General features: G+C 71.9%; 37 protein-coding genes, 1 pseudogene and 1 riboswitch. Of the genes and pseudogenes, 21 read left to right on the top strand and 17 right to left on the bottom strand.

What is annotated here, in order from left to right:
* From NBW84_RS00260 to NBW84_RS00195, 14 genes and pseudogenes are all read left to right on the top strand, one after another.
* Positions 1-2,056 (top strand): annotated as a pseudogene (locus NBW84_RS00260) (hypothetical protein); the annotation flags it as partial.
* Between the two features lie 26 nt (positions 2,057-2,082).
* Entirely contained in the window at positions 2,083-2,595 is a 513-nt protein-coding gene (locus NBW84_RS00255) for a hypothetical protein (RefSeq protein WP_250280527.1), read from the top strand.
* The gene (locus tag NBW84_RS00250; protein ID WP_250280524.1) at positions 2,592-3,668 is read left to right on the top strand and encodes a hypothetical protein; all 1,077 of its coding nucleotides are present in this window, start codon (positions 2,592-2,594) and stop codon (positions 3,666-3,668) included. The genes NBW84_RS00255 and NBW84_RS00250 overlap by 4 nt, the downstream gene beginning before the upstream one ends.
* A gap of 36 nt (positions 3,669-3,704) precedes the next feature.
* Positions 3,705-4,505, top strand: coding sequence for a phage baseplate assembly protein V (locus NBW84_RS00245; protein ID WP_250280523.1), 801 nt, complete (start codon positions 3,705-3,707; stop codon positions 4,503-4,505).
* 9 nt (positions 4,506-4,514) lie between these two features.
* Entirely contained in the window at positions 4,515-4,847 is a 333-nt protein-coding gene (locus NBW84_RS00240; RefSeq protein ID WP_250280521.1) for a hypothetical protein, read from the top strand.
* 22 nt (positions 4,848-4,869) lie between these two features.
* On the top strand, positions 4,870-5,343 hold the full coding sequence (locus NBW84_RS00235; RefSeq protein WP_250280519.1) for a GPW/gp25 family protein: 474 nt from the start codon (positions 4,870-4,872) through the stop codon (positions 5,341-5,343).
* The gene (locus tag NBW84_RS00230) at positions 5,340-6,971 is read left to right on the top strand and encodes a baseplate J/gp47 family protein (protein WP_250280516.1); all 1,632 of its coding nucleotides are present in this window, start codon (positions 5,340-5,342) and stop codon (positions 6,969-6,971) included. Before NBW84_RS00235 ends, NBW84_RS00230 begins: the two co-directional genes overlap by 4 nt.
* 3 nt (positions 6,972-6,974) lie before the next feature.
* Positions 6,975-12,086 (top strand): hypothetical protein, encoded by a 5,112-nt coding sequence (locus tag NBW84_RS00225; protein WP_250280515.1) that lies wholly within the window; start codon positions 6,975-6,977, stop codon positions 12,084-12,086.
* A 58-nt stretch (positions 12,087-12,144) separates the two neighbouring features.
* The gene (locus NBW84_RS00220; RefSeq protein WP_250280513.1) at positions 12,145-13,080 is read left to right on the top strand and encodes a hypothetical protein; all 936 of its coding nucleotides are present in this window, start codon (positions 12,145-12,147) and stop codon (positions 13,078-13,080) included.
* A gap of 73 nt (positions 13,081-13,153) precedes the next feature.
* Positions 13,154-17,407 (top strand): hypothetical protein, encoded by a 4,254-nt coding sequence (locus NBW84_RS00215; RefSeq protein ID WP_250280511.1) that lies wholly within the window; start codon positions 13,154-13,156, stop codon positions 17,405-17,407.
* 221 nt (positions 17,408-17,628) lie between these two features.
* A complete protein-coding gene (locus NBW84_RS00210; protein ID WP_445548387.1) occupies positions 17,629-18,012 on the top strand; it encodes an NfeD family protein in 384 nt (127 codons plus the stop codon).
* A 26-nt stretch (positions 18,013-18,038) separates the two neighbouring features.
* Positions 18,039-18,941, top strand: coding sequence for an SPFH domain-containing protein (locus tag NBW84_RS00205; RefSeq protein ID WP_250280509.1), 903 nt, complete (start codon positions 18,039-18,041; stop codon positions 18,939-18,941).
* A gap of 270 nt (positions 18,942-19,211) precedes the next feature.
* Positions 19,212-21,308 carry a transketolase gene (gene tkt / locus NBW84_RS00200; RefSeq protein WP_250280506.1) on the top strand — a complete coding sequence of 699 codons (2,097 nt, stop codon included), beginning with the start codon at positions 19,212-19,214 and terminating at the stop codon, positions 21,306-21,308.
* Positions 21,309-21,632: 324 nt separating this feature from the next.
* On the top strand, positions 21,633-22,070 hold the full coding sequence (locus NBW84_RS00195; protein WP_250280503.1) for a cold-shock protein: 438 nt from the start codon (positions 21,633-21,635) through the stop codon (positions 22,068-22,070).
* Between the two features lie 549 nt (positions 22,071-22,619).
* Positions 22,620-22,785: riboswitch (cyclic di-AMP (ydaO/yuaA leader) on the top strand.
* Positions 22,786-22,858: 73 nt separating this feature from the next.
* Here NBW84_RS00195 and NBW84_RS00190 read toward each other — a convergent pair.
* Complete coding sequence (locus NBW84_RS00190) at positions 22,859-23,173, bottom strand: hypothetical protein (RefSeq protein ID WP_250280502.1); 315 nt, start codon at positions 23,171-23,173, stop codon at positions 22,859-22,861.
* Between NBW84_RS00190 and NBW84_RS00185 the strand changes: the two genes are divergently transcribed.
* On the top strand, positions 23,154-23,528 hold the full coding sequence (locus NBW84_RS00185; RefSeq protein ID WP_445548386.1) for a C40 family peptidase: 375 nt from the start codon (positions 23,154-23,156) through the stop codon (positions 23,526-23,528). The two genes, NBW84_RS00190 and NBW84_RS00185, sit on opposite strands and share 20 nt — an antisense overlap.
* A 397-nt stretch (positions 23,529-23,925) precedes the next feature.
* On the top strand, positions 23,926-24,714 hold the full coding sequence (locus tag NBW84_RS00180; protein ID WP_250280500.1) for a peptidoglycan-binding protein: 789 nt from the start codon (positions 23,926-23,928) through the stop codon (positions 24,712-24,714).
* 298 nt (positions 24,715-25,012) lie between these two features.
* Here NBW84_RS00180 and NBW84_RS00175 read toward each other — a convergent pair whose 3' ends face one another.
* Positions 25,013-25,972 (bottom strand): trypsin-like peptidase domain-containing protein, encoded by a 960-nt coding sequence (locus tag NBW84_RS00175; RefSeq protein WP_250280497.1) that lies wholly within the window; start codon positions 25,970-25,972, stop codon positions 25,013-25,015.
* Positions 25,973-26,304: 332 nt separating this feature from the next.
* Here NBW84_RS00175 and NBW84_RS00170 point away from each other — a divergent pair, with 332 nt between their 5' ends.
* Positions 26,305-26,649, top strand: a complete 345-nt coding sequence (locus NBW84_RS00170; RefSeq protein ID WP_250280495.1) for a metallopeptidase family protein — start codon at positions 26,305-26,307, stop codon at positions 26,647-26,649.
* Positions 26,650-27,091: 442 nt separating this feature from the next.
* Positions 27,092-27,940: a DUF4394 domain-containing protein gene (locus NBW84_RS00165; protein ID WP_250280493.1), complete on the top strand. Its 849-nt coding sequence runs from the start codon at positions 27,092-27,094 to the stop codon at positions 27,938-27,940.
* A 302-nt stretch (positions 27,941-28,242) separates the two neighbouring features.
* On the opposite strand, the gene NBW84_RS00160 is transcribed toward NBW84_RS00165, so the two are convergent.
* The 8 genes from NBW84_RS00160 to NBW84_RS00125 all read right to left on the bottom strand — a co-directional run bounded on the left by NBW84_RS00160 (position 28,243) and on the right by NBW84_RS00125 (position 37,836).
* The gene (locus NBW84_RS00160; protein ID WP_250280490.1) at positions 28,243-28,551 is read right to left on the bottom strand and encodes a DUF1876 domain-containing protein; all 309 of its coding nucleotides are present in this window, start codon (positions 28,549-28,551) and stop codon (positions 28,243-28,245) included.
* Between the two features lie 257 nt (positions 28,552-28,808).
* Positions 28,809-31,301: a heavy metal translocating P-type ATPase gene (locus NBW84_RS00155; RefSeq protein ID WP_250280488.1), complete on the bottom strand. Its 2,493-nt coding sequence runs from the start codon at positions 31,299-31,301 to the stop codon at positions 28,809-28,811.
* Between the two features lie 163 nt (positions 31,302-31,464).
* Entirely contained in the window at positions 31,465-31,701 is a 237-nt protein-coding gene (locus tag NBW84_RS00150) for a heavy-metal-associated domain-containing protein (protein ID WP_250280485.1), read from the bottom strand.
* A gap of 193 nt (positions 31,702-31,894) precedes the next feature.
* Positions 31,895-32,185 carry a metal-sensitive transcriptional regulator gene (locus NBW84_RS00145; RefSeq protein ID WP_250280484.1) on the bottom strand — a complete coding sequence of 97 codons (291 nt, stop codon included), beginning with the start codon at positions 32,183-32,185 and terminating at the stop codon, positions 31,895-31,897.
* Between the two features lie 156 nt (positions 32,186-32,341).
* Entirely contained in the window at positions 32,342-33,766 is a 1,425-nt protein-coding gene (locus NBW84_RS00140) for a DUF234 domain-containing protein (RefSeq protein WP_250280481.1), read from the bottom strand.
* A 267-nt stretch (positions 33,767-34,033) separates the two neighbouring features.
* Entirely contained in the window at positions 34,034-35,563 is a 1,530-nt protein-coding gene (locus tag NBW84_RS00135; protein WP_445548385.1) for an MFS transporter, read from the bottom strand.
* 319 nt (positions 35,564-35,882) lie between these two features.
* Positions 35,883-36,749, bottom strand: a complete 867-nt coding sequence (locus NBW84_RS00130) for a hypothetical protein (protein ID WP_250280478.1) — start codon at positions 36,747-36,749, stop codon at positions 35,883-35,885.
* A gap of 514 nt (positions 36,750-37,263) precedes the next feature.
* Positions 37,264-37,836 (bottom strand): NADPH-dependent FMN reductase, encoded by a 573-nt coding sequence (locus NBW84_RS00125; RefSeq protein ID WP_250280476.1) that lies wholly within the window; start codon positions 37,834-37,836, stop codon positions 37,264-37,266.
* Between the two features lie 122 nt (positions 37,837-37,958).
* On the opposite strand from NBW84_RS00125, the gene soxR reads away from it, so the two are divergent.
* From soxR to NBW84_RS00110, 3 genes are all read left to right on the top strand, one after another.
* On the top strand, positions 37,959-38,414 hold the full coding sequence (gene soxR / locus NBW84_RS00120; RefSeq protein ID WP_250280474.1) for a redox-sensitive transcriptional activator SoxR: 456 nt from the start codon (positions 37,959-37,961) through the stop codon (positions 38,412-38,414).
* A 195-nt stretch (positions 38,415-38,609) separates the two neighbouring features.
* Positions 38,610-39,995, top strand: coding sequence for a M20/M25/M40 family metallo-hydrolase (locus tag NBW84_RS00115; protein ID WP_250280472.1), 1,386 nt, complete (start codon positions 38,610-38,612; stop codon positions 39,993-39,995).
* Between the two features lie 617 nt (positions 39,996-40,612).
* Positions 40,613-41,251, top strand: coding sequence for an LppP/LprE family lipoprotein (locus NBW84_RS00110; protein WP_250280470.1), 639 nt, complete (start codon positions 40,613-40,615; stop codon positions 41,249-41,251).
* Between the two features lie 155 nt (positions 41,252-41,406).
* On the opposite strand, the gene NBW84_RS00105 is transcribed toward NBW84_RS00110, so the two are convergent.
* From NBW84_RS00105 to NBW84_RS00075, 7 genes are all read right to left on the bottom strand, one after another.
* Positions 41,407-43,347, bottom strand: a complete 1,941-nt coding sequence (locus NBW84_RS00105) for an ABC transporter ATP-binding protein (RefSeq protein ID WP_250280468.1) — start codon at positions 43,345-43,347, stop codon at positions 41,407-41,409.
* The gene (locus NBW84_RS00100) at positions 43,344-43,730 is read right to left on the bottom strand and encodes a lasso peptide biosynthesis B2 protein (protein ID WP_445548594.1); all 387 of its coding nucleotides are present in this window, start codon (positions 43,728-43,730) and stop codon (positions 43,344-43,346) included. The genes NBW84_RS00105 and NBW84_RS00100 overlap by 4 nt, the downstream gene beginning before the upstream one ends.
* 142 nt (positions 43,731-43,872) lie before the next feature.
* Positions 43,873-44,157, bottom strand: coding sequence for a lasso peptide biosynthesis PqqD family chaperone (locus NBW84_RS00095; protein WP_250280464.1), 285 nt, complete (start codon positions 44,155-44,157; stop codon positions 43,873-43,875).
* Positions 44,158-44,370: 213 nt separating this feature from the next.
* Entirely contained in the window at positions 44,371-44,520 is a 150-nt protein-coding gene (locus NBW84_RS00090) for a lasso RiPP family leader peptide-containing protein (protein ID WP_250280462.1), read from the bottom strand.
* Between the two features lie 201 nt (positions 44,521-44,721).
* Positions 44,722-45,453, bottom strand: a complete 732-nt coding sequence (locus NBW84_RS00085; RefSeq protein ID WP_250280457.1) for an AfsR/SARP family transcriptional regulator — start codon at positions 45,451-45,453, stop codon at positions 44,722-44,724.
* 316 nt (positions 45,454-45,769) lie between these two features.
* On the bottom strand, positions 45,770-49,162 hold the full coding sequence (locus NBW84_RS00080) for a pyruvate carboxylase (RefSeq protein ID WP_250280534.1): 3,393 nt from the start codon (positions 49,160-49,162) through the stop codon (positions 45,770-45,772).
* Between the two features lie 439 nt (positions 49,163-49,601).
* Positions 49,602-50,288 (bottom strand): response regulator, encoded by a 687-nt coding sequence (locus NBW84_RS00075; protein ID WP_445548383.1) that lies wholly within the window; start codon positions 50,286-50,288, stop codon positions 49,602-49,604.
* Positions 50,289-50,371 lie beyond the last annotated feature (83 nt).

Raw genomic sequence — 50,371 nt, 5'->3', positions numbered from 1 at the left:
CGCCAGCACCGCCGTGGACGACGTCGTGCTGCGGCTGGCGCTGACCGTGGACGGCCAGGCCGGGCACACGGCCGAGGCCGCGATGACCGCCGTCGAGCTGACCCTCGACGTCTGCGCGAGCCGGACCGCGGCCGACGCCGATCCGCCGCCGCTGACCGCCGCGGCGAAGCTGAGCCCCGGCCGTTTCCTGCACGTCGCGCTGCCCGATCTCAGCCATGAGCGCGCCATGCTGCTCGTGCGTCCGCCGGTGCCCGCGGGCTTCACCGGCGATCTCGTCCTGACGCCGGTCACCGACGGGGTGCGGGCGTTCACCGAGGAGGTGCCGGCCGCCGGCCAGGTGGCGGTGGCCACCGCGGCCGCACCGCTGGTGCTGGCGGCGGTCACCCCCCCGGCCGGCCGCCGGTTGTTCGCCGAAGGCGTCACCGACAGCCCGCTCGGCGCCGACACCGGCTTCCAGCTGGGGCTGGCCGGCGTGGAGCCGGAGGGGGACCGGGTGACCGCGACCGTCGGCCGGCTCGAGGTGGTCGACACCGCCACCGCGCAGGCGCCGGCGGCCGGGTTCGTCCGGATCGGCCTGTGGGACCATGCCTTCGACGCCGCCGGGCAGGTGGTCAACCAGGCCACCGAGGCCGCCAACTTCGTCGGCTCTGACACCAGGCGTTTCTACTTCCGGCTGCGGGACGCGTCGCGGTCCGGCAAGGGCGCCACGGACATCGAGTGGCGCACCGTGCGGGACAACGGCGACGACTTCTCCTTCCGCTACCCTTCACAACCCGTTATGCCACCCGGCGACCGGGGCCTGACCCTCGTCGAGTCGGCCGCCGGCTCCGGTGTCTTCATCTCCCGGGCCGTGATGCTGGTGACCGACGAGGACGACCAGAACCAGCCCACGCACAGTGGCCTGCCGGCGGGCGTCCCGGCTGCCGGGACGGTACCGGGCCGCGGCCAACGCAACCACCGGCTCCGCCCGGCGGACGTGCGCAGCCAGGTGGTGTGCACCTATCCCCAGCCGGGCGTGCCCGGGGTCAGGGCCGCCCGGACGACGCCGGTCTTCCAGCGGCCCCCCACCGGCGCCGACGAGCGGCGCCGGCTGTCCTTGCAGATCTTCGTGCTTAGGCTCGGTCCGGGCCGCAACGATGGAGTGGTGAAGACCGAACCAGCTGATCCGATCTTCACGAGGGACCTGCGGGTGGTCGAGGAGGCATACGCCCGGCTGGGAATCGAGGTCGAGACCGTCGTCGGACAGGGCGCGGATGCGAAAGACGTCAAACAGGAGAACCGCCTGGTGTCCGACGAGACCGTACGGCTGACCGGGCCGGCGGCGTTCGTGCTGCTGCGCCCGCCCGTGGCCGACGACCCGCGTAACACGGTGGTGCGGTACCGCGGCGGGGCCGCGACGAGGCTGAGAGTGGTGACCGGCCGGGCGCCGGGCGCGGGTGAGGCCGCGCTCGATCTCGCCACCGGCCGGCTGACGCTCCCCTCGCCGCCCGCCCCCGGCGACCGGCTGGTGGCCACCTACGTCAGCGTCGGTCACCGGGTGGTCCTGATCGCACCGCCGCCCGGCGTCGACCCGGCGGCGGTGCGCTACGACCTGGTCGATCCCGCCAAGGACGACGAGGCGACGATCGGCGCGGCCCACCCGCCACTGGCGGACCCGAACGGCCCCGGGCTTGCGGGCACCATCCGGGTGTTCTACACCGGCGGGCTGCCGACCCGGCACAACCTCGGCGAGTCCTGGACGGAGATCAACTATTTGGGCACGAAACCGCAGGTGGCGGCATGCTTCGTTGACGGCCCGAGGATGACGCCGTATGTGCTGGCGCACGAGATAGGTCATGTCCTGACGGACAAATCCGGCGCTGTGCACGGGGGCCACTACGCGCAGCCGGCCGCGCCCGCGGGCAACCAGCTGTTCGTCGCCCAGAACCTGATGAACGGCGCGCCCCTGCCACCCGCGAGCGTCACAGGGACCAAACGGCTGTGGGACGTCCCGGACGCCGACGGTGTCAACCAGTTCACCGCGATCCGTGGCTCGCATCTCCTGCGTGCCTTCTGACCGTGCAGACCCGAGTGGAGATCCGGATGAGCCTCGAGGACGAGGTGCACGAGCTCGTCGAACTCCTCGAGACCGAGGATCTGGTTCCGTTCGCCGCGATGACGGCCTTCGAGCGGTTCGGCGAGGCGGCCAGGAACGAGGTCGTGGCGCGCACGGCGCGGCAGTTCTCCCCGCCGCCGTCCGGACGGCTGCTGGCCCAGCTGCCGCAGATCGTCACCGATGTCTCAAGACCGGCGCTGACCGGTATCTACCTTGCCAACCTGCGCTCACCGGACCCGCTGGCCCGGCTGTCCAGCCTGACCGGCCTGGTGGCCCTGGAGTATCCGCAGGCCACGGACCTGGCGTTGGCCGCGCTGCGCGACGGCACCGACCAGGTCGTCGCGGCCGCCGCGCGGATCCTGCTGCCGGCGGCGGAGCACGACGAGCGGCTGCGGGCGCTGCTGGCCGGCGTGCACGCCGACCACCGCGGCGACCCGGCGTTCCACCTGACGACGACCCTGCTGGCCGCGCACGGCATCGGGCCGGGGGAGGTCGCATGACCGCGCTGCTGCGGCCCGCCTACGTGCTGACCTTCCGCGAGCCGGGCGGTGACACCACGGGCGGCGGCGCGGCAGGCGGGGCGGGCACCGCCGGAGCGGGTGGCGCCGGCACGGTCGTCGACAGCCGGGCCGTGCCCGGTGTCAGCACCGTCAGCGAGCTGCGGGTGGAGCTCGGGATGGCCGGGGCGGCGGACCGGGTCACCCTCACGATGGGCCGGCTCGCCACCTTCCGCCCGCAGCCGGGTCAGCGGCTCGACGTCGCGCTCGGCTACACCGAGGGCGACCAGCCGCGGCAGGTCGTCACCGCGACAATCGTCGACGCCGATCCGGACCTGCGCACCCGCCGGCTGCTCGCGCACGGCGCGGCCGAGGCGTTGCTGCACACCCGGCTGGACCGGACCTTCGAGAGGAGCACCGCCGGCGCGATCGTCACCGAGCTGGCCGCCGCGGCCGGCGTCACGGTGGCGGCCGCCGATGACGGCATCCTGTTCCCCGCCTACGTCGTCGACGCCCGGCGCAGCGCCTACCGGCACATCGGGGAGCTGGCCGAGCTGTGCGGCTTCGACCGGTACGTCGACGAGCAGGGCAGGCTGGTGTTCGCCCGGTTCACCGGCGGGCGGACCGCGCACGTCTTCGAGTACGGCAGGCACATCCTGGCGCTGCGGGCGGACCGGCGGCCATCGCGGGCGACCAGGGTCACGGCGCTGGGGGAGTCGCCCGGTGCCTCCCGCGGCGACGATTCCTGGGCGTGGCTGGCCAAGGATCTCGCCCCGTACACCGGGACGGCCGGTTCGGGCGACGCCGTCCTGCTGCTCGAGCGCAGCGCGCTGCGCACGGCGCGGGCGGCGCAGCAGGCCGCGCAGGCCGCGCTGACGGAGCTCCGCCGGGAGTCGAGCGTGGGCGAGCTGCTGGTGACCGGCGCGCCCCAGGTGCGGCTCGGTGACGCGCTGCGGATCTCGGGGGTGCCGGAGCGCGGGATGGACGGCACGTACCAGGTCCGGTCGGTCACCCACCAGCTGCGTAAGGACAGCGGGTTCACCACCCGGGTCGGGTTCCGGGGGATCGGGACATGACGATGCGGCGAGGACGAGGACGAGGACGATGCGGCGATGAGCATGATCGTCAATACCCTGCAGGAGATCATCCGGCACGAGCTGCGCGGCATCCGGGTGAACGAGGTCGGCTTGGTCGAGGCCGTCCACCCGCACGCCGACACAGCCGACGGCGACAACTACGGCTGCGACGTCCGGCTGCGTGGCGGGCTGCTGCTGCGGCGGGTGCCGATCGCCACGACGCGCATCGGCTCGGCGGCCGTCCCCAACGTGGGCGACCTGGTGCTGCTCGCCTTCGACCGGGGCGACGTCAACGCGCCGATCGTGGTCGGCCGGCTCTACAACGACGTCGACCGTCCGCCGTTGAACAAGCCGAACGAGGTGATTTTCCGGCTGCCGCTGGCCGGAGCCGACGACAGGACGGTCAGGGGCGCCGTCCGCACCACCGACCGCGGCACGCCGGCCCGCGAGCTGATCTTCGAGCTGCCGCCGAAGATCACCGTCCGGGTGACGGACGCCGCCGTGCGGGCCACCGCGGGCAGGACCGAGCTGCGCCTGGACCAGCCGGACGGCGGGTCCGGCACGGTCACCGTCGTCGCCGGCCGAACCAGGATCGTGATGAACCAGGACGGCGACGTCACGGTCGAGGCGGCCCAGGCCATGACGCTTCGCGCGACGGGCTCGCTCACCCTCGAGGGCGCCAGTGTCGCGATCAAGGGCACTGGCGACGTGACCGTCGAGGCCGGGGGGTCGGCGACACTGAAGGCCTCCGGGACGGCCACCGTGCAGGCCGCTGGCGCGACGACCCTGCAGGGCGCGCTCGTCGCCATCAAGGGCGTCACCTCTTTCTCACCGTGAGTGCCGACGATGCCTGGACCTCCCGTCTCCCTCGGCTGCGCCGTGATGCTGACTCCCGGACTGTCGGGACCACCCGACACCGGCACGGTGACGGCCGTCTTCCCGCCCTTCATCACCGCCGGTGGGATGCCGCTGGCCGTCACCGGCTCGCTGTGCCTGATGGTGAACTCCGTCTGGGGCTTCCCGTACCCGCTGGTGATCGGCCCGGTCGCCAGCTCGGGTGTTCGCGTCGGTGGCCGCGGACTGGTCCGGGCCGGCGACCGCATCCCCACCCCACCCGGCGTCCTGCTGATCATCGGGCCGCCCGCGGCGCCCTACGTCATCGACCAGTGGCAACCATGAGCGCGACAGGACGGAGGTCGCGATGACAGACGCCGCCGAACCCCGCTGGGGAAGCGACCTGCGGTTACTCGACGACCTGCGGCTGGCCGACGACCGCGGCAGGGGCAGCGACCTGTTCACCGTGCGCCGCCCGCAGACCGGGCAGGACGACCTCGAGACGCTCTCGGCGCTGGACAACCTGCGGCAGGCGCTGCTGCTGCGCTTCCTCACCGAACAGGGTGAGCTCGCCCTGTTCGGCCACCCCGACTACGGCTCGCGCCTGCACGAGCTGGTCGGGCAGCCCAACACCGAGTCCACCCGCAACCGGGCCAAGATGTTCACCCTGCTGGCGCTGACCGCGGAGCCGCGGGTCGCCCGGGTGCTGTCGGTGGACGTCGCCACGCATCCCCGTCAGCGGTGGCGGATCGACATCACCGCACGCCTGCTGCCCGTGCACGGCGACACCCCGCTGAACCTGGTCTTCCCGTTCTTCCTCGACAGGACGGGGGCGGCATGAACCCGGACAGCGTCTTCCTCGTGGACCGGCCGTTCCAGGACATCGTGGACGACATCCTCACCGCGGTCATCGGCGGGGTCGTCAACGAGGAGATCATTTTCGATCTCAGGCAGGACCGGTACCCGCTCACCCGGCCGGCACTCGACATCCGCGGCATCACCGGAACCGTGCTGGACACCGACGGCGAACCCGGCCGCTACACCTTCCAGAAGCCGGTCGACTTCGTGTACGACCAGCCCGGCAACGTCGTCGTCTGGCAGGACGGCGGACGGCGGCCGGCCGACCTGAGCACCTTCTACGTCGACTACGCGCTGCCCCCGGACGACCGCCCCTCGCCGATCACCGACATCAACGTCGGCAGCGTGACCCGCACGCTGGCCGAGGCCGTCGGCCGGGAGATCGCCACCGTCTACGAGCAGATCAACCTCGCCTACCGGGCCGGTTTCCTCGACACCGCCACCGGTACCGCCCTGGACCTGGTGGTGGCGATCCTCGGAATCGCCCGCAAGCCCAGGCAGCTCGCGGTCGGGCTGGTGACGTTCTTCCGCGCGGCCGGAATCGACGGCAGCATCACGATCCCGGCCGGCACCGTGGTGACCACCGCGGCGGCGAAGGCCCGGTTCGCCACCTCCGAGCAGCGCACACTGCAGCGCGGCCAGGCGCGCATCGACGTCCCGGTGCGCGCGGAGGCGGCCTTTGCCGGGGACGCCGGCACGGTACCCGCCGGGGCCGTCACGGACATGCTTGCCCCGATCGCCGGGATCAGCCGGGTGACCAACATCGACCCGACGATCCTCAGCGCCGAGGGTGAGACCGACGAGCAGCTACGGGCCCGGGCCAAGGCCGTCCTGCGCTCGCTCGGCCAGGCCACCCTGCCGGCCCTGACCCGGGTGATCTCCGAGGGCGGGGGCCGGCCGGTCGAGGTCTGGGAGGGTGAGAACCCCGGCCCCACCAAGGCACCCCTGGGCACGGTGACGATCCTCGTCGAGGCCGAACCCGAGCGGATGCCGTCGCTGCGCGCCGCCGTGCACGAAACCCGGGCGGCCGGCGTGCAGGCGGCCCTGGTCGCCCGCTACGTCTTCTTCACCCCCCGGCTGGCGGTCGTGGTCAGACCGGGCCTGACCGCTCAGGGCCGGGAGAAGATCGTCACCTCGATGATCGCCAGGGTCCAGGCCTACGTCGACACGCTGACCAGCGGCGACCGCGCCGAGGGCAGGCTGCTGCTGGATGCGGCCGCCACTAACCCGGCCGGCGGCCGGGACCCCGACATCGTCTCGGTGCGGGCCGCGGATGTGATCACCTGGCGTCCGGACCTCGGCGGCCCCGGTGCCGAACCGCTCACCGACGCCGTGCTCACGGCGCTCGCCGGTCTGCCCGCCACCGCCGACGAGACGGTCCGGCGCGCGGCCGTCGAGGCCGCCGTCGGCGCCACCGTGCCCGCGCTGCCACCCACCGGCCGGCGCATCCCCGACCACGGCCTGCTGCGGGCCGCCGACGGCAGCCCGGTGACCGACGAACAGATCGACAGCGGCGACTTCGTCGTCGACCCCACCGTCGGTGACGAGTCGTTCTGGGTGGTGCTGGACATGCAGCCGTCCGACGTGGCCGTCCGGACACAGGGGGAGTAGCCGATGCCGACCAAGACCGACCGCATCCTCGGCTACCTGCCCGGCACCTTCCGGGCGGCGGCGTCCCGCTCGGCGCTGCGGGCCGTCGTCGACGCCTTCGGCGGGCAGCTGCAGCTCGGCGAGAACCTGCTCGCCGAGGTGATGCAGGCGCACTGGGCCGCCTTCGCCGACCGCGGCGGCGCCGCCGTGACGGATCTGCGCGCGATCGGCGCGCTCTACGGGCTGGCGCCCCGCCCCGACGAGACGGTCGAGCCGTTCCGCGAACACCTGCTGCGTCACGTGCGCACGCTGCTCGAGGGCACGGTCACCGTGCCCGGGGTGCTGCGGGTGGCGGCCGATGCGCTCGGGCTGACCATCGACACCGCCCCCGGCCGGCTGGACACCTGGTGGCGCCGCCCGGACGACCTGCTGGTGACGGTGGAGGCCGACCCGGCCGACGCCGCCACCGTGCTGCTGGGCGTGCCGAGCCTGACCGTCTCCGGCCGACCGGCCGGCCGGGCCGAGATCCACGGCACCCCCGACCTGCGCGGCGGGGCCGACCTGCGCGAACGGCACCTCCTGTACGTCGCGCTGGACGGCGGCGCCCCCGTCGTGGTGGACGTGGGCCAGGGCGCGGCGGACCCCGCCGCCGTCCCGCTCGGACACGTCGTCACCCGGCTGCGCGCGGAGCTGGGCGACAGCGCCGCCCGCGACGTGGCCGGGCGGGTGGTGCTGAGCAGCCCGACGTCCGGACCCGAGTCGCTGCTGGAGGTGCGCGAAGGACCGGACGACGCGGCAACGGCCGTGCTGGGCCTGCTGCCGCTGAGCTACCGCGGCACGGACGAGACGGCGGCGGCCCTGACCGCCACGGTGGACCATGCCGGCGCCGTCGACCTCACCGACGCCCGCTACCTGCGCCTGCTCGTCGACGGCGTCCATCCGGCCGAGGTGGACTGCGCCGGCGCCGACCCCGCGCACACCGCCCTCGACCACGTCCGCGACGCGATCAACACGGCGCTCGGGCTGGCGGCCGCCACCCACGACGGGCGGCGGATCACCCTCACCTCACCGACCAGGGGCGCGGCCAGCACGATCGAACTGCAGCGGGCGGCCGCCGAGGACGCCGCGCAACGCCTGTTCGGCCTGCCCGCGACCGTCCGGACCGGGCAGGACCCCCGGCCGGCGCAGGTCACCGGCACCGTGGACCTGCGCGCCGGCGCCGACCTCGCCGAGGCGCCCCTGCTGCGGCTGCGGGTCGACGACCTGCCCATGGTGACCGTGAACTGTGCCGGCGCGGTACCGGAGCGTACCCGGCTCGACGAGATCGTCACGGCGGTCAACGCCGCCGTCGGCACCGAGGTCGCCGCCGCCGTCGCCGGCCGGCTCCAGCTCACCTCGCCGGGCACCGGCGAGCTGGCCGAGATCGTCCTCGAGCCGGTCGGCGCCGACGCCGCCCCGACGCTGCTCGGGCTGCCACCGCGGTTCGCCGAAGGCGCCGCCGCGACGGCGGCCCACGTCACCGGCATCGCGGACCTGTCCGCGGGCGTGGCGGTCCTCGACCGCTACCTGTTCGAGCTCGCCGTCGACGGCGGCCGGTTCGTCCAGGTCGACCTGCGCGGCGACGGCGCTCGGCGGCTGTCCCTGGACGACCTGGTCGACCGGATCAACCAGGCGCTGGCCGCGGACGCCGCCACCGCCGCGGGGGCTGCCGGCGGCGCCGGCGGTGCGGGTTCCGCGGGCGGTCGGGACGCCGATGTCGCCACCCATGACGGTGAGCACCTGGTGCTGCGTTCCCGCCGGCCCGGCGGCGGCAGCCGGCTGGCGGTGCGCGGGGTCTCCGTCGAACGCCGACGGCGGTTCGTCACCCGGGCGTTTGTCACCGGCGAGGCGGCTATCACCCTGTTCGGTGTCGAGCGGGCCGACGCCCGCGGCGACGACGCGAGCCGGGCCGCCGTGACCGGCGCCGTCGACCTGCGTCCCGGTGTCGACCTGTCGACAGCCCGCTACCTGCGGATCGCCGTCGACGATTCCCCGCCGGTGGACGTCGACTGCGCCGGATCGCGGCCGCGGGCCACCGTCCTGGACGAGATCGTCGCACGCCTGAACGCGGCCCTGTCCCCGACCGCCGTGTCCCCGACCGCCGTGTCCCCGACGGCCGTGTCGGTGCCGGCTGTGTCGGTGCCGGCTGAGTCGTCGCCCGCCGAGCCGGCGCCGGACCGGCCCCGAGCGGGCCGGCCGCTGATCGGCCAGCCGCCGCCGGTCGCCATGCACGACGGCCACCGGCTGACGTTGCTGTCACCGACGGCCGGTCCGGGCAGCCGGATCGCCTTCGAGGTGCCCCAGGCCCAGGACGCGCGGCGGCTGCTGCTCGGCGAGACCGAGATGTCCGCCCGTGGCCGGGACGCCGGCGGGGTCGCCTTCGTCGGCGTCAGCGACCTGAGCGCCGGGGTGGAGCTGCCGCCGCACGCGGCGCTGCGGATCGGCGTCGACCATGCCGATCCCGTGCAGATCGCGCTCACCGGCGACCAGGGCGGCCGGCGTTCCCTGGGTGCCCTGGCCTCGACGGTGAACGTGGCGCTCGGCGGCAGCGTCGCCTCCCACGACGGGACGCACCTGGCGCTGGTCTCGCCCAGCCGGGGGCCGGGCGCCCGGCTGCGCATCGAAACGCCCGAGGGCGCGGACGTCACCGACGCGACCGCGGCGGTCCTCGGCGTCACGGCGCGCACCTACCACGGCGGCGAGGCCGAGCGGGCCAGGATCACCGGGCGCGCCGACGTCGGCGGGGCGCTGGACCTGCGCCGTGCCCGCTATCTCGTGCTGTCGGTGGACGGCCGGCCGGAGGCGACCGTGGACTGCGCCGCGCAGGCCGCCGACCCCGGACAGGTCGGGGCCGCCGACGTGGTGGCGGCCCTGACCTCCGCCCTGCCGGACCTGGTGGCCTCCGTCGTCGACAACCGGCTGGTGCTGGAATCCGGGCTGGCCGGGACGGCGGGCCGCATCGCCGTCCCGGCATACACCGGCGGTGACGCCCGCGCCCTGCTCTTCGGGCCGGAGGTGCCGGCGCAGACCAGGGGGGCCGCCGCCCAGCCGGCTGTGATCACCGGTACGGTCGACCTGCTGGCGCCGGCCGACCTGGCGCTGCGCTCCAAGCTGCTGCTGCGGGTCGACGGCGGATCGCCGCGGGAGATCGACGTCGCGGGCGCGGCGCCGGCCCAGACCACTCTCGCGGAGGTGGTCGCGGCCATCGACGCGGCGCTGCCGGGGGTGGTGTCGGCAACCGCGGACCAGCGGCTGCGGCTGACCTCGCCGACCACCGGCCCCGGCAGCCGGCTGGAGATCCTCCCGCCGCGCAGCCTGGAGGTCGTCGAATACCCGCCGGTCCAGCGGACGCTGCCGACCAGCTGGCTGCACCACGGTGACCAGGTGACCCTCGACAACGACGGTGCCGGCGACACCTGGCTGACGGTGCGGGTCGAGGCGCCGCACGGCAACGGCGGGCCGGCCCTGATCGAACGTGACTCGGGCCGGATCGTCGCGTTGCTGCGCCCGCTGGCAGCCGGGGAGGCGCTGACCCTGTGGCGGGCGCCGGACGGCTTCGTGCGGGCCCGGGTTGCCGCGCCGGCGGGAGCGGAACCGGTCGCGGTGGCGCCCGGCGAGCTGCGGGCCGGACACCTCGGGGCGTGGGCCCGGGTGCCGAGCCTCGCCGCGCCGTGGACCGGTCCGCGCGGCGTGCCCGCTGGTGGCCTGCAGCTGGACAACCCCTGGGCGCCGGCCGTCGACCAGGTGCTGCCCAAGGTTACCGGGCTGAGCGTGGAGGTGTCCCCGGCTGCCCTGAGTACCAGCGGCTTCGACGCCGACCGTCCGGACGGGGACCCGGTGGAGCTGACCGCTCAGCTGGTGCGGACCGACGATGAGGACGGCTGGGCGCTGGCGGGTGCCGGCGGCCGCCGTCTGGTCGCGGCGCGGCCGGGCGGCGAGGTGTCACTTGCCGAGCACGCGGGGGCGGTGGTCGGGGTGGCCGGTGTCCTCCACCGCGCGGATCCGCCGTTCGTCCTGGTGACCGCCCTGTCCCGGCGGTTCGACGTGACGCTGCGCCCGGACGCCCCCGCCGACGGCGGCACCGCATCCGCCGGCACCGGCACCGCCGACGCCGAGCGCTACCTGGACGTCACCATAGGGGAGCTGGCGGCCGGTTCGGGGTCCTCGTTCGCGTGGCAGGTGACCAACGGCGAGCGGCCCTCGCGGCTCGCCCGCGTCCGCCGGGAGCGCAAGGGCGACGCCCTGCTCCTCGAACGCGGCCGCAGCCGGTGGCAGGTGCTCGAATGCACCGGCAGCCGCCTCGACAGCGCCGTGTTCGCCGGTCCGCGGACCGCCCCGGACGACCTGTCCGCGGACCGCTTCGCCGGTGGGCCGTGCCGCTGGCCGGCCATCTTCGACGTCAGCGGGTATGCGCTGGACGGTGAGCCGGCCCGGGAGACCTTCGCCGCGGGCGGGCCCGCCGGTCCACCATCCGGCTGGATCTTCAGCTGGCCCCGGCACACCCCGGGTGCCTTCGAGGTCAACCTGCCCGCGGATCTCCCGGCCCGGTTCGGCGCCCGGTTCGGCGAGGCCAGGTTCGCCAGCGACCCCGACCGGCCCGAGCTGTACGAGCGCGCCGTCACCGAGCCACCGGGCGACGACGACAACCTCGTCGAGCTCGTCAACGCGCGCTCGGTGCTGCTGCGGGCCGAGACGGTACGGACGGTGCCGATCGGTTTCACCGCCCAGGCCCTGCCGTTTCGCGCCCCGCGCTATCTCAGCGGCGGCTCCGGGCCGGAGCACGCTCGGCTCTACCTGCGCGAGCAGGGAGCGGAGGGCTTCATCCTCCTGCGGGCGCGCGAGAACGGTCCGGCCGGAAACCTGATCAATGTCAGTGCCCGGCCGGCCGGCCCGGCCCGGTTCGACGTGTCGGTGGCCACGGACGGTGCCCGGTTCGAGTCGGCGCGGGCGATCGTCGCCGGGCCGGCCGCGTCGCTCACCGGCCGCGCCACGATCGAGCCGTCCCCGCTCGGCGTCACCGAGGCGAAGGCCGCCGGTGTCCGGGTGGCCGTCACCCGTGATCGCGGCGGGCCCCGGCCCGCGACACCTGAGCTCTGAGCTCTGACCGCCGGCCTGTCGAGCCCCACCCGTCCACCTTCGACCCCCGGAGCAACCCGTGACCGACCAGAACACTCCCTACGTCAGCTACAACCCCGGTGACCTGATCACAGCGGGCGACTCGATACGGCTCCAACTGTTGATCAAGAAGGACATCGGTGATCAGATCAAGGCTGCCATCGATGGCCTGACCAGGGTCGCGCAGGCCCAGGACGCCGAGAAGCTCGCCGGCCTGACCCCGGACGCTCTCGCCGCGCAGGTCCTGGAGTACGTGCAGCGCCAGCTGCCCAAGCGCACCGGCTACCTCAGCGTCCTGCGCCGCCTCGAAGTCGGCAAGGAATCGGTGATCGACCACCGGCTGGGCGCCTGGCCGCTGGTGAGCGTCTTCCAGCTGGACTACTTCCGGGTCGTCGCCTCCGAGGACGGGCACGTCTTCAACCCGTTGGCAACGTTCTACCTGCATCACAGCAGCGAGAGCCGGATCCGCTTCCGGCCGGAGAACACCCCGGCCAGCGATCTGGAGTCGGTGGACGTCGATCCCGTCGCCGGGCATCCGTACCACATTCCGTGGCGTCACATGCTGGAGCTGTACGGTGTCGAGACGCCGGAGGACGCCACGCTCAGCGAGGTGGAGAGCGAGTTCTGGAGCAGGTTCAACGCCGCCCCGAACGACCGGTTCGACGACGACCAGTACTTCCACTCCCCGTGGTTCGACCGTTGCTGCGGCGAGCGCCGGACCGTCCGGCAGCTCTCCCGGGACTGGGACAACATCTACTTCCAGATGCGTCCGCGGCTGACGCTCAACCTCACGGGCACCGGCGAGCAGGAAGGCACCTCGGTCCTGCCCCCGCCCGCGCCGTCGGAGGTCCAGGTGGTCCAGTTCGGCCTGCAGTCGATCGGGCTGACCCTGCTGAAGGCCCCGCAGCTGCCCGCCAGCCCCCCCACGGACTTCCCCACGGAGCACCTGAAGGTCCTCGTCCTGCTGAAGGTCTGACCTGGCGTGCGGTCCGCGCGAGCCGGAAGCCCGAACGAGCCGGATGAGCTGAACGAGCCGAGGGTCTGGGACGATGCGACGGAGTGAGCGTTTCGACGGTGCCGGTGTGCCTTTCGAGGGCGACCGCACCGTGTGGCTGCGGTCGATCCCGGCGGGAGCGCGGATCAGCTCCGCCGTGCTCACGCTCACTCCCGTCGCCGCACCCGGCGCGCCGTTGTTCGAGGAGGTCATCGCGTTCACCGGCGACACCGGGACCTGGGGGGCGACCCGGTCCAGCGGCGGCACGGCCACCCTCCGGTGGGCCGAGCTGGACTTCCACCAGCGGCGCACCCTGACCCGCATCCGCGGCGGCGACCTGACCGGTGCCGAGCTGCAGGTCGACCTCGGCGGCGTCTACATACGGCTGAACGACCGGGGGGCGCCGCTGATCCCGGACGATCACCTCGCCGGGGTGCTCACGCTGGCCGCCGACGGAGCCGTCCCCGGGCTGGCCGCGGCCAGATTCAAGATCACCCGCAAGGGCGGGCCGCTGGCGGTCAGCCTGGTGACCCTGCGATCGACACCGTCCAACCTCGTGGCGCGGGCCGGCTCACAACCGGCGTTGTGGTCCCGTCCCGGCGAGCTGGTCCGCCGCGAGAGCACCCCGGACGTCGCCGCCGCGCTGCAGGCGGCGCTCGCCACCGCCGAGGTCGAGGACGGGTTCTACCGGCTGCCGCTGACGGTCCACTCGGACACCCTCTGCCGGCTGGATCTGGAACTCGCGGTGGAGTTCACCGTGGCTGCCGCGGTTCTTCCCGGCGGCATCACCGAGGCCACCGTCACCTACGGCTACGCGGGCCTGCCGCGGCCCGGTGCGGTGCCGCTGCGCCTGTCGGTTCCGGCCGGCGCCCGGCTGGTACCCGCCCGCGCGCGTTCGACGGCGACCGGCGCCTTCGCCGCCTCCCGGGTCGGCCATGGTCCGACCGGGGCGGTCAGCCCGGCCGGTGTCCTGCCGCTGACCGCGGACGTGTCCCTGGCCTGCCCGGTCGTGGTCGCCGACGATCTGGTGGTCACGGCCGTCGACCTGCTCGTGGCGGCGGGGACGCCGACCGCGACGGTGCTGCTCAACGTTGTCGCCGACACCGACGGCAAACCCTGGAACGAGCCGTTGCTGCCCCGTCCGGTCACGGTGGAACTCGAACGTGGCGTCGCCGAGGAGACGCAGTGGGTCAGCGCCGGGCTGGATGCGGCGTTCACCTTCCACGCCGGGCGCCGGTACTGGCTGACGCTCCAGATCGAGCACGGGGAAGCGGCCTGGGCGGTGTTACCCGCCGCTACCGCCCAGAGCGCCCCGGCCACCCCGGCGAATCCGGCCACCCCGGCCACCCCGGCCACCCCGGCAGGCCCGGCGAGACCGACCGGCCCGGCAGCTCCGTCGGCTTCTGTCGGCTCGGCCACGTCGGCCGGCCCGGCGACCCAGCGCAGCCTGGACGGCGGGCTGTCATGGCGACCGGTGGGCGTCGCCGGTGCCGAGCCCGCTGCCGCGCTGTTCCGGCTGCGCATCGTCCCCGCCCGGTTCACGATGCCGGTGGAGCTTCAGGTAGGGGAAGGCGCGGCGGCCCACCGGGTCGGCCTGCAACGGCTCGCCCCGCTGGGCCGGGTGGAGATCGACCTGAACGCCGAAGAAATCATCGGCGGTGTCAACGCGGCCCTGGCCGCGGCACCGGAAGCCCAGGGCTGCCCGAGCGGTGAGCACGTGCGCAACGGCGGCTTCACCCGCTGGAACCGGACGGCGGACCTGCCGAACGGCTCCCGGGTCGTGGTTGCCGGCTTCCCGGTGCGGCGGATCGCGGTCGCCGCGGGCGGCTGCCGCGCCTTTGCCGCGGGTGGCGCACCGGCCGGGAATCTGGCGGTGCTGAGGATTCTCCCCGAGGTGGCCGTGCTCGACGTCTTCCCCGACCGCATGGAGGCCCGCCGGCAGCGTGATCCTTTCACGCTGCCGGCGGCCGGTTCGCTGGACGGCTTGGCCGCCGACCCCGGCGGGCGCTACGGCTACGTTCTGCTGGACGGCCAGAAGCTGGTGACAGTGGACGTCGAGGGCGACCGGACCACGCCTGTCACGCTGGCCCACGGCGGACTGACGGCGGTGGCTGCCTCCCCGGACGGAACCACTCTCTACCTGGCCGGTACGCGCAGTGCCGACGCTGGTGCCGACGGCGGCGCTGAAGGCGGTGGGGGAGCTGAAGGCGGTGGGGGAGCCGGTGGCGCAGAGGCCGCGGTCGCGCACAGCGTCGTCGCCGTGGCGGCGTCCGATGTCCGCGCCGGCGAGGCCCCGGGCGGGGAGGGCAAGCTGTGGGGCGCCGAGGCGGTGCTGGATGATCCCCCCGTCGATCTGGCGGTCAGCCCCGACGGCTTGACGCTGTGGGTTCTGACCAGCGGGGAGCACGGCTGCGCGCTGGTCGCGATCGACCTGGCGCGGCTGGCTGTCCGCGGCGGGCCGATCCCGCTGGACGACGGGGCGATTCGATGCGCGCTCACCGCGGACGGCAGGACCGCCGCCGTCGTGCACTCCGGGGCCGCGCTGAGCGTCGTCGACCTGACGTCCGCGGTGGTGCGTAACCGGTTGAGCCTGCGCCCGGACAGCGGCCGCGACGGCTCGAGGGCGTCGGGCGTCGCGGTCAGTGGGGACGGACGCCATGCCTTCGTCACCCTGCGCACCGCCGATGCCGTGGCGGTCGTGGACCTGACACGGTCCCGCGTCGTGGACCGGGTGGCGGTCGGTGGCGGGCCCGCGGACTGCGTGATCACCCCGGACGGTGAGCGGCTGTATGTCGCGGACCTGCTGCTGCCCGAAGGTGCGCTGCCCGAAGCTCCAGCCACCGGCCCGCAGACCCCGACGGCCCCGCAGACCCCGACGGCCCCGCAGACCCCGACGGCCCCGCAGACCCCGACGGCCCCGCAGACCCCGACGGCCCCGCAGACCCCGACGGCCCCGCAGACCCCGGACAGGTTCACCGTGCTGACCATCGGCACCCTGGTGCCCGAGGACTGGGTGGTCACGGCTGGCGTCGTCCGGCCCTGCTGCCTGCCGCCGGGCGGCCGGGCAGCGATGATCGGTGCCGAAGCCCCGGGCGGTGACGAGCTGGCCCGCGCACCGGGCGACGATGAGCCGCAGCTCATCGCGACGTCGGCGTTGGCCCAGGTCATGCCCGTTTCGGGCGGATGCCGGTACGAACTGACGTTCACGGCCTCGGCCTCGGCCGCGGGCGCGGCCGCCGAGCTGCACTGGCGCGCGGCCGGCTGCACGGTCGAGCGCACGGACGAGGTGCCGATCCGGGAGCGGCCCACGGATGAGGCCGCGGCCGGGCTCACGACAACGGTGGCGCGCTCCGGCGAGGATCCGGCGGTCGGGGTACAGCCGCGGCTGCGGACACATCACGCCGTCCTGACCTCCCCCGCCGGCGCCGAACAGGTGGAACTGCGGTTGCGGGCGCCGGCCGGAGTGGTGGCAGCGGTGGACCAGGTCTCGTTGCGCGCCACCGAGAGTGTGCTGACCAACGCGGACCTGATGTTCGATGACGACGTGCTGGTCGGCTGGGAGCTCAGCCCACCGGCTCCGGCCGGGTTCGACGCCACCTCCGCGGCGGATCATCTGAGCCTGGTCAACGGCGCGGCGGTCGTGGTGACGCTCGCGCAGCGGGCGAGCGTGCAGGCCGGCCGCCCGTACCGGCTCCTGATCGACGCGGCGGCTCCGGCCGGCGCCGCCGCGGTGCCGTCGGCGGAGGTTGTCTGGTCGGCGGCCGGGAGCCCGACCGGGGCGGTACTGTCGGTGCCGCTGCCGTCCTCGGCGGCCGTCCCACAGGTCAGGATCGGTACGGCCCCTCCCGGCGCGGACGCGGCGCAGGTGCGCGTCGTCCTGCCTGCGGGGTCCGTGCTAGGGCTGCGCCGGGTGACGTTGGAGGCCGTCATGGTCACCGAGGTACCCGTCACGTTCATCGCTGCCTCGCCCGGTGAGCTGACGGTGACGAACTGGCAGGTGGCCTACGACATCGACGAGACCCCCCGGCTGCCGCCACCGCCCGCTGGCGGGCTGTGCCTGCCCGGCCGCCCGGAACCGGTGCCCGGCGAGAGCCCGGCGGGCGCCGGCTACTGCGTCACCTGCCAGGGAGAGCACGAGCTGCTCGGCCCCGAGCCCACCGTGACCGCGTCGGGCGCGGCCTCCACCCGCTTCAGCTGTGCCAACTGCGGCTCGCGGGTGGTGCTCCCCGGCACGCACGGCATTCCCGTGCCGCCCAGCGGGCCGTTACGGGTCGGCGGGCCACCCACCCCACCCCGCCGGCCGGGGTGAGGCCCCCCGGGTCCGGTGGCGGCCCTGAAGCCAGGATGCGTCCTGGCGGAAGGAGACGTGCTTGGTCGTGCCGGCACCGAGAAGTACCCGCGGGAGCCGCGGGAGCCGGGTGTCGGCTGGATGCCAGCCCTTACGCCCTGGGCCGGATCGTGGATAGCATGATGGTCATGCCGCCGTGGCTGTGGTGGTTGGTGATCGCAGGCGTTCTTGGCGTGGGCGAGATGCTTACCCTTGCCCTCATTCTCGGGATGACCGCGCTCGCGGCCCTGGTGGCGGGCGCGGCCGCCGGGGCCGGCGGCCCGCTGCCCATCCAGCTTGTCGCGTTCGCCGCCACCTCCGTGGTGCTGTTGCTCGGGCTGCGGCCGGTCGCGCGCCGTCACCTGCACCAGGCGCCGGCCGTCGCGACCGGTACCGACGCGCTGATCGGCATGACCGGTGTCGTCCTTGAGCCCGTTAACGGTGACGGTGACGGCCGGGTCAGGATTCGCGGTGAGATATGGTCGGCCCGCGCGACGATCGACGGTCAGGTCCTTGAACCGGGCACGAGCGTGCGCGTGCTGCGCATCGACGGCGCCACGGCCATCGTCCACCCCGCGCAGCTGTAGCGGGCCTTGGGACCGGGGAGGCGTCGATGACCGGGCTGATCGCCACCGCGGTCGTTCTGCTGGTGCTGCTGGTTTTTCTCAGCCGGGCGGTGCGGGTTGTGCCGCAGGCCCGGGCGGTCGTGGTCGAGCGGCTGGGCCGGTACCACCGGACCCTCACCCCGGGCCTGGCCCTCGTCATCCCCGTCGTGGACCGGATCCGTGAACGCGTCGACCTGCGCGAGCAGGTGGTGACCTTCCCGCCGCAGCCGGTGATCACCGAGGACAACCTCGTCGTGGGCATCGACACGGTGATCTACTTCCAGGTCACCGACCCGCGCGCGTCCACCTACGAGATCGCCGACGTCATCAGCGCGATCGAGCAGCTCACTGTCACGACGCTGCGCAACGTGATCGGTAGTCTGAACCTGGAGCAGACCCTGACCTCCCGTGATGAGATCAACACCAGGCTGCGCGGTGTGCTCGACGAGGCGACCGGCAAGTGGGGCATCCGGGTCAACCGGGTGGAGCTCAAGGCCATCGACCCGCCGGCGTCGATCCAGGACTCGATGGAGAAGCAGATGCGCGCCGAGCGGGACCGCCGGGCGGCGATCCTGTCGGCGGAGGGCGTCAAGCAGAGCGAGATCCTGCGCGCCGAGGGTGAGAAACAGGCCGCGATCCTGCGCGCCGAGGGAGAGCGGCAGGCGAAGATCCTCGCCGCGCAGGGCGAGGCGGAGGCCATCACCACGGTGTTCCGGGCGATCCATGCCGGCAACGCCGACCAGAAACTGCTCGCCTACCAGTACTTGCAGACCCTGCCGCGCATCGCCGCGGGCGAGGCGAACAAGGTCTGGATCGTCCCCAGCGAGCTGACCAGGGCGTTCGGGGGCCTCGCCGCCTTCGGTGGCCTCGCCGACGGGCCGGACCACACGGCCGGCGGGCAGCCTCGCTGACAGCTTCCCGCCCGGTCCCCCGCGTCTGCGTCTCCGTCCGCGCGGACGTACCCGCGTGTACGTACGGTCACCGTAGTGACGCCGTCGGCCGGTACGTTCTCTCCTGACATCGGAGCCGGGAAACGAGAGCGCGGGAGCAAGGCCACAGCGGCGCCCGCACGGCCCCGACGCCCACCGGAGATCCGTCACCGCTGGATACGATCTAGGGCGTGGACCCGCAAGCGCCTGCGACGGACGTTGTGGGCGTCCTATCCGACACAAAGGATGTACATGACGCCCACCGAACAGCCGGCCATCACCGACACGGACGATCTGTGCGTCGCGACGATCCGCACACTGTGTATGGACGCGGTGCAGGCCGCGAACTCCGGGCACCCGGGCACCCCGATGGCCATGGCACCGGTGACCTACACGCTGTGGCAGGAGTTCCTGCGCTTCGACCCCGACGATCCCTCCTGGCCGAACCGGGACAGGTTCGTGCTGTCGGCGGGGCACGCGTCGGCGTTGCTGTACGCGATGCTGCACCTGGCCGGTGTCCGGGCGGTCGGCCCCACCTATGAGACGCCCGGCGGGCCGGCGGTCACCCTCGACGACATCAGACGCTTCCGCCAGCTGGACGGGAAGTGCCCCGGCCACCCGGAGTACCGCTGGACGTCCGGGGTGGAGGCGACCACCGGGCCGCTGGGCACGGGCGCGGCGACGGCGGTGGGCATGGCCATCGCCGGGCGCTGGCTGGCGGCGCGCTTCAACCGGCCCGGCTTCGACGTGTTCGACCACGACGTGTACGCGCTGTGCGGTGACGGCGACCTGATGGAGGGGGTCGCGGCCGAGGCGGCGTCGCTGGCCGGCCACCTGGGGCTGGCCAACCTGTGCTGGATCTACGACAACAACCACATCAGCATCGAGGGCGGCACCGACCTGGCGTTCACCGAGGACGTGGCCACCCGGTTCATCGCCTACGGCTGGAACGTCACCCGGGTCGGTGACGCCAACGACCGCACGGCCCTGGGCCGCGCCTTCGAGACGTTCCGCCGCGAGCCGCACCGCCCGACCCTGATCATCGTCGACAGCCAGATCGCCTTCGGCGCCCCGACCAAGCAGGGCACCGCCGCCGCGCACGGGGAGCCGCTGGGGGAGGAGGAGATCCGGGCGACGAAGCGGTTCTACAACTGGCCGCCGGAGGCCCGCTTCCTCGTCCCCGACGGGGTGTACGAGCACTTCGCCGCCGGTGTCGGCAAGCGGGGCCGGGCCGAGCGGGACAGCTGGCTGGCCCTGCTCGGCCGCTACCGGGAGGCACATCCCGATCTCGCCGGCCAGCTCGACCTGCTGTGGGGCGGGCAGCTGCCCGACGGCTGGGACGCCGACATCCCCGTCTTCCCCGCCGACGGCAAGGGCCTGGCCACCCGGGACTCCTCCGGGAAGGTCCTCAACGCCGTCGCTGCCCGGGTGCCCTGGCTGGTCGGCGGCTCCGCCGATCTCGCCCCGTCGACGAAGACCCGGCTGACCGTCGACGGCGCCGGGGACTTCCAGGCCGCCAGCCCGGGTGGGCGCAACCTGCACTTCGGCGTCCGCGAGCACGCGTCGGCCGCGGTGGCCAACGGGCTGTCCCTGTCCGGGCTGCGGCCGCTGTGGTCGACCTTTCTGATCTTCTCCGACTTCGCCCGCGGCGCCCTGCGGCTGTCCGCGCTGATGGAGCTGCCGGTCATCCACGTGTTCACCCATGACTCCATCGGGGTCGGGGAGGACGGGCCGACGCACCAGCCGGTCGAGCAGCTCGCCTCGCTGCGGGCCGTCCCCGGCCTGCTGGTGATCCGCCCCTGTGACGCGGGCGAGGTCGCGCAGGCGTGGCGGGTGGTGATGGGCCTGGAGCAGGAGCCGGCCGCGCTCGTCCTGAGCCGGCAGGCGCTGCCGACGCTGGACCGGGCCCGCTACGCCGACGCCGCCGGGCTCGCCCGCGGCGGCTACGTGCTGGCCGACCCCGCCGACGGCGACCCCGAGGTGATCCTGATCGGTACCGGCAGCGAGGTGCACCTGGCCCTGGCCGCCCATGAGGAGCTGGCCGCGCAGGGGGTGCGCGCCCGGGTGGTCAGCCTGCCGTCCTGGGAGCTGTTCGAGCGGCAGCCCGCGCGGTACCGCGAGCAGGTGCTGCCGCCGGCGGTCCGCGCGCGGGTCGTGGTCGAGCAGGCCGCCACGCTCGGCTGGGAACGGTACGCCGGCCCGGACGGGGTGATCATCGGGATGCGGACCTTCGGCGCGTCCGCCCCGCTGCGGGACCTGCAGACCAGATTCGGTTTCACCCCGCGGGCGGTGGTCGACGCCGCCAGGCAGAGCCTGGCCGCCGTCCACGCCGCCGGTGACCCGGCGTAGACCGTAAGGACACGGATCCGCGGCTTGTGACCATGACGTCGACGGCCGGCTGGCCCCCGGGGCGCTTCCGGGGGCCGGCCGGCCGGTCAGCTGGTCAGCTGGTCGGCCGTTCCGCCCCGGTGTATCCGCGCTCGTTCCCCATCGGCCGCTGTCGGTCGTTCCGCGCTCCGGGTGTCGGGCTTGACCTGGGTAGGCGTACCTGAGACGGTGAGCAGGTCCTGCGGTCGCGCGAGCGGTCCTGGGGCTTGGTTGTACACAGGTTCGTCTGGTGTGCAGTTCACTTGGTACAGGGCTGGTTGGCACAGAGGTTGTACAGGGGCAGATGTGGTGGGTACTGGTAGAATTCTGCGTTTCGACGGGGTTCGCGGCTACGGTTTCATAGCGCCCGATGCCGGTGGCGACGACGTTTTCATGCACGCAAACGATCTTCAGGACGAGAAGCACCTGTTCCAGCCCGGAACGCTGGTGGAGTTCGAGGCGGAGGAGAGTGACAGGGGCCCGAAGGCCTCGGTCGTCCGTCTGATCCGCCGGGCTCCGGCCCGTCCGGCGCCCGTGTATCCGGTGGTCTCCCCAGGTGTGGTCAACGGGCGTTCGAGCGCCGACGACGACGACATGTGCGACGTCCTCACCGTCGGGGAGTTCCGGCATCTGCTGACCGAGACGCTCATCGAATCGGTGCCGACCCTGACCGGCGGCCAGATAAGCCAGATACGGCAGCGACTGACCACCCTCGCGCAGGCGCGCGGCTGGGTCGAGTCCTGACCGACGCCGCTCCGCCCGGGGCCCTGCCTGGCCCGGGGCGGACCGGCGGCCCCGCTGGTGCCCGGGCGTCACTGATGCCCGGACGCTGCGCCGTCCGCGCTGGCCATGCCGCCGGCCGCGGCGTGCGCACGTCCGGGTTCGTGGCGTTGCTTCGGCGGTCCGTGGGCCCACCCGGGCGATCCACTGCGCCCGACAGCGCAAACGCTGTTTCGGGCAGTGCAAATGCTGTGCCCGACAGTGCAAATGCTGTGCCCGACAGCGAAACACAACGGTGGAAAAAATGTTGTTGCCGGTCCGCATCGGCCGTTTCACGATACGCGCTGGTTAACCATGGGAGCGGTGTGTAGCGCCATCACGCTGCGGCCAGCTCGTACCGTCCCGGCAGCCATCCTGGGACGGCCCGCGTAAATGATGCGTACGGTGAGTGTTGTGCGCCGACATGCCGAGAAAACCGCCGCTTGCGGTTACCAAAAGTAGTTCGCTACGTTGGCCGGGCTCTCAACGGCACCGGACCGCACGCCGAGTTCTGTCCACGGTCCGGTGTCTTCCGACTAGCGATCGCCAGGACAGAAGCGGGGGACCCACCTTTCCGCCGGACGTCGCCACCACGGTGGCCGTCCTTGGGGTGAAGTCGGCCGCGCAGGTATCCGCGCGTCGACCGGGCTTCCCGGCCCGAACCCGACAGCTAACCTCGCAGGCGTATGGGAAGGATCATCGTTGCCTGCACACCAGGTGAATTCAGGTCCGGCTGCCGTAGGTCATCCCAGTCCCAGTTCCAGGCGCGGTCGTCATCGCGCGCCCACGACCCGCTCCGCCCTCGGCCGGATATCGGCACGTACCGCGGTTGCCGCCGCGGCCACCGGTACCGTCGCCCTCTCCGGGCTGGCCGCACCGGCCCTGGCGAACGACCGTGGCGCGGGCACGGGCGGGACGGGGTGGACCGACGCCGCCACGGCCGGCACGACCACCGCGGCCGGCACGACCGCTGCCCGGCCCGCTACCTTCACGATCACCCCGGCCGTCTGGTCGGCGGCCTCGTCGCCGGCCGCCGCCGCGGGCGTGCGCACGCTGTCGGCGCAGCCGGTGAGTTTCTCGACGTCCACCAGTGGTTTCGGGGCGAAACTCGTCTATCTGGCGTCGAAGCAGGCCGGAAAGCCGTACGTGTGGGGTGCCGAGGGGCCCCGGGCGTTCGACTGCTCCGGCCTCGTCCAGTACATCTACAAGCAGCTCGGCCGCAGCGTCCCGCGGACGGCCAACGCGCAGTACAACGCCTCCCAGAAGATATCGAAGAATGCCCGGCAGCCCGGTGACCTCATTTTCTTCGGCCGGCCGGGCGGCATCCACCACGTAGGGATCTACGCCGGGAACGGGATGATGTGGGCCGCCCCGCACACCGGGGCCGTGGTCCGGCTCCAGAAGGTCTACACCGGCAGCCATCTGGTCGGCCGTATCAGGTGACCCGCCCGCCCGGGCCGGGCTGGCGGCCACGGGGTGTTCGGGTGCCCCGGGCGGACAGCGCGGGCAACAGCCGGCGGCCGCCGCGAAAATTTCTCCCGGCCACTGCCGGGTAACTGTTCCTGGAGCCCCGGGCAGGTCCGGCGCGGGTCCCGCGCCGGATATCCAGAAAATTCCGGCCGGAGCGCACGGTGCTTCTCCCGGAGCGCTCCGGAAATGACCGGGAAATTTTCTGGACGAATGCGGTCGACGGCCTGCGCCCCGGTCTGCCCGACGTGTTCCAGTCGATCAGGCGCGCTGGGAAGAGCAAACCGTCGGCTGCTCGAAGGAAATGCTGTCCTGGCGCCGCCAGTGAATTTGACGAGCCATTTCGACGATACTTTTGGATGAGAAACTGATCATGTCCAGGGGAAGACACAGAAAACCCGGCCGGTGCAACGGCGCGGCATTGGTGGGCACCGTCGGGCTCATCGGGACGACGGCCGGAATGATGCTGACCGCGGCCCCGGCCAGCGCGGCCGGGCCGTCCGGGCCCGCCGTCGTCGCCGACACGGCCATCGCCCGTGTCGCCGCGAACGCGGGGCTGCCCAGCTGCCGAGGGGTGCCGCTGGGCACCTGGGTGGCGGTGGCGCTCGCGGAGTCCGGTGGCAACGCCAGGGCGCGTAACGCGCACGGTGAGGACTCCCGCGGGCTCTGGCAGATCAACGCGCGGGTCCACACGGGCTGGCTGGCGGGCCGGAACCTGTACGACCCGGCCACCAACGCGTGGGCGGCGAAGAAGGTGTGCGACAGTCAGGGCGTGCGTGCCTGGAGCGCCTACACCAACGGTTCCTACCGCCGTCATCTGGCGCGGGGGAACGCCGCCGCGGCAGCGGCGAAAGCCAGCCCGGCGAGCATGTCGACAACGCGGTCGAGCGCCCCTGTCCCGCCCGTCAGCGGGATCAGCTACATCACCCGGAACTGTTCGCTGCCAGCGTCCACGGCAACCGTGAGAAACGGCAGCAAAATGCGTACCGAGGTGGCCGCGGTACAGCGGCGGCTGACCGGTATCGGATATCCTCTCACCGTCGACGGGATATTCGGCCCGCAGACCACCAGGGTGGTCAAGGAATACCAGCGGCGGCACGGCCTCGCGGCCGACGGAACAGTCGGCGCCCGCACCTACGCCCAGCTGTTCCCGTGCGGCTGACGGCTGGGTGCCACTGACGGCCCTGGGTGCCTCCCCCTCCCTCGGGCACCCGGGGCGCCACCGTCCGCGGGCGGCCACCGTCCCCGCCTGGGCGGGCCGGTGGCCGGCGGCCGCCCGCGGACGTTCGCCCACCAGGCCGCGACCGGCGTGAGTCTGTTGTCGTGTATGTTCATGTTTTCTGGCCGTATCAGCGCATTCTGGCTGTATTGGCGCATGCTGGCAGCATCAGTACATTCTGGCTGTATAGGCGCATTTTTGCCATATCGGCGTACACCGCGACAAACTCGTGCCGATCTTCTCAGGTGAGTGCCAGTTCCTGCGGGACGACGATGACGTCGACGAGCGCGCCGCGCCGCCACACCGTCAGTTCGAGCGGGCGGCCGATGGTGTCCTCCGTCATCAGCCGTTGCAGATCCCCCGGGGTGGCGACCGGCTGCCCGGCGACGGAGAGCACCAGGTCGTCGGCGAACAGGCCGGCGCGACCGGCCGGGCTGCCCGCGACGACCTCGGCCAGCCGCACCCCGTGCCGCCGGCCGGACCGCTCGGCCAGGTGTGGCGGCAGCGGTGCCCGGGTGCTGGCGACCCCCAGGTAGGCGCGCCGTACCCGGCCGTCGCGCATGAGCGCGGCGAGGATGCGGCGGGTGGTGGCGTTGACCGGGACGGCGAGCCCGAGCCCGATCCCGGCGACGGCGGTGTTCACCCCGACGACGTGGCAGTCGGCGGTGACCAGCGCGCCGCCGGAATTGCCCGGGTTGAGCGCGGCGTCCGTCTGGATCACTTCGTCGATGACGCGGACGGTGGCGCCGGCCCGGGTGGGCAGGGAGCGGCCGAGTGCGCTGACGACCCCCGCGGTGACGCTGCCGGTCAGGCCCAGCGGGCTGCCCACCGCGACGACGAGCTGACCGACGGAGAGCGTGTCGGCGTCGCCGAGCGCCGCCGGGGCCGGCGTGCCGCTACGGGCCCGCAGCACCGCGAGGTCGGAGAGCGGATCGGCGCCGATCACGTCCACTTCGCTGTGGGTGCCGTCGGCGAACTCGGCCATGCCCGCCGCGCCGCCGCCGGTCTGCCGTCCCGCGCGCCTCGGTCCGCTGTCGACGACGTGGGCGGAGGTGAGCAGGAAGCCGTCATCGGTGAAGACCACGGCGGATCCGGCTCCCTCGCCACGCGGCGTCCGTACCCGCAGGCTCGCGACAGCGGGGGAGACGGTGGCGGCGACTCGGGTGACGACCTGTGAGTAGGCATCGAGCGGATCCTGCATCCCGGCCTCCTGTCCCGCTTACATAATTACATCATGAGAAGCAGTGGACGCCGGACAATGTTCCCCGGGCGTCCGCCGGACGTCCTCCTGGACGTCCCCCTGGAGCGCCGGTCAGGTAGCGCGGAGCCCATCCACGACCACCCGCACAGGCCATGATCCAGAAGAGTTTGTCGTTGTGTACGCTTTTTGGCCGTAAAAGCGTACACAACGACAAAATTACGCCGATCTTCTCCGGCGGCCGACGTCCATCCAGGCCTGTTCATTCCCCGTGCCGGTGCCCGGCGGTATGGCGGCGCCGCGCCGGGACGGCGTCTGAAGGTAGGTTCACCGACGTGGTCGAGGTGTCCAGGCAGCGCTTCGAGGCCCTGGTGGCCGAGGCGCTGGACAGCCTGCCACCGCAGCTCGGCCGTCAGATGTCCAACATCGCGGTCGTTGTCGAGGACGAGCCGCCGTCGCCGGGGCTGCTGGGGCTCTACGAGGAGGTACCGCTGACGCAGCGGGGCGACTGGTACAGCGGGGTGCTGCCGGACCGGATCACGATCTACCGGCGGTCGATCTGCGACCTGGGCCGGACCGAGGAACAGGTCGTCGGGCAGGTACGGGTGACCGTCATCCACGAGGTGGCCCATCACTTCGGCATCGACGACGGGCGGCTCGCCGAGCTCGGCTGGGGATAGGACCCGCCGGCGGCCACCGCGGCCCCACCATCCGTCGGCGTGCCATCCGTCGGCGTGCCATCCGTCGGCGTGCCATCCGTCGGCGTGTCGTGCGGTGCGTCCCGGCCGGGCGGCAGGGCCAGCGTCGAGCCACGGCCGGTGTAGCCGTCGCTGCCGTCTGGAACGGCGTGGCCGCTGTGCCGTCGTGTGTCGCTGTGTCGCTGTGTCGCTGTGTGGTCGTGTGCCGCTGTGCCTGTTGCCCCGCTCCGGGCGAAGTCGCCGTTTGTAGCGTCCTTGTTGGCAGATAGTTGACTTGTGGTTGCTCTACGTGTCTACTTCATGTCGTGGCCAGTCAGCTACGGAAAGTCGTCGTCTGGCCATCTCGTCGCTGTTGAGGCGACGTGTCCCGCAGCGCCGCGCCGGTACGCGAGCTGCCGGTGCATGAGCTAGCCAAGGAGCAACTGTGCGTAGAAAGCTGAAAGCGGCCTTCGCCACCGCCGTGTTGGCAGGCACCCTGGGGACCGTGCCGCTGCTGGCCGGGCAGGCCACCGCCGCCAGCCCGGCCGGGACGGACGGCAGGACGCCCAACCTGCAGGCGGTCGGCCTGACCAGCGATGGCGGCAGGCTGGTCCCGTTCTCCACCCGGTCCCCGCAGCGCGCGGGGGCGGGGGTGCCCGTCACCGGGCTCATCGGCCAGGACACCTCGCTCATCGGGATCGACTACCGGCCCCAGGACGGGCTGCTCTACGGCGTGGGCAACGGTGGCGGCGTCTACACGCTGAACACCACCACCGGAGTGGCCACCGGAGTGTCCCACCTGGGTGGCCCGCCGTCCGGTTTCACCTCCTTCGGCGTCGACTTCGACCCTGTCGACGGCCTGCTGCGCGTCGTCAGTGACTCGGGGCTGAACCTGCACCACGATGTCGTCACCCATGTGACGACCACGGACACCCCGTTGTCCGCCCTCGGTGCCACCGCCGTCGCCTACACCAACAACGACAGCGACCCGGCGACCGGCACCACGCTGTTCACCATCGACACCAACCTCAACCAGCTGGCGATCCAGGCGCCGCCGAACAGTGGCACCCTCACCACGGTCGGCGCACTCGGCGTGGACCCGGCTCTCAACGCCGGTCTCGACATCTACAGCACGGTCTCCGGGGGCACCTCCGTCGACGCCGCCGGGTTCGCGGCGCTGTCGGTCGCCGGTCAGTACGGCCTCTACTCGGTCAACCTGCTCACCGGGCACGTCAGCCTGATCGGGCAGTTCCCGGCCGGGACCGCGGTCTCCGACCTGGCCGTGAAGCCGTAACGACAGTCCTCGTTCACGGCTCTTCCCCGTTCGCGGCCCGTTCGCGGCCCCCGGTCGATCACGGACCGGGGGCCGCGTCGTCTCCCCGCCCAGCGGCCCCGTCCCAGCGCCCGGTCATGAGAACGAGTAGGCATACGGCTGCCGGAGCGGCCGGCTGTCCCTCGTTCCCGTGATCTGATGCGTTGAACTACTGCCGCATCGCTGTGGTCAACGCTGTTGACGGCATTGCCGCAACGATTTGATCTTCAGGGCGGCCTCGCGGCCGGACGGGGATTGACCGCGGGGCCGCGGCTCGGCCGCCGTCAGGGGCGGATGCCCTGGTGGTGCTGCGGCATGCGCAGGCGGGCCGTCTGGTGGGTGACCGCCTCGATGTCGCCGGCCGCGGCGTCGAGCAGCTGATACGCCAGCTCGGACAGTGCGCGGGAGACCGCGACCTCGTCGCCGATTTCGGGAATCTCGGTGTCGGCGGGATGCCGCCGCGCGTGCCCGACACCCCGCAGCCCGCGTCCGGCGTCCGCACGCGGCCCCGTGTGCAGGGCCGCCTCCGCGCGGGTGTGGCCGTCGTCCTCGATCAGGAACACGTCGACCGTCCATCGCTTGGTACGGGTCATGACCGGTCGCCACCTTTCTCAACAGATCTCGCCTCGGCGGATCCTGCGGAGAGCTCGTCAGCGGGCCCCGGGCCACCAGCGGTACACAGCGGACATCACCGTGTCGCCTGGTTGGTCCTTCGGACCGTGTCGCCTGGTTGGTCCGTCCGGCTCGGCTTCTCCCAGCCTGACACGGCTCGACAGCTGCCGCGAACGGCCTTCCACGTCAGATTGTGATCATTTCTTCACGCTGGCGGTGTCTCGGTGGTATCACCGCCTCACGCGGGCGAGGCGGCGTCGCGGCCGGTGGGGCGGAAGCGGCGCAGCCGCAGCGAGCTGGAGACGACGAACACGGAGCTCAGCACCATGGCCGCGCCGGCGATCATGGGGTTGAGCAGGCCGGCGGCGGCCAGTGGAAGGGCGACGACGTTGTAGGCGAAGGCCCAGAACAGGTTGCCCTTGATGGTGGCCAGGGTGCGCCGGGACAGCCGGACGGCGTCCACGGCCGCGCCGAGATCCCCGCGGACGAGGGTGATGTCGGCTGCCTCGATCGCGGCGTCCGTCCCGGTCCCCACGGCCAGGCCCAGATCGGCGCGGGCGAGCGCGGCGGCGTCGTTGACCCCGTCCCCGATCATCGCGACGACCCGGCCCCGCGCCTGCAGCCGGGCGACGACGTCGACCTTGTCCGTGGGCAGTGCCTCGGCGATCACCTCGTCGATGCCGGCCTGCGCGGCAACCGCGTGGGCGGCCCGGGCGTTGTCGCCGGTGAGCAGGACCGGTGCCAGGCCGAGGCCGCGCAGCCGGCGGACCGCGTCCGCGCTGCCGGGCCGGAGCGTGTCGGCGACGACGAGCACCGCGCGGGCGGCACCGTCCCAGCCGGCGAACACCGGCGTGCGGCCGTCCCGTTCGGCGGCCCGGGCCGCCTGTTCGAGATCGTCGGGGATGCGCATCGACCACTCGTCGAGCAGGCGACGACGACCAGTGACGATCTTCTGGCCGTCCACCGTCCCCCGCACGCCGAACCCGTCGATGCTGGTGAAGTCCTCGACGTCCGGCAGCTCGCCGAGCCGTTCCCGCGCGCCGTGGGCGATCGCCCGCGCGATCGGGTGCCCGCTGGCCGCCTCGACCGCGCCAACCAGCCGCAGCACCTCGTCGACGCCGGCGCCCGCGCCGCCGGTACCACCGCCGGTGCCACTGCCGGTGCCACTGCCGGTGCCGGTGCCGGTGGCGTCGGATGTGACGACCGTCAGCAGGCTCATCCGCCCGGTGGTCAGTGTCCCGGTCTTGTCCAGGACGACGGTGTCCACCCGCCGGGTCGATTCCAGCACCTCCGGCCCTTTGATCAGGATGCCGAGCTGGGCGCCACGGCCGCTGCCGACGAGCAGTGCGGTGGGGGTCGCCAGGCCGAGCGCGCACGGGCAGGCGACGATCAGCACGGCCACCGCGGCCGTGAACGCCGCCGTCGGCCCCTCGCCGAGCGCGAGCCACACCGCGAGGGTGACGGCCGCGAGGCCGATCACGACCGGGACGAACACGGCCGACACCCGGTCGGCGAGCCGCTGGACCGCGGCCTTCCCGCTCTGCGCCTCGACGACCAGTTTCGCGATCCGCGCGAGCTGGGTGTCCGCGCCCACCCGCGTCGCCCGGACCACCAGCCGGCCGTCGGTGTTCACGGTGGCGCCGGTGACCGCGTCACCCACGCCGGCCTCGACCGGCACCGACTCACCGGTGAGCATGCTCGCGTCCACCGCGCAACGGCCCTGCTCCACGACCCCGTCGGTGGCGATCTTCTCGCCTGGGCGCACCACGAAGCGGTCGCCCACGGCCAGCTGCTCCACGCCGATCCGCCGCTCCTGACCGTCGCGCAGGACCGTCACGTCCCTGGCGCCGAGCTCGAGCAGTGCCCGCAGCGCGGCGCCGGCCCGCCGCTTGGCGCGTGCCTCGAAGGAGCGGCCGGTGAGGATGAGCGTCGTCACCACGGCGGCGACCTCGAGGTAGACGCTGTCCGCGCCGCCGCCCCGGTCGGCGGCTGACGCGGCGGGCATGACCATGCCAGTCATGCCCTGCGTCCCCACGTGACCGAAGAACAGGGCGTACAGCGACCAGCCGAACGCCGCGAGCGTGCCGATGGAGACCAGTGTGTCCATGGTCGCCGCGCCGTGGCGCAGGTTCGCCCACGCCGCCCGGTGGAACGGCAGGCCGCCCCACAGCACGACCGGGGCCGCCAGCGCCAGCGACAGCCACTGCCAGTTGTCGAACTGCAACGCCGGCACCATGGCGAGCAGCAGCACCGGCAGGCTCAGCACACCGGAGACGATCAGTCGTAGCCGCCGCGGGCCGACGCGCCTCCCCCGCTCCGTCGCGGGGTCCGCCGCCGCGGCGGCCCGGCCCGCTTCCGCGCCTCCTTCTCCTTCCTGTTCCTGGCCCGCGGCCCGCCGCGCCTCGTCCGGCCGGACGGTTCGCGGCGGACGGCCCGGCCCGCCGCCCCCGGCCGGAGGCGCCGGGAGGAGGCGCATCGCCTGTGCCGCCCGTGGTGGCTGGGCGCGGTAGCCGATCCGCTGTACCTCGGTGACCAGGTCGGCCGGGGTGAGCCGGTCCGGGTAGACGACGTGCGCGCGCTCGGTGGCGTAGTTGACGGTGGCGGTCACACCCTCGAGCCGGTTGAGCCGCTTCTCGATGCGCGCCGCGCAGGACGCGCAGGTCATCCCGCTGATCGACAGATCGATCTCGTGGACGCCCGAGGGCGGCACGGCATCCGCGGTCACGCTCATCGCGCTCGTTCCTCCGTTCCCGCTCGGCCGGCGCGCCCTGCCGAGGTGCCTCGGTGCTGTGGCGTGCCCGCCTCGATGCTGCCGGCCGATGCCGCTGGTTCTCGCCGGCTGGTTCTCGCCGGCCGGCTTCTTCCTGGCCGGCCGGCCCTGCCGCCGATCGGCTCTACTGGCGGCTGGCGCTGGCGCTGGCGTTGGGGCTGGCGAGTTCGTAGCCGGCATCGTCCACGGCGGCCCGGACAGTGGTCTCCGCCAGCGGCTGTTCGCTGATCACCGTTACCGCGCCGCTGTCCAGGTCCACCCGGACGTCGCTGACGCCCGGGATCCGGCCGATCTCGGTACTCACCGCGCCGACACAGTGCGAGCAGTTCATGCCGACAACGGTGTAGGTGGTCGTGGTCACAGTTGGTCCTTCCGGAAGGCATGATCGACTGCGGGGTGCGCCTGGCGTCGTCGGTGGTGCACAGCCACGTCCCTTCCGTGGCCCGTGCCGCCTTTCGCCGTCCACGCCCGGGGTTTGCCGGACGCGGGGACGAGCGCCGGGCGCGGTGGAAGCGTGATCATGTCGTTGGGTGTCGTCGTGTTGTTGTGGGCGCTCAGGAGCGGAGCAGGCGGGCGATCGCGTCCGAGGCCTCCCGTACCTTCTGGTCGGCCTCCTCGCCGCCGGCTGCCGCCGCCTGCACGAGGCAGTGCGCCATGTGCGCGTCGAGCAGACCGAGCGCGACCGAGCGTAGCGCTTTCGTCGCCGCCGAGACCTGCGTCAGGATGTCGATGCAGTACTCCTCCTGCTCGACCATCCGTTGCAGGCCGCGGATCTGGCCCTCGATGCGCCGCAGCCGCTTGAGGTAGTCGTCCTTGTCCCCGATGTAGCCGTGGCCCGCGCTCATCCGCACCTCCACCCACTCATACCCTCCAGGGGTATCTACAGCGGTAGCGACTCTATACCCATAGGGGGTATCGGTAAAGGCGTGGCGGCCGTGTCGCGCCGAGGACAAGATAGTCAACGATGTTGACGGCATCCCGCCGGTTTTTTACTCCGTGTATCAGGGACGCCACGCCGCGAGCAGATCCTCGGGGCCGAGAGTGAGAATCCCGTCCATCGTCGTCGCGGCGCGGGTCACCGCGAGCAGCGGGGTCGAGTCGTCGGCGCCGGGCAGCCGGGAGCGATGGGCGACGAGCTGGGCCAGATCGTGCGGGTCGAACGCGCGGTTGTTCAGCCACTTGATGGAGCCGACCAGGGTGACGCGCCTGGCGACCGGTGCCCGGTCCGCGCCGACGATGTCGATCTCGGGGTTGTTGGTCCGGGTCCAGTAGCCGCCGATGACGTTCGTCCCGTCCGGCAGCGGCCCGGGAGGCAGACGCCGCAGCGACTCCCTGATAACCGGCTCGATCGCGCGGCCGCGCCAGGTGCTCCAGGACGACGCGATCCTGGCACGGACCAGGTCGCCACGACCACGTTCGATCTCGGCGAGATTGGGGCCGAGAAAGGTCAGCCAGAATCGCAGATACGGGTCGGCGACCACATACCGGGTTTCTCGGGATGGCTGGGTCGACAGCGGGACCATGGCCTCGACCAGGCGTTTCGTGGTCAGCAACCGAAGCGCCCGGCTCAGCGAGCCGGCCGGGATCCCACCCGCGGCCCGTCCGATCAGTGAATAGGTCCGTTCGCCGGAGCCGATCGCGCCGAGAATGTCGCGGGCCTGCGCCTCGACCGGGAATTCGGCGGCGAGCGCCCGCTCGGCACTCACCAGCAGCGCCGAGGTCGGATCCGCGAGAGCCTCGCTCAGATAGCCGTCGACCGGGACGCCGGCCGGCCACTCGTCCAGGATCAGCGGCAGCCCGCCGGTGATCAGATAGGCGTCGAAGGCGTCGGCGGGCGGGAGACCGAGCATGTCGGCGACATCGGCCGGGTTGAGCGGCGGGATCACCATCTCGGTGGCGCGCTGGTGGAACGGCCGGCCGTAGCTGTTCAGCGCCTCCATCATCGCCAGGTCCGAGCCGATGCACAGCAGCAGCACCGGCCGGTGGGACAGTTCGCGGTCGAACAGCTTCTGCAGCGTGCCTTCAAAACCCGCGTCATTAGTGATCAAATATGGCATTTCGTCAAGAATCACGACGCATACCCGGTCCGTCGGGAGCGCGTCGGCGAGCAGGTGCAGTGCCGCGTCCCAGGACCGGGGCTGTTGATCGTGAAAGGTGTCCGCGCGCGGCAGGGTGGAGCCGCGGACCGCTTCGGTGAACAGCCGCAGATCCGTCGCGGTGTCGGGCTGGGCGGAGGCGGTGAAGAACACGTACGGGACCCCCGCGCGCGCGACGAACTCCTCGGCAAGCCGTGACTTCCCGACGCGGCGTCGTCCCCGCATCAGAACCGCCCGGCCCGGACGACCGGCCCGCCCCCCGGATTCGACCCGTTGCAGTATCCGGCCCAGCGCCGCGAGCTCTCGATCACGCCCGATGAACCCGGTCACACACATCCCCTCGGTAGACGCTCATCCAAGATACGCTCATGAATGAGAGCATCTTGGATGAGCGCGAGGCGTATGGCAGCCCGCCACCCGGCCGCTGCGTCCGCCGCCGCCGCGGTGCCCTCGGCGAACATGCGCAGTCCCCGCGGCTATCGATCCCGGTCGGATGGCCGGGCGCGCCCCTTGATAGTCAACGCCGTTGACGGCACCGGCCCGCGATTTGATCTTCTGGTTCCGATGGTCACAACATTAGGATCATCAATATTCAGATCATGATGCCGGACGGGTGGGGCGCATCAGGACGAGGACGAGGACGCCGGCGAGCAGGCCGGCCGCGGCGGCCACCGCGAACGCCCCCTGGACACCGGTCACCGCCGAGGCGTGCACGGCGGTGTCGAGGGCGTGCCGGGTGCTCGGCGGGGCCGTGTGCAGCAGCGACGCCGTCTGGCCGCCGGCGACCGCGCGGGCCGTGCGGGCCGCGTCCTCGACGCCGCGCCCGGACAGGCTGCGCTGCGCGCGGGCGGCGAACACGCTGCCCAGGACGGCGATACCGAAGGCGAAACCGAGCTGCCGCGCGGTGTTGACCGCGCCGGCGGCCATGCCACCGCGCCGCACGGGCACGAGCGCCATCGAGACCGAGCCGAGCGCGGGCGTCACGATCCCCACCCCGATGCCGATCACCACGAAACCGGGTATGAGCGCCGGCCAGCTCGCCGAGCCGTGGACGAGCCCGGCGGCGAGCGCGTCGCCGAGGCCGACGACCAGCAGGCCGCCGCCGAGGATCCGGTCGGGCCGTACGCCGTGCAGGAGGCGGCCGGTCGACGCCGAGACCATGAACGCCATGACCGACAGCGGCACACCGGTCAGCCCGGCCTCGATGGGGCTGAGACCGACCACGGACTGCAGCCAGATCGAGGTGTAGGCGAACGCGGAGAAGGCGGCGAACGTCAGCAGGACGCCCGTGACGAGCACCCCGACGAACGCGCGGTCACGCAGCAGCGCGAGGTCCAGCATGGCGTGCGGCGACCGCGACTCGATGCCGGCGAAGAGGGCGAGCAGCACCGCCGCCAGCGCGAGCAGCCACCAGGTGAGCGCGTTGGACCAGCCCTCCTCGCTCGCACGGATGATCGCGTACGTCGTGCCCGCCGCCGCCGCGGTGAACGTGACCATGCCGGGGACGTCCACCCTGCTGTGGGCGGGCTCGTGCGCGTCTGTGAGCACGAACACGCACAGCACGATGGCGATGACGCTGACCGGCAGGTTGACGAAGAAGATCCACCGCCAGGACACGCCCTCGGTGAGCAGCCCGCCGATGATCGGGCCGATGGCGGCGGACGCGCCCGACACCGCACCCCACAGGCCGTAGGCGCTGCCGCGGTCGCGTCCGGTGTAGGAGCTGTTGAGCAGCGCGAACGTCGTCGCGAACATGGCCGCGGCGCCGACGCCCTGTACGGCGCGTGCCGCGATGAGCGCCGCGGGGCTCGGCGCGATGCCGCACGCGAACGACGACGCCGCGAACACCGCGAGCCCGACGACGTAGGCCCGGCGGTGGCCGACGAGGTCCGCGATGGAGCCGGTGCCGAGGACGAGCGCGGCCAGCGCGAGCGCGTAGGCGTCGACGACCCACTGCAACGCGGCGAACGACGCGTCGAGGTCGACCACCATGCCCGGCAGGGCGACGTTCACGATCGTCACGTCGACCAGCAGCATGAAGGTGCCGAGACAGACCGTCAGCAGCGGCAGCCACTTACGTACCCGTCCCGTCGCGGGCCCGCTCGCGGCCCCGTCCGTCGACCGGATCGCCGGTCCCGTGGGCGGGGGAGGGAGAGGGAGAGAGGGAGAGGATGGCTCCGTGCCGGTGCCATGACTGCGCTGCGTGTCAGCCTCCTGTGTCAGCGGAACAGCTGTGGGCCACACCCGTGCCCGTCGACAGGAGCCGACAGGCGCACCGGCACCGGCATCGGCTGTTCGGCGATCATGACAACCGTCGAACAGCCGATCAGCGGTCCTCGACCGCGGGCGTGGTCCGTACCAGGGGACTCAACCTAGTGGAAGCCGAGCGCCCTGTCGGAACAGGTACCTTGCCGGAAGCCACGGTGTCCTGGGGAGCCGCGGCGCCCTAGAAGTTGCAGTGCCCGCCGCCGCGGCCGAAACCGGGGCGGGCCACGTCGAAGTCCAGCCGGTTGTCCGGGCCGCTGATGCGCGGCAGATCGTAGACGCACTGGTGGCCGGTTGCCGTGTCGTCGACGGTGACCCGCTGCGCCCCGGCGTACATCGCCCCGCTGGTCCAGTCCGTGCCGTTGCTGTAGGTGACCGCGAAGGAGGAGATCGGGTAGTCGGCGGAGGAGCGGGCGTCACCGCCGAAGATGGTGAACTTGATCTCTTTCGCGGCCGGGGCCGCCCCGTTGCGGGTCACGGTGCCGATGATCCGGGTGGTGCCCGGATCCGCGAGAGTCACGAGTTTGATCGTTCCCACGTGGTAGGAGTAGGTCCAGCCGTTCGCCCGGTAGTTGAAATAGTCCACGTAGAAACGGGAGTGGACGTATTCCTGGTCGAGCGCGACGTCCGGGTAGAACTCCAGCGAGAGCCCGGCGGTTCGGGCGCCCCAGTCGGTGCGCAGCGAACCACCATTGACGTAGTCCGGCTGGACGTCGGGCATGAAGTATCCGTGCGGAAAAAGAATACCCTGGCCGGTTGCGAAGCGCGTGTAGGTGGTGTAACTACCGCGTACCTCACAGGCGTTTATGAAGGTGTCGCCGGTGCCGGTCTGCGGATTGTAGTTCTGGCATGGCAGGTACGGCTGCGCGGTCGAGCCGAGGACCAGGTCGACCCCGACCGCGCCCGAGATGGGGACCGCCTGTCCGTTACGGTCGGTGAAACCGCTGAACGGAACGGCGACGCCGAGGCCGCGGGAGGAGTCACGGCCGTACTGGGTGGAGTCCGCGGCCTGGGCCGGTGTGGCCTGAGCGAGCAGGATCACAGCCACCGAGATGACTGTGAGCGTCGTGACGCGGCCCCGGCCACCCGCCACGCCGGGACGAAAGCGAACGCGAACACCGCGAGCCGCCGGAAAACGAGTCCGGCGGATGGGCGACCGGCACGAGTGTGTCATCATCCTCGCCTTGTCTCCAGAGGGTGGGACACAGTGTGCCAGCCGCCGCCGTGGTACGTGCGGAGATGGACGTCGCGGCAGCCCAACGCCTGCAAAATTTACATTTCGGAGCGATGAACGACAGGCTCTGGCGAGCGGCAACGATCATCATGAAGATGAATTCTTATAATGATCCCGATGCGCTCCCGCGCGGTAATTCCGCAGGTCCCGGGGCGAGGCGGCGGGAAGGGAGCGGGGGAGTGGGGGAGCCGGCCGGCGGGCGGCTGAGCCGGGGAGATCGACGCCATGGGCGGCAGGCGCTTGGGCCGGCTCCGCCGGCCTGCCCGGCCTGCCCCGCCTGCCGGGTAACGACGGGCGAGGAGGCCGTCCGAGCGGGGCCCGAGCGGGATCAGGTGCCGTAGGGGCGGGCCGTCCGGGCGTCGCGCAGTGCCCGGGCCCACCACACGAGCTGGTCGAGCATGGTCTTGGCCGCGGTGCCCGGGCCGGTGGCGTCCTTCGGCTGGCCGGCGGCGTCGAACCTCTCCCGCACGTTGTGAAAACTGACCGTTTCGCGAATAGTTACCGCATGTAGTTCTGCGAATACCAAGCGAAGCTGTTCCACCGCGCGCAGCCCGCCGGCCAGGCCCCCGTAGGAGACGAGCCCGACCGGCTTGGCCTGCCACTGTGTGTAGTACCAGTCGATGGCGTTCTTCAGGGCGGCGGGATAGGAGTGGTTGTACTCCGGTGTCACCACGACGAACGCGTCGGCCGCGTCCAGCCGCGGGGCCAGCGCCGCCACCTCGGGCGGCGGCTGCCTGGTGAGCACGGCGGGCAGCCGTGCCTCGGCCAGGTCGACGACGTCGAGCGCCAGGTCGTCGCGCTGTTCGGCCTGACCGGTGAACCAGTTCGCCACCACGGGCGCGAACCGGCCCTCCCGCGTACTGCCCACGATCACGGCCAGCCGCAACTGATCTTCTGGCATGGCAGGTCCTCCTCGGTTCCCGGCGGTTTCCAACGGCACCACGACCGACGATCTTGTTGATCTCGTCCTGGACACCAGCCTGAGAGCTCAATAAAGGTTTAAGTCAAGCTACCGTGGTCCGCATGACACAGCCGGTCCGGAAAGTCCGGGAGATCACGGTCGGCGAGCTGGCCGCGCGCAGCGGTGTATCGACCTCGGCGCTGCGTTTCTACGAGTGGCAGGGCCTCATCCGCGCCCGGCGCACCCCCGGCAACCAGCGTCGCTACGGCAGGGACGTCCTGCGCCGGGTCGCCTTCATCCGCGCCTCGCAACGCGTCGGCATACCGCTCGCGACGATCCGGGACGTCCTCGCCGTGCTGCCGGAGGAGCACAGTCCCACCCGGGAGGACTGGGCACGGGCGTCCACCCGCTGGCGTGCGGAGCTCGACGCCCGCATCCGGCGGCTGGAGCAGCTGCGCGACCATCTCACCGACTGCATCGGCTGCGGCTGCCTGTCGATAGACCGCTGCGCGCTGGTCAACCCGTACGACGTCCTCGGCGCGCAGGGCGCGGGCCCGCGCTGCCACCTCGAGCCGTAGCCAGGGCGGGATCCTCTGCTCGCGGCGGGTAAGTCACGTTGTAGTCAACGGTGTTGACGTGTCCTCGTCGATTTTTGATCTCCAAAAAAACCAAAAACCATCTACGACGGACCCGTAATGGCTACGCACTCGCCGCGGTCAGCTCCACAGGGTGCAGATGGGTGCCCGGGCCGGACGGGCTGGCAGACTGGTCTGATGGCGAGCAATCTCCCCGCGTCCGACGACATCCCCCCGGCCCGGCCACAGACCGCGGGCTCGGCAGCCGCAGGCCCAGCGCCGGTGAGCGCGGCCGCGCAGGACGAAGCCGTCGAGATCTGTCGTGACCTGCTGCGTATCGACTCGGTGAACCGGGGCAACGGCGACGGTAACGAGCGGGCCGCCGCCGAATACGTGGCGGCCAAGCTCGCCGAGGTCGGCCTTCAGACCACCATCCTGGAGTCCGAGCCCGGCCGTACCAGCGTCATCGCCCGGGTCGAGGGCGCCGATCCGCACCGTCCGCCGCTGCTCATCCACGGCCATCTCGACGTGGTGCCCGCGGACCCGGCGGACTGGCGGGTCCACCCGTTCAGCGGCGAGATCGTCGACGGCAGCCTGTGGGGGCGCGGCGCGGTCGACATGAAGGACATGGACGCGATGACGCTCGCGGTCGTCCGTGACCTGCTGCGTTCCGGCCGGCGGCCACCACGCGACCTTGTTCTTGCCTTTGTCGCGGACGAGGAGGCCGGCGGCCGGCTCGGGGCCCGCTGGCTGGTCGACAACCACCCGCACCTGTTCGCCGACTGCACCGAGGCGATCAGCGAGGTGGGCGGTTTCTCCTACACGGTCTCCGACGACCTGCGCCTCTACCTCATCGAGACGGCCCAGAAGGGCATCGCCTGGATGAAGCTCACCGTCGCCGGCCGGGCCGGGCACGGCTCGATGGTCAGCGACGACAACGCGGTCACGGCACTGTGCGAGGCGGTCGTGCGGCTCGGCCGGCACCGCTTCCCGATCGTGCTGACCCCGACCGTCCGGACGTTCCTGGACTCCATCGGCGACGCCCTCGGTATCGAGATCGACGCCGACGACCTGGAGACCACGATCGCCAAGCTCGGCCCGATCGCCCGGATGATCGGGGCGACCATCCGCAACACCGCGAACCCGACACAGCTCGACGCGGGGGAGAAGGTCAACGTCATTCCGGGGGAGGCCACCGCGCACGTGGACGGCCGTTTCCTGCCCGGCCAGGAGGAGGAGTTCCTCCGCCAGCTCGACGAGCTGATCGGCCCGGCCGTCCGGCGTGACTGGGTCGTGTTCGACCAGGCGCTGGAGACCGGTTTCGACGGTCCGCTCGTGGACGCGATGGCGGGCGCGCTGAAGGCCGAGGATCCGGCTGCCCGCCCGGTCCCCTACATGCTTTCCGGGGGCACCGACGCCAAGTCGTTCTCCCGGCTCGGTATCCGCTGCTTCGGTTTCTCGCCCCTGCTGCTGCCGCCGGACCTGGACTTCGCCGGCATGTTCCACGGTGTGGACGAGCGGGTGCCGGTCGAGTCGCTGCGGTTCGGCGTCCGCGTCCTCGACCGTTTCCTGGCCGCCTCGTAGCGCCGCGCGCGCTCCGGCCCCGCAGCGCGCCTACGCGCGGCGTCTCCTGGGCGCTTACATGCGGTGCCACCTCCGTGGTATCGCGCTCGTGGCATCGCGCGCGGACCGGTCTGGCCCGGGCGACCGGGCCGGTCTCGGGGTGGCCGGGCCGGTCTCTCATGGCCGGGACGGCCATGTCCGGCAGAAGACAGCGGAAACGCGCATGTGCCGCGTGTGGCTCACCAGCAGGGCGGACAGTCCAGATAACATGTGACGCGCCCGGGTGCCGTACCGTACCGGTTTGTTTCCTTTTCCGCCCCGGCTGTCCGCATCGTTGTAGGTGTCCGTATTCTTTCGTCCGTGCTCCGGTGGTTTTTGTGTTCCGATGGCTGTTCTTCCGACACCTGGTCGTGATACCAGGCATTCGTTTTACCTTTTCGTCGATTTATTGGCTGTCCCGGCTGGGCCGGCCAGAGACAGCCGGCCGGAGGCAGCGGAAGACGAATGGCCGAGTAGACGGGTGTGAAACGGGTATCCCCGCCAGCGGGTGCCCGGGTCACGGCGGGGAGCCGGCCCTGACACGCGGGCAGCGGGCAGGACAGGGAACGGACAGGACCGGGGAACGGGCAGGACAGAGCGTGGGCAAGGCAGAGAGCGGGCAGGGGAGAGGGGACGTCATGGCCTTTCGTCGTTGTCTTGTGGCCACCCTGGTGGCCGTCACGGTCGCGCTGACCGGGTGGGGTGACGGGCGTGTTCTCGCCGCGTCGGCGCCACAGCCGCAGCCACTCGGGCCGGGGACGTCCCTGTCCGTCGAGCCCGTGTCCGCACCGGTCTCCCAGGCCGCTTCCGGGGCTGACGGAACCGAGACGGCCGCCGTGGCGGTCGTCCGGGAGCACGGCTACACCCCCACCGGGACGGCCGGCTACCGCCCGGACAACGACCTCAGCGTGATTGTCGGACGGTGGACCGCCGCCGTGGACGGCCATCCCCAGCAGGCGTTCCTCTTCCACCGCGGCCGTCTGGTCGGCACCGGCACCCAGTTGCCGAGCGCGGCCGTCGAATGGCTGTGGTCCACCGGCGACGTCGTCGCGCTGTCCTACCAGCTTTACCGGCCCGATGACCCGCTGTGCTGCTCCACCGGGGGCGCGGCGACGGTGCGTTACCAGTGGAACGGTACGACGGCTGTTCCCCTCGATCCTGTCCCGTCCGCCGACTGGTCGGCCTCGGTAAGCCGACGGGGAGCGAGCGTCACGGGCTCGACGAGCACCGCGAGCTGACGGCCGGCACGGGCCAGCCCTTCTTCCGGGGCCGCGGGCGATGCGGTCAGGCGTACCCGCGGCTGCCGGAGCCGACGGCCACCGGCCCGCGGGATCCTTCCGCCGCATCCTCTTCCAGCCCGTTCACCGACGCTCTGCCCATCGCTCCATTCCATCTATATGGGATGCCCGGCCGGGGCCCGCGTGTCGGCGTCCAGCCGGCTGGATGCGAGCTCCCGGTAGAGCGGGCTCACCCGCATCAGCTCCTCGTGGCGGCCGGTGGCCGTCACCTTTCCCTCGTCGAGCACGATGATCCGGTCGGCCGCGCGAACCGTGGAGATCCGGTGCGCGATGACCAGAAGCGCGCTGGTGGCTGAAATCTCACGCATCGCACGGGTAAGTGCCCTCTCGTTGAGGGAGTCCATCTGAGAGGTTGGCTCGTCCATGAGCAGCACGGCGGGCCGGGCCAGCAAGGCTCGGGCGATGGCGACCCGTTGACGTTCCCCGCCGGACAGCTGGACGCCGTGGTCACCGACCTCGGCGTCCAGCTTGTTGGGCATCCGCGCGACCAGTTCGGCGAGGCCCGCCGTGCCGACCACCCAGCGCAGCTCGTCCTCGGTTGCGTCGGGCACGGCATAGGCGATGTTGTCACGGAGCGTCCCGTGCAACACCGGGGTCTGCTGTTCGACCAGGTTCACCCAGGTGCGGGACGCGGAGCGGTCGATCGCACCCACTTCCCGGCCGCCGAACAGGATCTTCCCGCGGTCCGGCTCGTAGAAGCGCTCGATGAGCTGGAGAACGGTGGACTTTCCAGCACCTGACCGGCCGACCAGCGCGATGTGGCCGCGAGACGGCACTGTGAACGAAACGTCCCGCAGCACCGGTTCGTCGGTGTATCCGAACCATACGTCGCGGAACTCGATCGACGGGGTGTCACCCCGCTGTCCGGCAGCCCGGCCGTTGCCCGATGCGCTGTTGGCCCGGACCTGAAGCCCGCCGGCAGCCTGAACCGGGCCCTGCTTTCCGGGCCTTCCGGGCCTTCCGGCACTGTTCTCGTCCTGGCCGGCGCTGTCCGGCTCGCGGGGGAGCGTGAAGACCTCGTTGACGCGCTGTAGCCCTCCCATTCCGCGTTGAAGCGTCCCCGCCTCCTCGAACAGCTCGGACAGCGGCATGACGAGGTAGGTGGCGTAGAGCAGGAAGGCGATGAGATCACCCAGCGACGTCGAGCCCTTTGCGACGAGCACCCCACCGATCAACAACACCACCAGAACCGAGCCCTGGACGGCCAACTGCATGGAGGGGGCGACGACCGACTCCAACTTGGCCATCCGCACCCCGGCACGGTAGGCGTCCCGGGCGTGGCCGCCGATGCGCTCGCTCTCGCGCTTTTCGGCGCGGCTGGCTCGAACGGTGCGGATCGCGGCGAGCGCCCGCTCGAGGTCCGCGGTCATGCTTCCGACGCTGGCCTGGCCGCGTTCCGAGGCAATGCGGATGCGCACCAGCACGCCCAGAACCATCGCCCCGGCCAGCGAGACCACGAGCAGCACGAACAGGAACAGCAACGCGTCCAACCAGATCATCATCGCGACCGCGCCGATGACACCAACCGCGCTCGTGAGGAGCGCGGAGAAGCTGTAGGCCACTGCCTCGCGGACGAGCATGGTGTCGCTGTTGGCCCGGGAGATCAGGTCGCCCATGCGCTGCTTGTCATACACCCCGACCCGCAGCCGCAGAAGGTGATCGACCAGCCGGATCCGCAGGCCGAGCAGAATTACCTGACCGGTGCGTTCCAGCAGGTAGTTCCCGAGGGTGTCGGCCAACGCCTGGCCGACGAACAGCACGAACAGCAGTGCGACGAGCGAGCCGGGAACGCCGCCGGCCTGCGCGGCGTCGATCACGTTCTTCACCAGCAGCGGCTGCGCGACCCCGAGGACGGTCCCGAGTACCGTCAGCGCGGTGGCGATGCCTATCGGCCGGCCGTGCCCGCGAAGCAGGCGCCACAACCCACCGACTCGCAGCGCGTCACGGTTCCGCTGCTTGCTGTCCCGATCCGGCGTCGTCGGCGTTGGCGGCGGCTCGACCGCGGTCTCCTCACTCGTTTCGCCGATGGCACTCATGACACCGTGGCGCCTGACACCGTGGCACCTTCCGGAGGTACAGCGATAAGCGGCCGGAAGTAGCCGGCCAGCTCGTGCTCACCCACCATCACCCCGTCCGCCTCCACCCAGGCGTGTGCGGCGAACGGGCCGACCCTGCGCACGCCGACGTACCAGGTGGGCCAGACCCCCGAAGCCCGGCAGACCAGGGCGGTGGCAACGGAACGGGGAACGCAGCCCCGCGCACCCCGGCACACCATGCTCACCGCGGTGACGGCATCCCGTGCGGCCAACGCCTGCTGATACCCGGCCGGCGTGGCGCCTCGGCGCAACCAGGTCAGGACGGAGCGGATCCGGCCGGGTGGCTGGGTGGCGAGCAGCCGGGCGGTTGCGACCGCGGCCATCGCTAGCGGCCGTCGCCGTAGAGGGAGTTTTCCTCCTCGGCGCTCCAACGACATCGGCATGCTCATCGCGGTGCCACCTCCTCTGCCTCCTCTGCGGCTCCGTCGACGCGCGCCCGATGGATCCGCCAGAGCGCGTCATTGGTCAGGAAGCGGTGTCCGGTCGGGAAGCGGTGCCGGTTGCGACAAGCCCGGCCGTGTGGAGCCCGTCCAGCAGGCTCTGTACATCCCGGTCCGCGGTGGCCGCGTCCACGTCGTAACTTCTGACCACCGAATCGGCGGCCTCGGCGGCGCTACCACCGTCGAGCAGCACCCGCAATACGAGTGTCCCGGTCGGGTTGAGCATCCAGTACTGACCGCTGCGCTCATCCAGGAGCGCGGTCCCGTAGTCGGTTTCCGTATGGACGATGTTCTCCCGTAGCGTCAGCATTTTTTCTCCGGCGGCTGTCCGGGTGCCACACCATTCCCTGTCGAAATTCCCTGTCGAACCGTCCCTCCCAATGGTGGGTATGACTGAATAAGGCGGGTGGTGACACCCGGCCCGGGCCGTCGCCACCCGCCGTCTCCAACTTCCGCACTGTGTTGGCCAGGAGCGGACGACCGCCGTTTCCCTGCCCGTTCTTGAACGGCGGTGATGGCGCCCCTAGTAGCGGAACCTGCGGAACCCGCGGAACCTGCGGTACCCGTGGTACCCGCCGTAGTAGTTACGCCGGTGGTAGCCGTAGTAGCCTTCGGTCACCGTGGAGAAGGCACCGATTCGTTGAAGAGCCGGTGGCTGGTACGGAGCCTTCATCGAAATTCCCCCTCGGAGTTTGTGATGTTGAACGGGCGGCCCGGCCGCTCACCGGCCGCACCGATCTCTATCCGGGCCGGCCTGCTGTCCGCGCTGGACAACCGGCCACCTTCCACCTTGCAGGCGACAGGTTCAGCCTTGGTTCAGTCCCCGTACATCCGTTGGTGGCGCGGCGTCTACCGCGTCCTTCCTCCCCGGCCGTCAGTCCTGGCCCACGTCGAGGTCGCCGCCCAGTACCTGCTGATGAAGCCGGCGCAGGTCCGCACCTGGCTCTATGCCGAGCTCGTTGGTCAGCAACCGGTACACGGCCTGGTAGGCGGACAGGGCTTCGGCGCGACGACCCGACCTGTGCAGCGCGAGCAGGAGCTGGCCCCACAGGCGCTCCCGCAGGGGATATTCAATGGTGAGCGCGCGCAACGTGGGCAGGACGACGTCATAATGACCATGGGAAAGGTGTACGTCGATCAAGTCCTCCAGGACCGCCCAGTGCTGCTCCTCCATGCGTGCCGCCTCGGCCAGGGTGGTGTCCTCCGGCAATTCATCGAAAGGCTGGCCACGCCATAGCCCCAGCGCTTCCTGAAAGTACTCGAGGGCGCTCTCGTCGGCTCCGCCGTGCAATGCTTCCCGGCCACGATATGCCATCTTCTCGAAGACCGACACATCAAGTTCTCCGGGTGCCAAGTTGATGCGGTACGCGCCTGACCGGCTTTCGATTCTGCTGTGCTCGGCATGGTTGGGTGGCAGGGCCCGGCGCAACTGGGACACGTAGGTCTTGATGTTTCCGAACGATGATCTCGGCGGCTCGTCCTCCCATAGAACGGCACAGATCCGGTTGATGCTCACCCAGGTCCCGGCATTGAGGAGCAGCAGTGAGAGCAGCACGCGCGGCTTGTGCTGGTGAATATCGATCAGTGTGCCGTCAGACCCGTACACCTCCAATGGCCCGAGTACGCGGAACCGTATTCTCCCGTCCCGGGCCCCGCGTACCTCCATATTTGTCTGACTGGCGTACGACTCCATTCCTCGGGTACTCCCGTGCCTGGCTACGGCCGGCTCGACAAAGAAAAATCACCGGATGAACTACATGCTCCCGCACCAAACACACAGTCCTTCCCCCGGTCAGCGGCCCCTGTTCTCGGGATCGCTGACCGGGGCGCTGCGCGCATGCGGAGCGTGCTATGGGTACAGTCACGTGCTAGCGGTACCCTGCCCGGAGTCGTACCAATCAGGGCGATCTTGAAGAAGCTGCTCAGCCGGGGACCGGCGCGGGGGCCACCACGAGCAGGAGGTCACCGACCTCGACGGAGACGCCGGAGGAGCGGACCAGTTCGGTGACGGTCCCGGCGTGCGGACTGGTGACGGCGGCCTCCATCTTCATGGCCTCGATGGTGGCCAGCCGGTCACCTTTGCGGACCTGGTCACCGACGGCAACCGTGTAGGTGACCAGCCCGGGCAGCCCCGCGGGAATCTGCGCCGGGTCGCCGGGATCGGCGCGCCGGGCCGCCCTGGACACCGTCGCGATCGAGGCGTCCCGCACCGACACCGGCCGTGGCTGGCCGTTGACCCGCAGGTACAGGGTGCGCATGCCCGCGTCGTCGGGCTCGCCGACGTCGTTGAGCTCGACGATGACCTCCACACCGGGCTCCACGGTGATGGTCACCGGCCGGCCCGGGGTGAGGCCGTAGAAGAACTCCTCGGTGGGGACCGTGGCGGCGTTGCCGTAGGCCGCCACGGCGGCGGTGTAGTCGTTCCACGGCCCCGGGAACAGCAGCCGGGACAGCGTCTCGCGCCGGCCCGCTCCGGCCACCCGCAGGGTGGCCGCGTCCTGCGGCTCCAGGCCGGTCACGGGCGCGGCCGGCTGCCGCCCGGCGAGCGCGCGCTCGCGGAAGGGCTCGGCGAAGCCGGCCGGTGGCGTGCCGAGCTCGCCGGCGAGGTAGCCCAGCACGCTGGCCGGCAGGTCGTAGCGTTCGGGATGCTCACGCAGCACGGCGACGTCGATGTCACCGCCGGCGATGAACAGCGCCAGGTCCCCGACGACCTTGCTGGTAGGCGTGACCTTGATGGGTTTGCCGAGCAGGTCGTTGGCCAGGGCGTAGCACTCCTGCACCTGGGACCATTTGGTGCCCAGCCCGAGGGCGATCGCCTGCTGGCGCAGGTTCGTCAGCTGCCCGCCGGGGATCTCATGCCGGTAGACCGCACCCGTCGGCGCCCGCAGCCCGGCCTCGAACGGCGCGTAGAGGTCACGGACCGCCTCCCAGTACGGCTCCATCGCCGACAGCGCGGCCAGGCTGATCCCGGTCGCCCGCGGGGTGTGGTCGGTGGCGGCGACGAGCGCGGACAGGTTCGGCTGGCTGGTGCCGCCCGACAGCGGCGCGGACGCGGCGTCGACGGCGTCCGCGCCGGCCTCGGCCGCCGCGATCAGGGTGGCCAGCTGGCCACCGGCGGTGTCGTGGGTGTGGACGTGCACGGGGGTGTCGAAGTTCTCCCGCAGCGCCGCCACCAGGACGCGCGCGGCGGCCGGCCGCAGCAGCCCGGCCATGTCCTTGATCGCTAGGACGTGCGCGCCGGCGGCCACGAGCTGTTCGGCCAGGCGCAGGTAGTAGTCGAGGGTGTAGATCCGCTCCGCGGGGTCCACCAGGTCGCCGGTGTAACACAGGGTGCCCTCGGCGACCGCGCCGGCCTCGACGACCGCGTCGATCGCCGGCCGCATCTGCTCGATGTCGTTCAGCGCGTCGAACACCCGGAAGATGTCGACGCCGGTCGCCGCCGCCTCGGCGACGAACGCCTGGACCACGTCGTCCGGGTAGGGGGTGTAGCCGACGGCGTTGCGGCCGCGCAGCAGCATCTGCAGGCAGACGTTGGGGACCCGTTCGCGGATGGCGGCGAGGCGCTCCCACGGGTCCTCCGCGAGGAAGCGCAGCGCCACGTCGTAGGTGGCCCCGCCCCAGCACTCCAGGCTCAGCAGGCCGGGCAGGAGCCGGGAGTAGGCGGGGGCGATCGCGAGAATGTCGGTGGTGCGCAGCCTGGTCGCCAACAGCGACTGGTGGGCGTCACGCAGAGTGGTGTCGGTGACCGCGAGCCGGGTCTCGGCCCGCAGCCGCTCCGCCCACTGGCGCGGGCCGGCCTCGACGAGCAGCTGCCGGGAGCCGGCCGGCGCCGCCCCGGCCGGGATGGCCGGCAGCAGGCCCACCGGGTCGATCAGCGTGGCGGCCGGCCGCCGGTGGCCGTTGACGCTGCTGGCGGCCAGCCGGTCGAGCAGCCGGCTGGTGCGGTCGGTGCCGCCGTCGCCGAGGAACAGCCCCGGCCGTTCGTCCAGGAACGACGTGGTCACCCGGCCGGCGAGGAAGTCCTCCTCGGCCAGCAGCCGCTGCAGGAACTTCACGTTCGTGCGCACGCCACGGACCCGGAACTCCGCCAGCGCCCGGCGGGCCCGCGCGGTGGCCTGCCCCAGGTCGGCCCCGCGGGCGGTCACCTTGACCAGCAGTGAGTCGAAGTACGGGGTGATCTCCACGCCCTGGTAGATCGCCCCGTCCAGCCGGACGCCCGAGCCGCCCGGGGACTCGTACCTGGTGATCTTCCCGGTGTCCGGGCGGAAGCCGTCCGCCGGGTCCTCGGTGGTCACCCGGCACTGCACCGCGGCCCCGCGGATGTTGATCGACTCCTGGGACAGGCCCAGGTCGGCCAGGGTGGCGCCGCCGGCGATCCGTAGCTGCGCTGCGACCAGGTCGACGCCGGTGACCTCCTCGGTGACGGTGTGCTCGACCTGGATCCGAGGGTTCATCTCCATGAAGGTGTGCGACCCGTCGGCGGCGACGAGGAACTCCACCGTGCCGGCGTTGACGTAGCCGACGTGCCGGGCGAACGCCAGCGCGTCCGCGCACAGCCGGTCCCGCACGGCGGTGTCGAGCAGGGGAGCGGGCGCGACCTCGACGACCTTCTGGTGGCGCCGCTGCACCGAGCAGTCCCGCTCGTAGAGGTGGACGATCTCGCCGGTGGCGTCACCGAGGACCTGCACCTCGATGTGCCGGGGCCGGTCGAGGGCCTGTTCGAGGAAGATCGTGCCGTCCCCGAAGGCCGCCGCCGCCTCCCGGATCGCGCTCGTCACCGCGTCTTCAAGATCTTCTGGACGGTTCACCCGGCGCAGCCCGCGGCCACCGCCGCCCGCCGACGCCTTCACGAACAGTGGGAAGCCCACGGCCTCGGCGACGGCCAGCGCGGCGGCCGGCTCGGTCACCGGCGCCGAGGCCCGCAGCACCGGCAGGCCCGCGGCCACCGCGGCCTCGCGGGCGGCGACCTTGTCCCCGGTCAGCCGCAGCACCGATGGCGGGGGGCCGACGAAGGTGACCCCGGCCAGCTCGCACGCGTGCGCCAGCGCCTCGCTCTCGGACAGGAAGCCGTATCCCGGGTGCAGGGCGTCCGCCCCGACCCTTTTCGCCACCGCCAGCAGGGCGTCGATGTCCAGGTAGCCGCGGACGGGGTGGCCGGGCTTGCCGATCTCGTAGGACTCGTCGGCCTTTGTCCGGTGCTGCGAGCCCACGTCCTCGGGCGTGTAGACGGCAACCGTGCGCAGGCCCAGCTCGTGCCCGGCACGGAAGACGCGGATGGCTATCTCACTGCGATTCGCGACCAGGACCTTATTGATCAAGGTGTCACCCTCCACGACGCGGACCAGGTCGACTCCGGAGCGGCCGTCGACTCGGCGAATTGTCGCAGCATTTTTATCCATGTGCTTCTGTTGATGTATCCGGCCGGCTGCGCGACGGCGCCACGGCACGCCGTCCGACGGTAGGCGGCCTCGGCCGCCAGCAACACCCCGGCGGCGGACGGCCTCAGGAGCCAGTGGCCTCGGCGGGTGGTATCGGCGGGCAGCCTCAGCGGCAGCCCCGGTGGGCACCGGCAGCCGGGTGGGCGTGCCTGCCGCGGCGGCATTACGCGGCCTGGCACGGCTCGACTGGTAGCTACCGAGAGTAATTATATGCTCGTTGGCCGGTGGGCACCGGCGCGCGACGATCCTCCGCGGGCAGGCCCTCGTCGGCGGACGAGCCGCTGCCGGTGGGCTCTCGTCAGCGGACGAGCCGCTGTCAGTGGGCGAGCTTGGTGGCGAAGACGGCGGCCTGGGTCCGGCTTTCCAGCCCGAGTTTGGCCAGCAGGCTGGAGACGTAGTTCTTCACGGTCTTCTCCGCCAGGAACAGGCGGTTGGCGATCTGCCGGTTGGTCAGGCCCTCGGCGATGAGCGCGAGGATGCGGCGTTCCTGCTCGGTCAGGGTGGCGAGCCGCTCGTCGTGGACGGGCTCCTGCTCCGCGCGGCGCAGCGCCCGGGGGGTCACCGCGGGGTCGAGCAGGGAGCGGCCCGCCGCGACCCGCCGCACGGCGTCCACCAGCGCGGTACCGCGGGCCCGCTTGAGGACGTACCCGGCGGCACCCGCCATGATCGCGGTGAACAGGGCCTCCTCGTCGTCGAACGAGGTCAGGATCAGGCAGGCGACGGCAGGGTTGCGGGAGCGGACCTGCCGGCACACCTCGATGCCACTGCCGTCCGGCAGACGCGCGTCCAGCACCGCGACATCGGGCCGGGCGGCGAGGATCGCCCGGTCCGTCCCGTCGGCGTGATCGGCCTCGCCGACCACCTCGATGTCGGGCTCCTCAGAAAGAAGATCACGCAGCCCGCGGCGGACCAGCTCATGATCATCCAGGAGGAAGACCCGGATGGGCGTGGCGCCCACCGTGGCATCGGTGGGCCCGGCCGCGTTCGCAGGTTCTTCTGACACGGTTTTCTCCGCCTGACCGGGTTGTCTGAACCGGACTGCCTGGACTGGGGTGCCTGAAGCGTGCCGCCCGAACTGGGATGTCT

The organism is Protofrankia sp. CiP1_Cm_nod2 (assembly GCF_920664355.1).
Classification (GTDB): Bacteria; Actinomycetota; Actinomycetes; order Frankiales; family Frankiaceae; genus Protofrankia.
The sequence above is the reverse complement of the archived record's forward strand: the minus strand, read 5'-3'. Positions and strand labels throughout refer to the sequence as shown.

Bases quoted from the DNA above. Each gene is read 5' to 3' on its own strand.
- NBW84_RS00100 (WP_445548594.1), bottom strand. From the start codon at position 43,730: ATGGCCGCGGTCGCAACCGCCCGGCTGCTCGCCACCCAGCCACCCGGC.
- NBW84_RS00155 (WP_250280488.1), bottom strand. From the start codon at position 31,301: ATGAGCGTGACCGCGGATGCCGTGCCGCCCTCGGGCGTCCACGAGATC.
- NBW84_RS00205 (WP_250280509.1), top strand. From the start codon at position 18,039: ATGACCGGGCTGATCGCCACCGCGGTCGTTCTGCTGGTGCTGCTGGTT.
- tkt (WP_250280506.1), top strand. From the start codon at position 19,212: ATGACGCCCACCGAACAGCCGGCCATCACCGACACGGACGATCTGTGC.
- NBW84_RS00115 (WP_250280472.1), top strand. From the start codon at position 38,610: ATGGCGAGCAATCTCCCCGCGTCCGACGACATCCCCCCGGCCCGGCCA.
- NBW84_RS00240 (WP_250280521.1), top strand. From the start codon at position 4,515: ATGCCTGGACCTCCCGTCTCCCTCGGCTGCGCCGTGATGCTGACTCCC.
- NBW84_RS00175 (WP_250280497.1), bottom strand. From the start codon at position 25,972: ATGCAGGATCCGCTCGATGCCTACTCACAGGTCGTCACCCGAGTCGCC.
- NBW84_RS00180 (WP_250280500.1), top strand. From the start codon at position 23,926: ATGTCCAGGGGAAGACACAGAAAACCCGGCCGGTGCAACGGCGCGGCA.
- NBW84_RS00250 (WP_250280524.1), top strand. From the start codon at position 2,592: ATGACCGCGCTGCTGCGGCCCGCCTACGTGCTGACCTTCCGCGAGCCG.
- NBW84_RS00095 (WP_250280464.1), bottom strand. From the start codon at position 44,157: ATGCTGACGCTACGGGAGAACATCGTCCATACGGAAACCGACTACGGG.
- NBW84_RS00105 (WP_250280468.1), bottom strand. From the start codon at position 43,347: ATGAGTGCCATCGGCGAAACGAGTGAGGAGACCGCGGTCGAGCCGCCG.
- NBW84_RS00160 (WP_250280490.1), bottom strand. From the start codon at position 28,551: ATGACCCGTACCAAGCGATGGACGGTCGACGTGTTCCTGATCGAGGAC.
- NBW84_RS00235 (WP_250280519.1), top strand. From the start codon at position 4,870: ATGACAGACGCCGCCGAACCCCGCTGGGGAAGCGACCTGCGGTTACTC.
- NBW84_RS00245 (WP_250280523.1), top strand. From the start codon at position 3,705: ATGAGCATGATCGTCAATACCCTGCAGGAGATCATCCGGCACGAGCTG.
- soxR (WP_250280474.1), top strand. From the start codon at position 37,959: ATGACACAGCCGGTCCGGAAAGTCCGGGAGATCACGGTCGGCGAGCTG.
- NBW84_RS00090 (WP_250280462.1), bottom strand. From the start codon at position 44,520: ATGAAGGCTCCGTACCAGCCACCGGCTCTTCAACGAATCGGTGCCTTC.
- NBW84_RS00145 (WP_250280484.1), bottom strand. From the start codon at position 32,185: ATGAGCGCGGGCCACGGCTACATCGGGGACAAGGACGACTACCTCAAG.
- NBW84_RS00230 (WP_250280516.1), top strand. From the start codon at position 5,340: ATGAACCCGGACAGCGTCTTCCTCGTGGACCGGCCGTTCCAGGACATC.
- NBW84_RS00255 (WP_250280527.1), top strand. From the start codon at position 2,083: ATGAGCCTCGAGGACGAGGTGCACGAGCTCGTCGAACTCCTCGAGACC.
- NBW84_RS00210 (WP_445548387.1), top strand. From the start codon at position 17,629: ATGCTTACCCTTGCCCTCATTCTCGGGATGACCGCGCTCGCGGCCCTG.
- NBW84_RS00225 (WP_250280515.1), top strand. From the start codon at position 6,975: ATGCCGACCAAGACCGACCGCATCCTCGGCTACCTGCCCGGCACCTTC.
- NBW84_RS00125 (WP_250280476.1), bottom strand. From the start codon at position 37,836: ATGCCAGAAGATCAGTTGCGGCTGGCCGTGATCGTGGGCAGTACGCGG.
- NBW84_RS00215 (WP_250280511.1), top strand. From the start codon at position 13,154: ATGCGACGGAGTGAGCGTTTCGACGGTGCCGGTGTGCCTTTCGAGGGC.